The organism is Nocardia sp. NPDC058705 (assembly GCF_042749305.1).
GTDB lineage: Bacteria > Actinomycetota > Actinomycetes > Mycobacteriales > Mycobacteriaceae > Nocardia.
This window is the reverse complement of the sequence record NZ_JBHYRN010000014.1, coordinates 115,344-161,144: the sequence shown is the minus strand read 5'-3', so window position 1 is coordinate 161,144 and position 45,801 is coordinate 115,344. Positions and strand designations below refer to the sequence as shown.

47 protein-coding genes (1 of these 47 cut by a window edge) are annotated in these 45,801 nt (G+C 66.5%); 20 read left to right on the top strand and 27 right to left on the bottom strand.

Going from position 1 to position 45,801, the window contains the following annotated elements; all coding sequences use genetic code 11:
- Positions 1–498: 498 nt before the first annotated feature.
- The 4 genes from ACFW6D_RS18275 to ACFW6D_RS18260 are packed head-to-tail and all read left to right on the top strand — an operon-like array spanning position 499 to position 3,515.
- Positions 499–1,191 (top strand): hypothetical protein, encoded by a 693-nt coding sequence (locus ACFW6D_RS18275; protein WP_379329547.1) that lies wholly within the window; start codon positions 499–501, stop codon positions 1,189–1,191.
- The gene (gene lhgO, locus ACFW6D_RS18270) at positions 1,188–2,399 is read left to right on the top strand and encodes an L-2-hydroxyglutarate oxidase (RefSeq protein ID WP_379329545.1); all 1,212 of its coding nucleotides are present in this window, start codon (positions 1,188–1,190) and stop codon (positions 2,397–2,399) included. The genes ACFW6D_RS18275 and lhgO overlap by 4 nt, the downstream gene beginning before the upstream one ends.
- Before the next feature lie 47 nt (positions 2,400–2,446).
- Positions 2,447–2,920: an SRPBCC family protein gene (locus tag ACFW6D_RS18265; protein WP_379329543.1), complete on the top strand. Its 474-nt coding sequence runs from the start codon at positions 2,447–2,449 to the stop codon at positions 2,918–2,920.
- Between the two features lie 10 nt (positions 2,921–2,930).
- Positions 2,931–3,515, top strand: a complete 585-nt coding sequence (locus ACFW6D_RS18260) for a ribonuclease H (RefSeq protein WP_379329541.1) — start codon at positions 2,931–2,933, stop codon at positions 3,513–3,515.
- An 87-nt stretch (positions 3,516–3,602) separates the two neighbouring features.
- Here ACFW6D_RS18260 and ACFW6D_RS18255 read toward each other — a convergent pair whose 3' ends face one another.
- The 10 genes from ACFW6D_RS18255 to ACFW6D_RS18210 all read right to left on the bottom strand — a co-directional run bounded on the left by ACFW6D_RS18255 (position 3,603) and on the right by ACFW6D_RS18210 (position 13,987).
- Positions 3,603–4,289, bottom strand: coding sequence for a hypothetical protein (locus ACFW6D_RS18255; protein ID WP_379329539.1), 687 nt, complete (start codon positions 4,287–4,289; stop codon positions 3,603–3,605).
- 139 nt (positions 4,290–4,428) lie between these two features.
- The gene (locus tag ACFW6D_RS18250) at positions 4,429–5,262 is read right to left on the bottom strand and encodes a hypothetical protein (protein ID WP_379329537.1); all 834 of its coding nucleotides are present in this window, start codon (positions 5,260–5,262) and stop codon (positions 4,429–4,431) included.
- Between the two features lie 144 nt (positions 5,263–5,406).
- Positions 5,407–6,579 carry an MlaD family protein gene (locus ACFW6D_RS18245; RefSeq protein ID WP_379329535.1) on the bottom strand — a complete coding sequence of 391 codons (1,173 nt, stop codon included), beginning with the start codon at positions 6,577–6,579 and terminating at the stop codon, positions 5,407–5,409.
- Positions 6,576–7,670 (bottom strand): MCE family protein, encoded by a 1,095-nt coding sequence (locus tag ACFW6D_RS18240; protein ID WP_379329533.1) that lies wholly within the window; start codon positions 7,668–7,670, stop codon positions 6,576–6,578. The genes ACFW6D_RS18245 and ACFW6D_RS18240 overlap by 4 nt, the downstream gene beginning before the upstream one ends.
- Positions 7,671–7,675: 5 nt before the next feature.
- Positions 7,676–8,761 carry an MCE family protein gene (locus tag ACFW6D_RS18235; RefSeq protein ID WP_379329531.1) on the bottom strand — a complete coding sequence of 362 codons (1,086 nt, stop codon included), beginning with the start codon at positions 8,759–8,761 and terminating at the stop codon, positions 7,676–7,678.
- Positions 8,758–9,753: an MCE family protein gene (locus ACFW6D_RS18230; protein WP_379329529.1), complete on the bottom strand. Its 996-nt coding sequence runs from the start codon at positions 9,751–9,753 to the stop codon at positions 8,758–8,760. The genes ACFW6D_RS18235 and ACFW6D_RS18230 overlap by 4 nt, the downstream gene beginning before the upstream one ends.
- Positions 9,753–10,778: an MCE family protein gene (locus ACFW6D_RS18225; RefSeq protein ID WP_379329527.1), complete on the bottom strand. Its 1,026-nt coding sequence runs from the start codon at positions 10,776–10,778 to the stop codon at positions 9,753–9,755. The genes ACFW6D_RS18230 and ACFW6D_RS18225 overlap by 1 nt, the downstream gene beginning before the upstream one ends.
- Complete coding sequence (locus ACFW6D_RS18220) at positions 10,775–12,259, bottom strand: MlaD family protein (RefSeq protein WP_379329525.1); 1,485 nt, start codon at positions 12,257–12,259, stop codon at positions 10,775–10,777. The genes ACFW6D_RS18225 and ACFW6D_RS18220 overlap by 4 nt, the downstream gene beginning before the upstream one ends.
- Positions 12,260–12,265: 6 nt before the next feature.
- Positions 12,266–13,129, bottom strand: coding sequence for an MlaE family ABC transporter permease (locus ACFW6D_RS18215; RefSeq protein ID WP_379329523.1), 864 nt, complete (start codon positions 13,127–13,129; stop codon positions 12,266–12,268).
- 3 nt (positions 13,130–13,132) lie between these two features.
- Positions 13,133–13,987: an MlaE family ABC transporter permease gene (locus ACFW6D_RS18210; protein WP_379329521.1), complete on the bottom strand. Its 855-nt coding sequence runs from the start codon at positions 13,985–13,987 to the stop codon at positions 13,133–13,135.
- 488 nt (positions 13,988–14,475) lie between these two features.
- Between ACFW6D_RS18210 and ACFW6D_RS18205 the strand changes: the two genes are divergently transcribed.
- Positions 14,476–15,144, top strand: a complete 669-nt coding sequence (locus ACFW6D_RS18205) for a S1 family peptidase (protein ID WP_379329519.1) — start codon at positions 14,476–14,478, stop codon at positions 15,142–15,144.
- A gap of 48 nt (positions 15,145–15,192) precedes the next feature.
- Here ACFW6D_RS18205 and ACFW6D_RS18200 read toward each other — a convergent pair whose 3' ends face one another.
- Positions 15,193–16,644, bottom strand: coding sequence for an MFS transporter (locus tag ACFW6D_RS18200; protein WP_379329517.1), 1,452 nt, complete (start codon positions 16,642–16,644; stop codon positions 15,193–15,195).
- 37 nt (positions 16,645–16,681) lie between these two features.
- Positions 16,682–17,308 carry a hypothetical protein gene (locus ACFW6D_RS18195; RefSeq protein WP_379329515.1) on the bottom strand — a complete coding sequence of 209 codons (627 nt, stop codon included), beginning with the start codon at positions 17,306–17,308 and terminating at the stop codon, positions 16,682–16,684.
- Positions 17,309–17,415: 107 nt separating this feature from the next.
- Between ACFW6D_RS18195 and ACFW6D_RS18190 the strand changes: the two genes are divergently transcribed.
- The 7 genes from ACFW6D_RS18190 (at position 17,416) to ACFW6D_RS18160 (ending at position 25,599) form a co-directional block, all read left to right on the top strand.
- On the top strand, positions 17,416–18,618 hold the full coding sequence (locus ACFW6D_RS18190; protein ID WP_379329513.1) for a serine hydrolase domain-containing protein: 1,203 nt from the start codon (positions 17,416–17,418) through the stop codon (positions 18,616–18,618).
- 32 nt (positions 18,619–18,650) lie between these two features.
- On the top strand, positions 18,651–19,979 hold the full coding sequence (locus ACFW6D_RS18185; protein ID WP_379329511.1) for a cytochrome P450: 1,329 nt from the start codon (positions 18,651–18,653) through the stop codon (positions 19,977–19,979).
- 320 nt (positions 19,980–20,299) lie between these two features.
- Positions 20,300–21,190 (top strand): Ig-like domain-containing protein, encoded by an 891-nt coding sequence (locus ACFW6D_RS18180; protein ID WP_379329509.1) that lies wholly within the window; start codon positions 20,300–20,302, stop codon positions 21,188–21,190.
- 144 nt (positions 21,191–21,334) lie between these two features.
- Positions 21,335–22,246: a carbohydrate ABC transporter permease gene (locus tag ACFW6D_RS18175; protein WP_379329507.1), complete on the top strand. Its 912-nt coding sequence runs from the start codon at positions 21,335–21,337 to the stop codon at positions 22,244–22,246.
- Positions 22,243–23,109: a carbohydrate ABC transporter permease gene (locus ACFW6D_RS18170; RefSeq protein WP_379329505.1), complete on the top strand. Its 867-nt coding sequence runs from the start codon at positions 22,243–22,245 to the stop codon at positions 23,107–23,109. Before ACFW6D_RS18175 ends, ACFW6D_RS18170 begins: the two co-directional genes overlap by 4 nt.
- Positions 23,110–23,130: 21 nt before the next feature.
- The gene (locus ACFW6D_RS18165; protein ID WP_379329503.1) at positions 23,131–24,459 is read left to right on the top strand and encodes an ABC transporter substrate-binding protein; all 1,329 of its coding nucleotides are present in this window, start codon (positions 23,131–23,133) and stop codon (positions 24,457–24,459) included.
- 63 nt (positions 24,460–24,522) lie between these two features.
- Positions 24,523–25,599: an ABC transporter ATP-binding protein gene (locus ACFW6D_RS18160; protein WP_379329501.1), complete on the top strand. Its 1,077-nt coding sequence runs from the start codon at positions 24,523–24,525 to the stop codon at positions 25,597–25,599.
- Here the strand turns inward: ACFW6D_RS18160 and ACFW6D_RS18155 are convergent.
- From ACFW6D_RS18155 to ACFW6D_RS18145, 3 genes are all read right to left on the bottom strand, one after another.
- Entirely contained in the window at positions 25,596–26,774 is a 1,179-nt protein-coding gene (locus tag ACFW6D_RS18155) for a Fic family protein (RefSeq protein WP_379329499.1), read from the bottom strand. The two genes, ACFW6D_RS18160 and ACFW6D_RS18155, sit on opposite strands and share 4 nt — an antisense overlap.
- A gap of 87 nt (positions 26,775–26,861) precedes the next feature.
- Positions 26,862–27,611, bottom strand: a complete 750-nt coding sequence (locus ACFW6D_RS18150) for an MBL fold metallo-hydrolase (RefSeq protein WP_379329497.1) — start codon at positions 27,609–27,611, stop codon at positions 26,862–26,864.
- A 71-nt stretch (positions 27,612–27,682) separates the two neighbouring features.
- Positions 27,683–29,698, bottom strand: coding sequence for a M13 family metallopeptidase (locus ACFW6D_RS18145; protein ID WP_379329495.1), 2,016 nt, complete (start codon positions 29,696–29,698; stop codon positions 27,683–27,685).
- A 75-nt stretch (positions 29,699–29,773) separates the two neighbouring features.
- Here ACFW6D_RS18145 and ACFW6D_RS18140 point away from each other — a divergent pair, with 75 nt between their 5' ends.
- The 3 genes from ACFW6D_RS18140 (at position 29,774) to ACFW6D_RS18130 (ending at position 30,980) form a co-directional block, all read left to right on the top strand.
- The gene (locus ACFW6D_RS18140; RefSeq protein ID WP_379329493.1) at positions 29,774–30,013 is read left to right on the top strand and encodes an antitoxin; all 240 of its coding nucleotides are present in this window, start codon (positions 29,774–29,776) and stop codon (positions 30,011–30,013) included.
- On the top strand, positions 30,003–30,410 hold the full coding sequence (locus tag ACFW6D_RS18135) for a type II toxin-antitoxin system VapC family toxin (protein WP_379329491.1): 408 nt from the start codon (positions 30,003–30,005) through the stop codon (positions 30,408–30,410). The genes ACFW6D_RS18140 and ACFW6D_RS18135 overlap by 11 nt, the downstream gene beginning before the upstream one ends.
- A 189-nt stretch (positions 30,411–30,599) precedes the next feature.
- Complete coding sequence (locus ACFW6D_RS18130) at positions 30,600–30,980, top strand: hypothetical protein (protein ID WP_379329489.1); 381 nt, start codon at positions 30,600–30,602, stop codon at positions 30,978–30,980.
- A gap of 23 nt (positions 30,981–31,003) precedes the next feature.
- On the opposite strand, the gene ACFW6D_RS18125 is transcribed toward ACFW6D_RS18130, so the two are convergent.
- Positions 31,004–31,369: a DUF397 domain-containing protein gene (locus ACFW6D_RS18125; protein WP_379329488.1), complete on the bottom strand. Its 366-nt coding sequence runs from the start codon at positions 31,367–31,369 to the stop codon at positions 31,004–31,006.
- 10 nt (positions 31,370–31,379) lie between these two features.
- The gene (locus ACFW6D_RS18120) at positions 31,380–32,234 is read right to left on the bottom strand and encodes a helix-turn-helix domain-containing protein (protein WP_379329486.1); all 855 of its coding nucleotides are present in this window, start codon (positions 32,232–32,234) and stop codon (positions 31,380–31,382) included.
- A gap of 221 nt (positions 32,235–32,455) precedes the next feature.
- Between ACFW6D_RS18120 and ACFW6D_RS18115 the strand changes: the two genes are divergently transcribed.
- Positions 32,456–32,986 carry a hypothetical protein gene (locus tag ACFW6D_RS18115; RefSeq protein ID WP_379329484.1) on the top strand — a complete coding sequence of 177 codons (531 nt, stop codon included), beginning with the start codon at positions 32,456–32,458 and terminating at the stop codon, positions 32,984–32,986.
- A gap of 4 nt (positions 32,987–32,990) precedes the next feature.
- Here ACFW6D_RS18115 and ACFW6D_RS18110 read toward each other — a convergent pair whose 3' ends face one another.
- Complete coding sequence (locus ACFW6D_RS18110) at positions 32,991–33,710, bottom strand: pirin family protein (protein WP_379329565.1); 720 nt, start codon at positions 33,708–33,710, stop codon at positions 32,991–32,993.
- Positions 33,711–33,865: 155 nt separating this feature from the next.
- On the opposite strand from ACFW6D_RS18110, the gene ACFW6D_RS18105 reads away from it, so the two are divergent.
- Positions 33,866–35,179, top strand: a complete 1,314-nt coding sequence (locus ACFW6D_RS18105; protein WP_379329563.1) for an MFS transporter — start codon at positions 33,866–33,868, stop codon at positions 35,177–35,179.
- Here the strand turns inward: ACFW6D_RS18105 and ACFW6D_RS18100 are convergent.
- Positions 35,148–35,375 (bottom strand): hypothetical protein, encoded by a 228-nt coding sequence (locus tag ACFW6D_RS18100; RefSeq protein WP_379329482.1) that lies wholly within the window; start codon positions 35,373–35,375, stop codon positions 35,148–35,150. The two genes, ACFW6D_RS18105 and ACFW6D_RS18100, sit on opposite strands and share 32 nt — an antisense overlap.
- 92 nt (positions 35,376–35,467) lie before the next feature.
- On the opposite strand from ACFW6D_RS18100, the gene ACFW6D_RS18095 reads away from it, so the two are divergent.
- Positions 35,468–36,991: a DUF4185 domain-containing protein gene (locus ACFW6D_RS18095; protein WP_379329480.1), complete on the top strand. Its 1,524-nt coding sequence runs from the start codon at positions 35,468–35,470 to the stop codon at positions 36,989–36,991.
- Here ACFW6D_RS18095 and ACFW6D_RS18090 read toward each other — a convergent pair.
- From ACFW6D_RS18090 to ACFW6D_RS18060, 7 genes are all read right to left on the bottom strand, one after another.
- Positions 36,975–37,838: a biotin-dependent carboxyltransferase family protein gene (locus ACFW6D_RS18090; protein WP_379329478.1), complete on the bottom strand. Its 864-nt coding sequence runs from the start codon at positions 37,836–37,838 to the stop codon at positions 36,975–36,977. The two genes, ACFW6D_RS18095 and ACFW6D_RS18090, sit on opposite strands and share 17 nt — an antisense overlap.
- 69 nt (positions 37,839–37,907) lie before the next feature.
- Positions 37,908–38,582 (bottom strand): allophanate hydrolase subunit 1, encoded by a 675-nt coding sequence (locus tag ACFW6D_RS18085; protein ID WP_379329476.1) that lies wholly within the window; start codon positions 38,580–38,582, stop codon positions 37,908–37,910.
- A gap of 15 nt (positions 38,583–38,597) precedes the next feature.
- The gene (locus tag ACFW6D_RS18080; RefSeq protein ID WP_379329474.1) at positions 38,598–39,347 is read right to left on the bottom strand and encodes a LamB/YcsF family protein; all 750 of its coding nucleotides are present in this window, start codon (positions 39,345–39,347) and stop codon (positions 38,598–38,600) included.
- A 98-nt stretch (positions 39,348–39,445) separates the two neighbouring features.
- Positions 39,446–40,816: a sulfate/molybdate ABC transporter ATP-binding protein gene (locus ACFW6D_RS18075; RefSeq protein ID WP_379329472.1), complete on the bottom strand. Its 1,371-nt coding sequence runs from the start codon at positions 40,814–40,816 to the stop codon at positions 39,446–39,448.
- A 146-nt stretch (positions 40,817–40,962) separates the two neighbouring features.
- The gene (locus ACFW6D_RS18070) at positions 40,963–41,790 is read right to left on the bottom strand and encodes an ABC transporter permease (protein WP_379329470.1); all 828 of its coding nucleotides are present in this window, start codon (positions 41,788–41,790) and stop codon (positions 40,963–40,965) included.
- A gap of 153 nt (positions 41,791–41,943) precedes the next feature.
- Entirely contained in the window at positions 41,944–42,687 is a 744-nt protein-coding gene (gene modA / locus ACFW6D_RS18065) for a molybdate ABC transporter substrate-binding protein (RefSeq protein ID WP_379329468.1), read from the bottom strand.
- Positions 42,684–43,082, bottom strand: coding sequence for a molybdopterin-binding protein (locus ACFW6D_RS18060; protein ID WP_379329466.1), 399 nt, complete (start codon positions 43,080–43,082; stop codon positions 42,684–42,686). The genes modA and ACFW6D_RS18060 overlap by 4 nt, the downstream gene beginning before the upstream one ends.
- Before the next feature lie 138 nt (positions 43,083–43,220).
- On the opposite strand from ACFW6D_RS18060, the gene ACFW6D_RS18055 reads away from it, so the two are divergent.
- Entirely contained in the window at positions 43,221–44,036 is an 816-nt protein-coding gene (locus tag ACFW6D_RS18055; RefSeq protein ID WP_379329464.1) for a hypothetical protein, read from the top strand.
- Positions 44,037–44,092: 56 nt separating this feature from the next.
- Here ACFW6D_RS18055 and ACFW6D_RS18050 read toward each other — a convergent pair whose 3' ends face one another.
- Positions 44,093–45,556: a CCA tRNA nucleotidyltransferase gene (locus ACFW6D_RS18050; protein WP_379329462.1), complete on the bottom strand. Its 1,464-nt coding sequence runs from the start codon at positions 45,554–45,556 to the stop codon at positions 44,093–44,095.
- A gap of 162 nt (positions 45,557–45,718) precedes the next feature.
- On the opposite strand from ACFW6D_RS18050, the gene ACFW6D_RS18045 reads away from it, so the two are divergent.
- Positions 45,719–45,801 carry the 5' portion of an NUDIX hydrolase gene (locus ACFW6D_RS18045; RefSeq protein WP_379237306.1) on the top strand. 373 nt of this gene lie beyond the right edge of the window, so only the first 83 of its 456 coding nucleotides appear in the window; it begins with the start codon at positions 45,719–45,721; its stop codon lies beyond the right edge, outside the window.

Below are 45,801 nucleotides of genomic sequence, written 5' to 3'. Positions count from 1 at the left end.
GCCGCCAGCAACGGTGGCTAACTCGCGGCCCCCCAGGGGCCGCGCTCGAGCGCGCCAGCGCTCCAATAAACACAGCCTCAAACCTCTGGGACAACTCAAACCCCGAAGCTCTGCCAGTCATCCCGCCTGCAGCCACCAACCCCGAAGGTCGACAACCAACCCACCCCAACCCCCAAACAGGCGAGCGCCTTCCCTGAGCGCCATCCGAGCCGACTGCCCCGGACTTCATTGGCCGGGGGTAGACCACCGTGGCAGTCGTGAATGACGCTCGCCTGCTCCCTCCAAGTACCCGTTACCCACTGTGAGAAACACTTGCGCACGCGAAAACCCACTCCCACTAGGAGTGATACGACACCGTTTCATATGTGGCTCTGATCTCAGCCGCGCGAAGCGGTCACCGCGCGCAGTACTCGGTACCGTGGGTACCAGCACGTGGCTTTCAACGATGCGGGCCCGTCCATCTCGGGTATACCCACAGCCACCGAAGGGAACCGCATCGTGACCGCACATCGACCTGCTCAGATCGTGCGCCTGTCCGCGATCGTCTTCTCCGGCGCCGCCAGCCTCTGCCTCACCGTCGCCGCGGGCGCCTACATCGTCAATCACATGCCCGAACTCGCGCCCCGTCCCGCGCCGGATGTCGCCGGGCCTGCTGCGACACCGAATCCCGGTCACCCCCGGCCCTTCTCGCTCGAGGACTCCGCACCGCGCGGCGGCGTGCAGCTGGCCATGTCCTTCGGGCCGCCGAACGCCGTACGGGCCGAAACCGCCGTGACGCGTACGCCGATCACCGCACAGCAGTCCGGTGTCGGTGCGCGACCGGACAATTCGCCGCTGGCAGGCCGGGTCGGGATCGGCGGCACCTATGTCGGCGCGCAAGTGGCACCGGCGCCCACCGATACCGTCGCGTTCACCGTCGACACCAATCTCGTGACAGTGGCGGCGAAATACCTCGGCCTGGCCCCCGATCCGGGTGCGGTGACCGCGCTGCACACCGAATTCGACTCGCGCCGTGGACAATTGGTGTTCGTGCTGTCGGACCCGGGTCTCGGCAGCCATACGCTGCGAGTCGACGCGCCGTCGCACATCGAGGCTGCCGGTGCCAAGCCCGCGACCCTCGGCCCGGACGAGCCGCAAGCCGGCGCACCGGAGTCGCTGCCCGAGGAACTGCCGACTACCGTCGGCGTGTGACTCGCACCTCGAACGGCACCTACGACTTCTGTGTGATCGGCGGCGGCATCGTCGGCGTGGCCACCGCGCACCGGCTGCTGACCCAGCATCCAGGGGCCGGTCTCGTGCTCATCGAGAAGGAGGCCACGCTCGGCGCGCATCAGACCGGGCACAACAGCGGCGTCATCCACTCCGGGATCTATTACCCCCCGGACAGCTTGAAGGCGCGACTGTGCCGGGCAGGCGCTCAGTGGACCAAGGAATTCGCTGCCGCCCATGATATTCCGTTCCGCGAATGCGGAAAGTTGCTGGTGGCCACCGATTCCGCCGAGCACGAGCGGATGCTCGCGCTGTACGAGCGGTCGATCGCCAACGGGGTCGAGGTCGAGGCGATCGACGCGGCCGAGCTGAAGCGGCGAGAACCCCGGATCACCGGTGTCGGAGCACTTTTCGTGCCCGCGACCGGCATCATCGACTACACGTTGGTCACCGCGGAACTGGCCGCGCAGATCCGGTCCATGGGCGGGGAAATCCTGCTCGACACCCCCGTCGACGCGATCACCGAAAACGTCTCGGCTGTCACAGTTTCGGGTCCGAGAGTCTCGGTCACCGCCGACACACTGATCGTGTGCGCGGGTCTGCAGGCCGATCGGATGGCACGTAAAGCGGGAATAGACACCGACTTTCGCATCGTCCCGTTCCGTGGCGAGTACTACCGCCTCCCCGCCGAACGGTCGGATCTGGTGCGCACGCTGATCTACCCGGTACCCGACCCCGCGCTGCCGTTTCTCGGCGTCCACCTCAGCCCCACCATCGACGGCGAACTCACCGTCGGCCCGAACGCGGTGCTCGGACTCGCGCGGGAGGGCTACCGCAAGGGCAGCGTGAACCGGCGCGACGCCATCGACGTGCTGAGCTTCGCCGGCGTGCGGCGGGTGGCCCGCGATCATCTCGCCACCGGCATCCGCGAGCTCCGCAACTCGGTGTTCAAGCGTGGCTACCTCGCCGAATGCCGGAAGTACTGCCCCGAACTCACCACCGCGGATCTGCTCGGGCACCGCGCGGGGATCAGGGCACAGGCGGTCCTGCGCGACGGAACCCTGGTGCACGATTTTCTCATCGAACGCACGCCGCGCTCGATCCACGTGCTCAACGCGCCCTCCCCGGCTGCCACATCGGCGATGCCGATCGCGCAGTACCTGGTAGAACAACTCAATTCCGCTAAATAAACAGGATATCTATAGTACTTTTGGCCCATCCGGATCAGGGAGGGCCGATGGGCCACATCAGGTTTGCGAGTGACGTCGGCGCGCCACCCGATGCCGCCTTCGCCTACGCCGCGGATTTCCGCCACGGACCGCAGTGGATGTTCGGCGTCACCGAGGTCGCACCGCTCGACAGTCCAGACCAGAGATTGGGCGCCGCCTTCTCGGTGAAAGTCCGGTTGTTCCGGGTTGTTCCGCTGCGCACATCAGTGGAGATCACCGAATTTCGGCGCAATGCCGTGATCGGGTATACCCTGCGGGGGCGGGTATGCGGAACCGTTACCCTGCGTTTCGATCCACTCGGCTACGAACGGTCGGTGCTGACCTCCGAAGCCGACTATCCACCACCACGCGGCATGTTCGCCCGCCTGTGCCACGGCCTCGTAGACGCGGCCGCGCGATCGGCACTGCGGGCGACGGAATCGCGGTTGCGAAGGGAGATAGAGGCATTCCACGGTACCGATCTTGTCGGCCGCATCGCCTAGGGTGGCGGTCATGATCATCGTGAGCACCGACGGGTCCTGCCTGCGCAATCCCGGTGGTGCCATCGGCTGGGCATGGGTGAATCATTCCGGGCCCGCCGACAGCGGTGGCGCGGCCAGCGGCACCAATCAGATCGCCGAGCTACGCGGGGTGCTCGAAGCCATCCTCGCCCACCCCGGCGCCGAACCGATGCTCATCGAGAGCGACTCCCAGTACGCCATCAAGTGCGCCTCGGAATGGATCACCAGCTGGCGGCGCAACGGCTGGCGCACCTCCACCGGCGGTGCGGTGAAGAACGTCGAGATCATCAAGCAGATCGACCGCGCCATCACCGGTCGCGAAGGACCGGTGCGTTTCCGCTGGGTACGCGGCCATGTGGGCAACTACTTCAACGAACAGGCCGACAAGCTGGCGGGCGAGGCGGCGCGGGCCGTTCGCGAGAACCCGGAGCTCGGGCGCGAGGTCGTGCCCGTCGAACCCGAACCAGCGAGGCCGCGCCGCCGCGAACCGGCGGCGCTCGCCCCCACGAACACGGTCTCCACAGGGAAGTCGGTCGCAACCGATGCTCCGGTGGCAGGGACTCTTACCCTGTTCTGAGCGTTTTGCGACCGGAGTGGGACCGCACAACGAAACGCCGCGGGCAATGAAGCTGCTCGCGGCGTTTCGGATGACTGTGTCAGCGGATCAGTTGCCCGGGTCGGGGGCCGGCGCCGGGGCGGGCTGACCGTCGAGTGGCGCGCCACCGGTGGGATCGCCGCTGTAGTCGAGCAGCGGTGAATCCAGCCTGCTCACCAGCCACTTGTCGCCGGAACGCACGAGGCTCATCTCGATCGGGAACATCATCCGCTGCGGTTCGGTCTGCGCGACGTTGCTGCGGTACTGGGTCATGGTGACCATGGCCTTGACCTCGTCGGTATCACCTGACATGTACGCGCACTGCACGTCTTCACCGGTCGACTTGAGCTGGGCCCGCTCCATGCCGATTCGCAGCTCTTCGCTGGCATCGCTGAACTCCTTCAGGAACCCGCCGGTGGCACCCGCCTTCATCGCCGCGATGTAGCCGTCGGGATCGTTGGAGTAGTCGTAGTTGACCAGCACGGCGGCGTAATCGCAGGCGGCCTTGGTCGACGCGGCGATGGCGTCGAGCTGCTCGGCCTTGTTGCTGTTCTGCAGGAAGAACACCACGCCCGCGGCGATCGCGCCGACCGCGACCACACCCGCCACACCGGCCGCGATCCAGCCCGAGGCGGCGGCCGGAGCCGACGCCTCGGTCAGCGCCTCGACGGCCGGCTGATCGCGCTCGGGGGAAGCAGGCACGGACTTCGCCGACTCCGGCTTGTCGGCATCGCTGTGGGCATCGTCGCCGGTCATCGAATCAACCCCGTTCTGTCGCGGTGTTCATCGCACCGAATCCATCGCGGCGCCCGTGACCCGGGCCACACGCTCTACACCGCGAGCATGCCCGATCCAGCTGTACGTGACCAGGCCGGGTATCGACTTACGCCTGGATTCAGTTACCGGGCGCGGGTGCCGGGGTGGTGCCGTCGGACGGTGCGACGCTGCCGAGGGGGGTGCCGACACCGAGACGGTCGAGAATCGGCGAGCTCATCATCGACACCAGCCACTTGCCGTCGACATTGTCCAGGGTGATCTCCACCGGGAAGATCATCGGCCGAGTCTCGTTGGTGATCGTGTTGCTCTGGAACTGGATCCAGGTGCCGAGTACGGTCGCCTGATCTTCATCGCCCGACTGGTAGGCGCAGTCGAGTTCCTCGATTGTCGACTTCGCGCGGACGTCCAGGATGGATTGCCGCAGTGCTTCGGAGCCGATCTCGAAGTTCTTCTTCAACTCACCAGTGCTCGCGGCTTTGACTTCGTCGAAGTACGGCGTGACATCACGGGTGCCGTCGAACACCACGAACTTGCGGACGAAATCACAAGCCGCGGTGGTCGCGGCCACGGTCTGGTCGGCCTTTTCGTTCTGCTGCATCCAGAGCACACCGAACGCGGCAGCAGCCGTTCCGAGTGCCACCGCCGCGACACCGGCGGCGGCCGCGGCGATCCACGGCCCACGCGAACCCGCCGATTTCGACTCGGACTCGGTCGGTGCCTTCTCCGTGCTGGCCGCCTTCTCGGCGCCAGCTGCCTTCTCGGTGCTCACAGGCTTCTCGGTGCTCACAGGCTTCTCGGCGCCCGTCGACTTCTTCTCGATGACCTCGGTCTTCGCCGTCGCATCGACGTCTTCGCTCTTCGCGGCCGGATCGGGCGAGGGCGTACTGTTCGTCGCTTCCACGTCCTCGGGCGTGGGCTTCGTCGAATCGTTCGCGGTGTCGTCCGTTGCCATGAAAATCAAATCCTTGTTTCTGTTTCGCGCGGCTGCGCTTCGATGGGCGTGACGGTAGCTCCGGTCACACTCCGTGTGCGCCCGGCATCACTGCATGGTAGGCCGGGCGCCCACGGTACCGTCTCGGCGGCTCGGTCGCTGTGCTCAGTTGACCGGCTTCAACGTGCGCTCGTTCGGGTCGACGCCCGGCGGCATGAACGAACCGTTGTCCGGGATGTTCGGTCGTGGCACGTTGGCCGCGCCACGAATCTGCTGGCCGGGAGGCGGGTTGGTGCAGTAGTTCCACTTCGGGAACGTACCGTCCTGGACCTGCCAGAAGGGCTCAGGCTTGGTGTCGTACTTGCACACCGGACGCGGCCAGATGTCGATCATCGCGTGGAACTCGCCGTCGTGCGCCGGGATACCGAACGCGCCGATGCCCTCGCCGAGTGACGGGAACAGCAGCCGCAGCGCCGGGGCGCGGAGAGTGGCCGCACGCGTGATCGCGGTCAGGTTGGTCGCCACCGAGGTGAGCGGATCACGTTGTTCGTCGAGTACCGCGCCGAGCGCCTCGAACTGCTTGGGCGCAGCCTGCAGAACCTGCTGCAGTTCACCGTCGGCCTTGTTGAACTGATCGAGCAGGGAACCGGAATTGCGCGTGAGCGTCTGCAGGTCCGGCTGCGCGTGCGACGTGGTTGCCATGATCACCTGCAGGTTCTTGACCAGGTTCACCGTCTGCGGGAGCAGGTTGTGCAGACCGGCGACGGCGATGCTCGCACCCTCGACCAAGGCACGCAACTGGTCAGGGCCCGCGCTCAACGCGATGTCGAGCTGATCGAGAATGACCTTGAACTGCTTCGGGTCCACCTGCGAGACCAGCAGGGTGGTGTCGTCGAGGACTTCCCACACCGGGGTGGGCGTGCGCACCTTGCCATCGTTGTGGTCGATGACGGCACCGTTCTTCAGATACGGGGCGCTATCGGTGCTCGGCTTGAAGTCGATGTATTGCTCGCCCGCCGCCGACAGTGCCTGCACCGAGACGAGCGTGTCCTGCGGAACCTGGTACCGACGGTCGATCTTGGCCACCGCCGCGATCGAACCGCCGCTGTCGATGATCTTGATCGAGGTGACCTGGCCGATGCGGTAACCCCGCATCGTCACGTCGTTGCCCTCTTGCAGACCGCCGGAGCGGTCGAGCTTCACGGTGACCTCGTAGTCGCGCTGCAAGGGGTTGTACCGCATGACATCGATCGCCAGGTAGGCGGCACCGAACACGAACACCAGCACCAACGTGCAGTTCGCCAGCAGGAGCTTGTGTTGTTTGAACAGCTTGCTCATCGGTGGCCTCCCAGCCGGCCCTGAACGACCAGCAGCACCTGGACGAAGCTGCCGACAAAGTCGTTCGCGTCTTGCATATTGGGCAGCCGGGCGGTACCCGGCGCGGTGATCAGCGGAATGTCGAGGTTGGTGAGATTCGCGTACGGAATCAGACCCTTGCCCTTGGTGGTCTGCTCGAGGCCGGGCCGCAGGATTGCCAGCTGATCGAGCACGAAGGCGAGCCGGTCCCCGGTCGAGGAGATCTGGCTGGTCAGGCTCGTGACGCTGTCGAGCAGGGTACCAAGCTGATCGGTGTTGGTCCTGGCGTAGTCACCCAGCGCTTCGGAGGTGTACGAAAGCCGGGCCAGCATATCGGTGAGCGCGTTGGTGTTCTCCGCGATCGCACCGATCGCAGTGGGCAACGTGTCCGCGACCTGGCCGAGTTCGCCACGCTTGGAGCTGATCGTCCCGGCCAGCGTGTTGAACTCGGTGAGCACCGAATCGATCTGCGTGCTGTTGGCATTGAGGTCGCCGAGCACGCCCGTCAGCTGCGTGGTCAGGTGGGCCAATTCGCCGCCGTGCCCACCGAGGATGGAACCGAGTTCGGTGCCGAGCCTGCTCAAGCTGGCCAAGCCGCCACCGTTGAACAACATCGTCACCGACAGCAGCAGCTGCTCGACAGTCGCACCCGCCGAGGTGAACTCGCGGGTGATGGTCTCGCCGTCGGTCATCATGGCAGCGCTGGGGTTGGTCGGCTTGACCACCGCGACGAACACGTCGCCGAGCGGGGTGGCCTGCCGCAGCTCGGCCACACTGCCCTTCGGCAGCTGGATGTCCTCGCGGATCTGCATGTCGATCACGGCCTGGAAGTTCTTGGTCGAGATCTTGGAGACCACGCCGATATCGGAGCCACCGATCTTGACCTTGGCCTGGTTGGGCAGGTTGAGCGCGTTCTCGAATTCCGCGTGCAGCGTGTAGGTTTCACCGCCGACGCCCGGCGCGGGCAGCGGCAGGCTCTCCACGGTCAGCCCGCAGCTCGAGACGGCCAACGTCACGGTGGTCAGCGCCGCCGCGGCCAGCACCGCCTTGGCGCGGCGAGTCTTTCGGTTCATCGACATCATTTCGTCAGTCCAAGCATCGCGGCGGTCAACCCATAGTCCGGACCGAAGTCCTGCATGTTTCCGGTGCGGCAGCCCTCGGATCGCATCTGAATCCGTTCGCAGAAGGTGATCACCATCTCGCTCGACAGCGACTCACCGAGCTTCGCGTGCAGCCGCACGTACCTGCCGTTGCGGTCCACCGCGTTGCTGAGGTTCTGCATCGTCGTCGGCAGCACGTCGACGATCTCGGTGATGTCGCGCGAGCTGCCACGCAACTGCTGGGTCACGTTGGTGAGACCGGCCAGCGTCACCGCGAGGTCGGAGCTCTTGTCGCTCAACGTGGCCGACGTGTTCGCCAACACGGCGTTGAGATTGTCGAGGGTGGCCTGCAAACCGGGGGCCTGCTCGTTGAGCATCCCGGTCATCTGGGTGACCTGGTTGCTGAAATCGCGCACCGACTGGTCGTTCTCGGCCAGCATGGTGGTGAGCTCGTTGAGCTGGATGATGATGTTGGCGATCGCGTCCTTGTTGTCGGTACCGACCTTCAAGGCCGCCGACAGCGCACCGAGGGTGTCGCGAATCTTCTCGCCGTTGCCGTTGAGAATCGGGTAGAGCGCTCGGCCCGACAGCGGTCCGAGACCCTCCTGGCCCGGCTCGGGGCCGAGCGCCTTGGCGAAGTTGTCGATCGTCTCGATCATCTTCTCGAGCTCGATCGGGGTGTGCGTGCGCTGCTCGGGCAGATGGCTACCCGATTTCAGCTTGTCGCCACCGGTGAAGGGCGGGGTCAACTCGATGTGGCGATCGGTGACGACCGACGGCGAGACGATGGCCGCCTCGACATTCGACGGGACCTCCACCCCGGCGTCGACGGTCATGTGCACCTCGGAGTACAGACCCTTCGGCACGATCTTGTCGACGGTGCCGACCTTGATGCCGAGGACCATCACATCGTTGCCCTCGTACATGCCCGCCGCACTGAGGAAGTCGGCGGTGATCTTGGTCTGCGAATTGAACGGACCCGGCAGCGAGCAGCTACCCAAGGCGAGCACTGCGGCGCCCGCAACGACCGATCGTGCTACGCGCGCACGGATTCTCGCGTTCATTGGCATCCTTCAACGAGGTCGACGGCACACAGCCAGTTGTCGGGGAACAGCCACGGCAGCGCCAGGCCCGCGTAGGGACCATCGCCGGTCGCGTTGCCCAGGTATCGCGCGGTCGGCGCACCGACCGAGAACAAGGTGTCGAGATTCTCCTTGTTCTTCTGCAGACCTTCCGACATCGTCTTGAGATTGTCGATGGTCTGCGAGAGCTGTCCGTTGTCGTCGAGGCCGAGCTCGTGGAGCTGGCGGGTGAGTGTGGCGACACCGTCGAGCAGCTGACGCAGCAGTTCCTGACGCTGCATCACGCGGCTGGCGATGGCCTCACCCTGGGTGATCACCAGCAACACGCTGTTGCGGTTCTCGCCGAGGATGGTGGTCACCTGGCTCAGATCCTTGAGCAGCTGGTCGACCTCGCCCCGACGGCGTTCGATCACCTTCGCCACCGCGCCGACACTGTCGAGCGCCTGGGCGACGAGTTCGGGCGACCCGGTCAGCTGTGAGTTCACCGCGTTGAGCGACGCCGCGAGCTGCTTGGTGTCGAGTTGCTGGAACTCCGGGGTACCGCGCTGGATGACGTCGGCGAGGTCGTAGGGGACCGTCGTGTTCGCCATCGCGATGCGGTCGCCCTTCAGGTTCTCACCGTCGCCGGGGTCGAGCTCGACATAGCGAGCCCCGAGCAGCGTCGCCATCTTGATGGTGGCGTGCGCGTTCTTCTTGAGGTCGACGTCGCCGTCGATGTTCATCGAGACGATCACCTTGTCGCCGTCGATGCGCGCACCGCTCACCGTGCCGACGCCGACACCCGAGACCGCGACGCGGTCACCGGATTTGATGCCGGCGGCCTGCTTGAACTCGGCGTCGATCGACTGCTTGCCGATGCCGAGGACGGTGTAGATACTCGCCACCGCGATCAACACCGCCGCCAGTGCGGCGCCGATGACGCCGAGCCAGAAGTTTCGGTTGCCATTGAACCGCTGTCGGAATTTATTGACCATTATCTGCACACCGCCGACTGCTTGTTTCCGCCGATCTGACTGAAAATGCCGCGAGGGAAGAGCACTCCGTAGAGCGAGAGATCCAACCGGCAGAACCCTGAGTTGGCGTACGCCCCCTCCGAGGTGACCCGGCCGAAGCCCGCGGCCACCGCGGGCAGGTCGATCGCGGCCCGGTCGAGCCGCTCGCCGTTGACGATGAGCAGGCTCGTCGCCGCGACCGTCGCGTTCTGGGTCTCGATCAACTTCGGCTGCATCGCCGCGAGCATGTTCACCACCGAGGTGGTGTTGTTCGACAGGGTCTGCACCGAGTTCTGCAGCGACTGACCTTGCGAGTACAGCCCACCGATCAGCGCCCTGGTCTGGGTGACCAGCGTCTCCAGCTGGTCACCGCGCTTGGCGAGACCGGTCATCACCGCGGACAGGTTGACGATCACATCCGAGAGGATCCCGTCGCGCCGCTGGAAGTCGGTGGCCAGCTGCGCGGCCTGGATGATGAACGCCGACAACGAGACTCCGTCGCCCTGTAGTGCCTGGATCAGGCTCTCCGACATGGCGTTGACCTGAGCGGGCTCGAGCGCCTGGAACATCGGCTGGAAACCGTTGAGCAGGGCCGAGACATCGAAGGAGGGCTCGGTGTTGGTGAGCGGGATCGTCGCTCCCGACCGGAGCTGATCGGTATTGCCGTCCTTGCCCGGCTCCAACGCCACATAGCGCTGGCCGATCAGGTTCTGGTAGCGGACCAGCGCCTTGGTGTTGCCGTAGACGGCCTGGTCGGACTGCACGATGAACGACACCTTGGCGTTGTTGCTGTCGTCGAGCTCGATCTTCTCGATCTTGCCGACGCGCACACCCGCCATCCGAACGTCGTCGCCCGATCGCAGGCCGAGCACGTCGGTGAAGACGGCGGTGTACTTGCGGGTGTCGCCGGGCACCGTGCGGGCGAGGGTGTTCCACACGACCACCGTCACCAGGATCGATACCAGGGCGAAAATGCTGAACCCGATCAGCGGTTTCTTGATGCTCATCGATCGACCTTGCCTTCGGTCACTGTCAACGTCGAATCCTTGGTGATCGGGCCGAACAGCAGGTACTCCGCCACCGTCGGCTTGCGGCCGAGCATGGCCGCGATCGCGGCGTTACCGGTGTAGGAGATCGGCTTGGCGCTCGGCGTGGTCGCGGCCGGCGCGGTAGTGGCCGCCGGTCCGGTTGCGGAGGCGGGCGCGGTCAGTCCGGGAATCGCGGGCAAACCGGGAATCACAGGCAAACCGGGCAAGGCGATCGGGCCCGTTTGCGCGGGTTCGGCGGTCGGGGTGAAGCCGGGCATCGTGAGGCCGGGGATGTTCAAGCCCGGAATCGACACCAGCGGTGCGAGGCCGGCGGCCGAGTCCAGCGCGCGGGGACGGAGGTTCTCCGGCAGTTCCGGCAGGATCGGCTCGGTGGGCGCGGTGGCGCAGCTCGGGCCCGCCATCTCGCCGTAGCGCGGGCAGTCGGCGACGGTGTACGGGACGTAGGGCATACCGGGGAGGATAAGACCCGCGTTCCACACCTGCTGCTTCTTCGGTCCCCAGGTGAACGTCGTGTTCAGCGCGGCGACCGAGGTGCCCATGTCGGTGATCGACTTGCTGATACCCACCGGGTCGTAGGCCAGCGCGCCGAAGGCGACCGCACCGTCGGTGGTGATCTGCTTCGCCGCGTCACCGTTGAGCATGAACAGATCATCGAGGCGCACGGTGGTGGCCGAGACCCCGGAGATCACGTCGATGAGCCCCTGCCGGTTGGTCGCGATGGTGTTCGCGGTCTGTACCGACTTGCCGAGGACATCGAGCAGTTCCGGCGCCGACTCGTTGAGCGCGTGCGCCGCGGTGGAGAAGTCGTTCAGGATCCCGTTCAGGTTCGGGCCTGCCTCGGAGACCTCGGTGACCCACTGGTCGAGCCGCTGGATCGTCGAACCGGGAACCCGGCCGGTGCCGTCGAGCGCCTGGGTGAGGGTGCCCAGGACCCGGCCGAACTGCACCGGGTCGATCTCGTCGAGGATGTCGCGCACCGAGGTGAGCGTGTCCTGCAGCGCGATCGTGCCCTTGCTGCGGTCCTCCTCGATGACCGAGCCTTCCTTCAAGTGGTTGCCGTCGGCACCGTTGTAGACCAGCTCCACCGAGGTCACGGCGAACAGGTTGCTCGGCACGACGCGTGCGGTGACGTTGGCCGGAATGCCGTCGGCGGACTCGGGTGTGAGGTTGATCCGCACGTTCTGGACCGCACCCTGCTGCTGCACGTCGACACCGTCGACCGTGCCGACCAGCATGCCGCGGAACTTCACGTCCGCGTCCGCCGGCAGGCCGTCGCCGGTGGTGCCGAGCTTGGCGACCACCTTCGTCTTCGGGACGAAATAGCCTTCGTAGCGGGCCATCAGGAACGCCAGGATCACGGCGAACACGATCACTCCGGCCGTGCCGGCGATGTAGAGCTGTTTCATGGTGGGCCCACGCCCACTCGGATCGATGATCATCGCGCCTTACCCCGAAATCCTGATACCGGGGCTGAGGCCCCAGATCGCCAATGTCATGAACAGGTCAGCGAAGACGACCAGGATGATGCACATCTTGATCGCGCGGCCCGCGGCCACACCGACGCCCTCGGGTCCGCCCGAGGCGAAGAATCCGTAGTAGCACTGGATGAAGGTGGTGATCATGACGAACACGACCGCCTTGAGCAGCGAGTACAGCACGTCCGTCGGGACCAGGAATTGGTAGAAGTAGTGCGAGTAGGTACCCGATGCCGTACCGCCGATCAGGCCGACGGTGAACGCGCAGGACAGGTAGGCCATCGCGAGGCCGAGGCAGTACAGCGGCACGATCGCCATGACCGCGGCCATCATCCGGGTGCTGACCAGGTAGGGCAGCGGACGGATGGCGACCGACTCGAGCGCGTCGATCTCCTCGGAGATGCGCATCGCGCCGAGCTGAGCGGTGAATCGACAGCCCGCCTGGGCCGCGAAGGCCAGTGCCGCCAGCAGCGGGCCGAGCTCGCGCGTGGTGGCGAAGGCCGAGATCGCGCCGGTGATCGGGCTCAGACCGAGCAGGTTCAGCGAGGTATAGCCCTGGATGGCGACCGTCATACCACCGAAGGCACTGATGATCAGGATGACGCCGATGGTGCCACCACCGACGACGATATTGCCGTTACCCCAGGTGACGTCGGAGAGCAGACGCCAGATCTCCTTCGGGTACTGCTTGAACGCCAGCGGGATCGAGCCCACCGAACGAAGGAAGAAGAAGACCTGGTGACCCAGGCGCGCGAGCATGCCGCCAGGCGCGGCGCCCGCCTTCTTCAGGACACGAATCGGCCGCAGTAGCGGCGGTGTGTATGTAGATGACATGGCTCAGACCACCTGTGGGGGAAAGACAGCGGAGTAGATCTGGGTGATCGCCAGGTTGACGCCGAGCAACATCACCATGGAGCTGACGACCGCCGAGTTCACCGCGTTGGCGACACCACCGGGGCCACCGCGGGCGTTCAGGCCGCAGTCGCAGGCGATGATCGAGGCGATCAGACCGAAGAGCATCGACTTGAGCAGCGCCACCGCGAGGTCACGGCTGACCGCGAACGAGGCGAAGGTGCTCATGTAGGAACCGGGGGTACCCGCCTGGGCGAAGATGTTGAACATGTAGCCGGTGATGAAGCCGACGAAAACCACGAAGCCGCACAGCAATACGCTGACGATCATCGCGGCGCCGAGCCGGGGGGCGACCAGCCTGCGCAGCGGATCGACGCCCATCACCTTCATCGCGTCGATCTCTTCGCGGATGGTGCGCGAGCCGAGGTCGGCGCAGACGGCCGAACCGACCGCGCCAGCGATCATGATCGAGGTGACCAGCGGCGCGCCCTGCTGGATGATGCCGAGCCCGTTGGCCGCGCCGATGAACGAGGTCGCGCCGACTTGTCCGGCGACCGCGCCGACCTGGATCGAGACGATGACCGCGATCGGGATGGCGACGAGCAGGGTCGGGGCGGCGGCGACGTTGGACATGAACGCGCACTGGCGGACGAACTCGTCGAAAGGAAAACGCCGACGGAAGATCGCGACGATCAACTCCGTGATCGCCTCGAAACCCATCGTGATCTGTCGACCGAAGGTTTCCAGCGATTTCTTCGGGTGGTCGTCCCAAAGGCCCTTCGTCCAGTTGGCAGCCTCGCTGACTCGTGAACGTGTGGGCGGACTCTCGGTCGACTGCACTGCTGAACCCCTCTCGACGCCGGGCCCTCAACGCCCCAGCGACTTGTTTGCTTGACGCACCTTACTACGGAGTAGCGCAGAACACACCACCGACATGTGAGCGCTGTCATAGATAGAGGTCACTGTCTTAAACGGCTATGAGTCCTGCCACGCGGGACCCTACAGCCCACATTTACCGCGGTCTGCGGATTACGCGCGAAGGTCTTTTCCCACATGGTTTCCCAGTACCGGCGGTCGCGGTAAAGAAATATTGCGGAAGTCTGTCATTCATAACGAAGTCCTCGCCGAATTATCCGAACAGATCACGCGAGAAACACGAACGACGCGCCGGGAGATGATTCCGATAGGGAATCGCTATGACAACCACCCGCGAAGGCGCAGCGAGATCGGCAGCAAACGCACCGGTCCGGGGGCGCGCCCGGGACCGAATACAGGCACGATAGACAGACCGTATTGATATCGTGCGAACTTCCGACATCTGGAGGGACATGTTCAGCAAACTCGCCAAGGTGGCAGGAGCCGCCTTCGCCGTCGCGCTCGGTGCAGCTCTGCTCGGCACCGGCGCGGCCACCGCGCAAGCAGGCCCCCCGGTGATCGGCGGCGGCTCCGGCATCGTGATCGACAACGCGTTCGAGTGCACCGTCACCACCGTCGGGCACGACGGGGCAGGCAGGCTGGTCGGTCTCACCGCGGGCCACTGCGGCGACGCGGGCGCCACTGTCAGCGCGGAGGTGGATCGCGGCTACGGCGAGATCGGCCGTTTCGCGTACAGCAATCACGAACTCGACTACGCGGTCATCGAGTTCACGCCGGGCCGGATCATCCCGGTCAACCGAATCGGCAACGTGAGCATCACCGGCGTCGGCGGGCCGGCGCAGTTCCCGACGATCGTCTGCAAGGAAGGCCGGACCACCGGCAACACCTGTGGCATCACCTGGGGCGATGTGTTCCAGACCAATACCGAGACCTGGTCGCAGATGTGCGTGGTCGAGGGCGATTCCGGCGCGCCGGTCGTCGTCGGGTCGACGCTGGTCGGCATGGTGAACGCCTACCTGGCCGTGGCCTGCTTCGGGCCCGAGGTCGGGACGAACATGAACTCGATCATGGACGACATCAACGCCCGTGGCGGCGTCGGCTCGGGTTTCCACCCGATCTAGTACTTCTGTCGAATATCGAGCGGGTCGCGTGGTTGTGCACGCGGCCCGCTATTTTTCTGTGGCGGTAGCGGGGGCGAGCGCCGGTCCGGCCGCGCCCGCGCAGTGCGGCAGGCAGTCGACGCGCTCGGGTTCGGGTGCTCGGCGCGGAACCCGCAGCAGAACCGCGGCGATACCCGCCCCGAGCAGAAGTAGCACCGCGCACCAGCGCATCGCCGTGTCGAAGCCGGCGGCGAAGGCGACCGGATCGCTGAAAGCGCCCGACAGCCCGGCCAATCCGGGCAGCGCCGCGACCGCGAGCAGCTGTGCGGTGCGCGCGACGGCGTTGTTCACCCCGGACGCGATGCCCGCCTCGCCCTCGCGCACCGCACCGAGTACCGCGCCGGTCAACGGGGCGACCATCACCGACAGGCCGAGCCCGAAGACGAACACGCCGGGCAGCACATCGGTGAGATAGTCCGCGTCGGCCCCGATCCGCAGCAGCGCGAACACCCCACCCGCGGCCAGCAGCGGACCGCATGTCATCGGAATCCGCGGCCCGTGTCGCTGCGCCCACCGGCCCGCCGGCGCCGAGAGCACCAGCATCAGCACCGTGACGGGCAGTCCCGCCGCGCCCGAAGCCATCGGCGAATAGCCCGCGACCAGCTGCAATTGCAGGACCAGCAGGAAGAAGACGCCGCCGAGCGCGGCGTACACGAGCAAGGTCACCAGGTTGGCCGCCGTGAACACCCGCGATCGGAACAGCGATGGCGGTACCAGCGGGTTCGGGCTGCGCATTTCCACCAGCACGAAACACACCAGCGCGCCGACTCCGACGGCCACCAGCACGGCCCGCGCGTCGATGAGTCCCAGCGTGAGGGCGCCGAGCGCGAACGCGACGATCACCGCACCGGGCACATCGATCCGTGCGGGCGCGTCCGGATCACGACTTTCCGGCACGTGCTTCACCGCGACAACGGCGACGAGCGCCGCGAGCGGCACATTGAGCAGGAAGATCGCCCGCCAGCCGACCAGGTCGATCAGCCCACCGCCGAGCAGCGGCCCGAACGCACCGGCCACCCCGCCGAGCCCGGACCACAGTCCGATCGCACTACCCTGATCGCGCTTGTCGATCGACGCCGAGATCAGCGCCAGACTCCCCGGGGTGAGCAGCGCGCCCGCCACGCCCTGCAGCAGCCGCGCCACGACCAGCATCTCGATGTTCACCGCGAGCGCGCACAACAGCGAGGTGATCGCGAATCCGATGATCCCCCAGACGAATACGCGCCGACGGCCCAGTCGGTCACCGAGCGAACCGCCGAGCAGGATGAACGAGGCGAGGGTGAGGGTGTAACCGTTGACGGTCCACTGCAGACCAGCGACATCGGTGTGCAGCGATTCGCCGATGCGTGGCAGCGCGACGGAGACGACGGTGGCATCCAGTGACGCCATCGACGAGCCGAGGATGGTGGCGAGCAGAATCCACCGGCCCGTAGCCGACTTCAGCGGAACCGTCTCGGTCACACTTCCAAGCTAGCCGCCACGCCCGGCTTTCGCCTGATTACAAGCTCGCCAGGCAGACGATCACGCGACGCTCGGCGTACTCGTAATTGGAGTCGGCGGAGCTGGGGCAGTCGCCGGGATCAGTGGAGCCCTTTTTGATCGTGATCACCTTGACCGGTTCGGCGCCGCCCTCGGTGCAGTCGATGCGCTTGGGGTCGTCGCCGCCCAGGTCGAGGCAGCCGCCGACGACCCAGTCGATGTCGAGGCACAGCGCGCCGGTCTCGACGCCGTCGAGGGTCTCGGCGTAGTACTGGTCGCGGTCGCCCACACAGCCGCTACTGGTCTTGGCCTTGCCGATGACCTTGAAGTTCGACGAGCGGCTGCCGCACGCGGCCTTCGCTATGGTCGCGTCGTCGGCGGTGCCGCCGAGGGCCACGCAGTCGCCGACATCGGCCTGGAAGTCGGTGGTGCCGCCCCGGCTCGAGGTCGGCGCGGGCTTGCTCGGCTTGGCGGTGGTCGACTTGCCCGGTTTGGTGGTCGGCGTCGCGCTGCTCGTCGCGGGGACGACGTCGATCGCCGGTTGGGCGTAGCCGTCGATGGTGCCACCGCAACCGGTCGAAACGAACGCGGTCACGGCCATGGCGACCGCGCCGACGAGTCGGCCGACGCGCAAATCTGCAAACACCTATTGTGAATACACCACTCGAGGCACCTCCGTCGACTCCAGCCCGGCGGGTCTTTTACTGCGCTACCCTCGGGTTCCCCCCGATCGTGTATCAGGAGGTATCGGCGATGTTGGAAGCTCCGGCCGATGATTTCGCGGCGCCACGGCAGATGGTGGTCGATCCGCGCTTCATCCGGCTCGCCGATCACTTCTTCGGCATGTTCACCCAGCCGAGTCGCGGTGGCGGTGCGCTGGCCATATATCTGGACGGCGTCCCTGTCGTCGATATCTGGGCGGGTTGGGCGGCCAAGGATCAGCGCTGGACCGGCGAGAACATCGCGCTCACCTTCTCCACCGGCAAGGGCGTCGCCGCCACCGTGCTGCACCGGGTGGCCGAGCGCGGGCTCATCGATTACGACGAACCGGTGGCCACCTACTGGCCGGAGTTCGGGGCGCACGGCAAGGACGACATCACCGTGCGTGACGTGCTGTCCCACCGCGCCGGGCTGCACCGGGTGCGCGGGTTGGTGCCCGGCCGCGAGGGCATTCTCGACTACGAGGCGGTGGTGACCGCGCTCGCCGAGAGCCCCGCCGACCCGCGTCGCATCCGCAGTTCGGGCTATCACGCGATCACCTTCGGCTGGCTGGTCGCCGAGATCGTGCAGCGAGCGACCGGCGAACCGTTCACCGAGGTGTTGCGCCGAGAAGTGGCGCAGCCCTTGGGAATCGACGAGTTCTGGTTCCAGGTGCCGCCGGGGGAGCGGCATCGGATCGCGAAGATCTTCCCGCATCTCGCGCCGCCGGGTATCCGCTGGAACACCGCGTCGTCGGTGCTGTCGTGGGTGCGGCCCGCGCGTGGGCTGGCCGAGGCCGGGATGCCGGAGAGTTTCGACGAGTTGGTCCGCGATCCGCGCGTGCACGATGCGGTGATGCCCGGCTGGAACGGCGTGTTCTCGGCTCGCGCGCTGGCCAGGATGTACGGCGCACTCGCCAACGGCGGTCAACTCGGCGACGTGCAGTTCCTGCGACCGGAGACGATCGACACGATCAACCGAACCCAGCAGACCAGCAGCCGCGACTACGTCCTCGGCTTACCGCTGCGCTTCACCCTCGGCTACCACCGACCGGTGCTGATGACCAAACAGCAGCCACGAAATGCGTTCGGCCACTACGGAGTCGGTGGATCCGGCGCCTACGCCGACCCCGACCTCGGCATGTCGATCGCCTTCGTCACCAACCGCCTCGGCGGCGCCGTCACCGCCCTCGGCGACGCCCGCCTGGCCAAACTCGCGGCGATGGCACAGGGGACTGTGCGATCGCTGCGAACCTGAACCACTCGGCTGTGTCGGCCGTAGTAGTGGATATGAATCCCGCGCCCTCCACCCCACGCTGGTCGTTGCTGCACGGCCTGGCCGCGGGTCGGGATTTCGAGGGCTACCTGCGGCGACGGGCCGCGCGCAGTGATCCGTTCGCGGTCGGGTTTCCCGGTTTTCCGTCGGTCTTGTTCACCGGAACGGCCGAGGGGGCGCGTGAGTTGTTCCGTGCGCCGATGGCGTTGCTCGAGCCGCCGCGGCCCAATCCGATCGAGCCGATGGTCGGGGCCGCGTCGCTGATCCTCAGTTCCGGGACCAGGCATCGAACCGATCGCGCGATGGTGGCGCCCGCTCTGCACGCCGCGCGGGTGCGCGTGCTGGGAAAGGTGATTCGCGATGCCACCCTGCACGAGATCCACAGTGGCACAACCGGTTCGTGGCGGGTTGGCACCCGGATCGATGCACTCGCCGCCGCACGCACCATCACCCAGCGAGTCATTCTCGCCGCGATCTTCGGCTCCGATCTCGGTCGTGAAGCCGAATACGGCAGTGTCGTCCACGATTTCCTCGCCGCGTTCACCACCCCGCTCATGGTGGCGCCCGTATTACGCCGTGGCATAGGCGGTTTCGGGCCGTGGGCACGATTCACCGCCGCCCGCGAACGGCTCGACAACCTTCTCCTGGCCGACATCGCCGAGCGCCGCCGCATCGGCCCGGCCGACGGCGACCTCCTCGACCTGCTCCTGGCCACCCGCTACGACGACGGCACCGTCCTCACCGACACCGAACTGTGCGAACAACTGCGCACCCTGGTGGTCGCGGGCCATGAAACCACCGCGACCACCCTCACCTGGGCGCTCTACCACCTGCACCGCGACCCCGGCCTGCTCACCCGCCTGCTCGCCGAGCTCCCCACCGCGGGCGACGACCCCGCCGAGCAGGCGCGCCTTCCGCTGCTCGACGCCGTCTGCCAGGAAACCCTGCGCCTGCACCCACCCGTGCCGATCGTGTTGCGCACGGTGACCGAGCCGCTGCGCTGGCGCGGGGTCGACGTGGCGGCGGGCGCCACCATCGGCCTTGCCGTGGGCGTACTGCACAGCCAGCCCTCGACCTGGCCCGCGCCGCACCTGTTCCATCCGGACCGATTCCTCGATCGCAAGGTGAGCCCGTTCGAGTTCGCGCCGTTCGGCGGCGGGCACCGGCGCTGCATCGGGGCGACGCTGGCCGACTACGAGCTGCGGATCGTGCTGGCAACCCTGCTGACCGAGGTCCGGTTGACCCTCGACCCCGCCCTGGCACTCGGCAGGCGACCGCGCACCGTGCCGCGCAATCTCGCGACCGCGCCGGATCGAGCGATCCACTTCACACGGACGGGGTGATCTGCCTCACGTGACGTTTGAGACTCACACCGATGTGCTTCCGGGCTGCTCGCACGCACCGCCATCGACTCGCCGCTGTGAGCGCGGCGTTTGACGAAAGCCGATGAATCACAGGCCGTTATGTGACCCACAGCACATAGTTGCGGCACTGTTATCACTGCGCGGCGCGGCTGGCCCCGAGTCGGCTGGTGCGGGTAGTAATGGAGGGTCAGGGTCGGGGAATCGTTACCTCGCAGAGACCCGTCGCGGCCTCTGCGTCAATGAGAGCAAGCGTCACTGAGTAGATCTCGCACCCCCACCGGGCGGCAGCGAGAGATGGAATGGACGAGAAACCTATGCATTACGAGGCAAATGTGCAGCAATCGCACTGGCTCCGCCGGGGCCTGCTGCTGTCGGCAGCGATCGCGGCGACCGGCGCGCTGGTCGTCGGGCCCGCGCAGGCTCAGCCGAATCTGCCGTTCTTCGGCGGCGGTTCCAGCCAGCCCGCGGTGAACGAGCCCGCGCAGCAGGCGCCCTTCGCGCCGCCGCGCATCAACATCGCCGACGGCGAGACCGTCGGCGTCGCGCAGCCGATCGCGATCACCTTCCAGGAGCCGGTCGAGGACCGCGCGGCCGCCGAGCGGGCCATCAAGGTCACCTCGAGCGCCAACGCGCCCGGCCACTTCTACTGGACCTCGAGCAAGCAGGTCCGCTGGAAGCCCACCGAGTTCTGGCCTGCCAACACCGACGTGACCGTGGTCGCGGGCGGCACCACCAGCTCGTTCCACATCGGTGACGCGCTGGTCGCCACCGTCGACGACGCCACCAAGATGATCGTCGTGACCCGCAACGGCGAGATCGTCCGGGAAATGCCGACCTCGCTCGGCAAGCCCGGCTACGAGACCCCCAACGGCACCTACATCGTGGGTGAGCGGCTCGAGAAGATGACGATGGACTCCTCCACCTACGGCGTCCCGGTCACCGATCCCGAGGGCTACAAGCTCGAGGTCGAATACGCGACGCGGCTGTCCAACAGCGGCATCTTCCTGCACGCCGCCCCGTGGTCGGTCGGCCAGCAGGGCTACTCCAATGCCAGCCACGGCTGCCTCAATGTGAGCACCGAGGACGGAAAGTGGTTCCTGGAGAACACCCGTCGTGGTGACGCCGTGATCGTCACCGGTACGCAGGGTGGCACCCTCAGCTCCGGCGACGGTCTGGGCGACTGGAACTAAACGCCTGAACAAAAGCCGAACAATACGATCATTTCTGTTCGTATTGTTCGGTTTTTTGCTGTACTCGCCAGTGTGTGCCCGATGTTCAGAAAATCGGCGGGCTGGGTTAACCAACGGTTCGCCATGCACCGTAAAGCTGCCGCGGTGCGAAAGAGTCCAGAGCGGGTACTCCCCGGGAGAAGCCGTCCGTGGCAGGACTACGCGCTGTTCGTAGTGCTCGTCGTGCCGAACCTGGCGCTGCTCACCCTGTTCGTTTACCGGCCGCTTGCCGACAACATCCGGCTGTCGTTCACCGACTGGAATATCGCTGAGCCGGTGGCGAATTCGGTGGGGTTCGACAACTATATCGAATGGTGGCAGCGCGACGACTCGTGGAAGGTCGTCAGCAATACGGTGATCTTCACCGTGGCGGCCGTCGTGGTGAGTATGGCGCTCGGCCTCGCGTTGGCGATGTTGCTCGATCGAAAACTGTTCGGGCGCAATGTTGTTCGGTCGGCGATTTTCGCGCCGTTCGTGATTTCGGGCGCGGCGATCGGCGTGGCTTTCCAATTCATCTTCGATCCGAGTTTCGGTCTGGTACAAGACGTTCTGCACCGGCTCGGCGTCGAGAATGTGCCCGATTTCTATCAGGACCCGGAATGGGCCCTGTTCATGGTGACACTCACTTACATCTGGAAGAACCTCGGCTACGCCTTCGTGATCTATCTGGCCGCGCTGCAAGGCGTGCGGGCCGAATTGCTCGAGGCAGCCGAGATGGATGGTGCGAGCAGCTGGACTCGATTCACGAAAGTTCTTCTGCCGCAACTACGTCCGACCACCTTCTTTCTGTCGATCACGGTGCTGCTCAACTCACTGCAGGTCTTCGACATCATCAATGTGATGACGCGCGGCGGACCGCTGGGCAACGGCACGACCACGATGGTTTTCCAGGTGTACGAGGAGTCGTTCCGCAATTTCCGGGCCGGCTACGGCGCCACCGTGGCCACGATCATGTTCGTGGTGCTGCTGGTGGTCACGTTGATCCAGGTGCGCGTGATGGACCGAGGCGAACGATGAAACATGTAGGCCCACAGACCCTTTCGTACCGGCGCCGCGAACGCGCGGTGACCCTGCTCGGCTACGCGGCGATGGTGTGCGTGCTGATCATCGTCGGGGTCCCGCTGTTCTGGATGCTGATCACCTCGCTCAAGGACCGCTCCGAGATCTACACCCAGCCCGCGGTCTACTGGCCGTCGAGCTGGCACCCGGAGAACTACAGCCACGCCACCACCACGGTGCCGTTCTGGACCTTCCTGCGGAACTCGATCATCGTCACCGGCATCGTCTCGGCGGTGAAGTTCGCGCTCGGGGTGTTCAGCGCGTACGGGCTGGTGTTCCTGCGGTTCCCCGGCAAGAACATCGTGTTCCTGGTGATCATCGCGGCGCTGATGGTGCCCAACCAGATCACGGTGATCTCCAACTACGCGTTCATCGCCCAGCTCGGCTGGCGAAACACCTTCCAGGGCATCATCATTCCGCTCTGCGGCGTCGCGTTCGGCACCTTCCTCATGCGCAACCACTTCCTCTCGCTACCCGGCGAGGTGATCGAGGCGGCGCGGATGGACGGTGCGAACTGGTGGCGGCTGCTCACCCGCGTCGTGCTGCCCATGTCGGGGCCGACGATGGTGGCGTTCGCGGTGGTGACGCTGGTCAACGAGTGGAACGAATACCTCTGGCCGTTCCTGATGGCCGATTCCGCCGAGGTCGCCACGCTGCCGGTGGGCCTGACCCTGCTGCAGAACACCGAGAACCCCAGCGTCACCAACTGGGGGCCGGTGATGGCGGGCACCGTGCTCACCATGCTGCCGATCCTCATCGTCTTCCTCGCCCTGCAACGTCACATGATCAAGGGCCTCACCTCCGGTGCGGTCAAGGGCTGATTTCTCGAACAGGAGCTCCACGTGTCCACTTCACGATTCCCGGCGCTGAGTCGCCGCGGCTTCCTCGGCCTTTCCGGTGGTGCCGCAGCAGCTTTGGCGCTCACCGCCTGCGCGGGCACCGGTGGCGGATCCGGTGATTCCGGTGACGCCAACACCATCACGTTCTGGTCCAACCACCCCGGCACCTCCAAGGAGCTGGAGCTGGAGCTGATCAACCGCTTCCAGGCCAAGCACCCCGAGCTGAAGGTGAACCTGGTCGACGCGGGCAAGAACTACGAGGAGGTGGCGCAGAAGTTCAACGCCGCGCTCACCGGTGGTGAACTGCCCGATGTTGTTGTGCTGTCGGATGTCTGGTGGTTCAACTACGCGCTGAGCAAGGCGATCGAACCCCTCGACGGGCACTTCGGTGCCGCCGGGGTGAAGCTCGACGACTACGTCGACTCCCTCGCCGCCGACTACCTGTTCGACGGCAAGCACTACGCGCTGCCGTATGCCCGCTCGACCCCGCTGTTCTACTACAACAAGGACGTCTGGGCGAAGGCCGGTCTGCCGGACCGCGGCCCGAACTCCTGGCAGGAATTCGACGAGTGGGGTCCCAAGATCCAGTCCGTGGTCGGCGGCGACAAGTTCGCCCACGCCTGGGGTGACGCCAAGAACTACCTGGGCTGGACCTTCCAGGGCCCGAACTGGACCTTCGGTGGCGCCTACTCCGATCAGTGGAAGCTGAAGTTCACCGATCCGGGTTCGATCGCCGCTGCCACCTACCTGCGCGATTCGATCAACGTGAAGAAGTACGCCGCCATCCGCCCGCAGATCGCGGTCGACTTCGGCACCGGCGTGGCCGCCTCGACCATCGCCTCCACCGGCGACCTCAAGGGCATCCTGAAGAACTCCACCGGCAACTTCGAGCTCGGCACCGCCTTCCTGCCGCACCCGAACGGTCCCGGCGTCACCACCGGCGGCGCCGGTCTTGCTGTTCCGTCGCGCATCTCGGACGCGCGAAAGGTGAACGCGCTCAAGTTCATCGAGTTCATCACCAACGCGGCCAACACGGCGTACTTCACGCAGAACACGGGCTACATGCCGGTGCGCAAGTCGGCCGTGACCGATCCGTCCGAGGTCGACTTCCTGGCGAAGAACCCGAACTCCAAGGTCGCCATCGACCAGCTCTCGGTGGCGAAGTCGCAGGACTACGCGCGCGTGTTCGTCCCCGGCGCCGACCAGATCATCGGCACCGGCTACGAGCAGATCGGCCTCCAGAACGCCGATCCGGCAACGGTTCTCGCGAAGGTTGCCGCTGACATCCAGGCGATCATCGACCGGCAGATCACGCCCAAGCTGCCCAAGTAGTTCCCTCGCGGGCCGGTGGTGTCGCGCCACCGGCCCGTTCGTCTTTCCTCAGGAGTAATTCGCATGGCGACAGTGCAGTTCGACGGTGTGACCCACCGCTATCCCGGCGCCGACGCCCCCGCCGTCGACGCACTCGACCTCGACATCGCCGACGGTGAATTCCTCGTGCTGGTCGGGCCTTCCGGCTGCGGCAAGTCGACGAGCCTGCGGATGCTGGCCGGGCTGGAATCCGTCGAGTCGGGCACGATCCGGATCGGTTCGCGCGATGTGACCGGGTTGCCGCCGCGGGCGCGTGACGTGGCGATGGTGTTCCAGAGCTATGCGCTCTACCCGAACATGACCGTCGCCGAGAATATGGGGTTCGCGCTGCGTAATGCGGGAATGTCGAAGTCCGACACGCTGGTTCGCGTGAAGGAGGCCGCCGCGATGCTGGAACTCGAGTCGCTGCTCGACCGTAAGCCGGCCAAGCTCTCCGGTGGGCAGCGTCAGCGCGTGGCCATGGGGCGCGCCATCGTGCGGCGCCCGCAGGTGTTCTGCATGGACGAGCCGCTGTCCAATCTCGATGCGAAGCTCCGTGTTTCGACCCGCTCGCAGATCGCCGCCCTGCAGCAGCGCCTCGGCACCACCACCGTTTACGTCACCCACGACCAGGTCGAGGCGATGACGATGGGCCACCGTGTCGCGGTCCTTCGAGACGGCAACTTGCAGCAGATCGCCTCTCCGCGTGAGCTTTACGACAACCCGCTGAACACGTTCGTCGCCGGCTTCATCGGTTCGCCCGGCATGAACCTGCTCGAAGCGCCTGTGGTCGACGGCTCCGCCGTTCTCGACGGCCTGCGAATCCCGGTGCCCCACAGCATCTCCGGTGCCCGAGTGGTCCTCGGCATCCGCCCCGAATCCTGGGAAGTAACCACCGACCCCACCGGCATCACCGTCGTCGCCGAACTCCTCGAAGAACTCGGCGCCGAATCCTTCGTCTACACCCACGGCGCGGGCACCGACTGCTCCACCCGCTCCGGCAAAATCGTCGTCCGAGTAGACCGCCGCTTCCACACCACCCTCGGCGAAACTCTCCACCTGCGTCCCAAGCCTGAGGAGACCTTCTTCTTCGACGCCGACACCGAACTGCGCTTGCGCTAGGACAGGCCCGCCGCGGTGCGTCGACCGATCGCGGCGTTGAGGGCGCCGAGTTCGGCGAGTATGTCGGTGGCGGCCCAGATGCGGTTTCGTTTGGAGTCGGAGACGACTTCGAGGATGCCCGCGTCGGTGAGGCGGTCCAGGGCACGGTAGGTGGCCGAGTCGGAGGTTGTGGTGATTGCTTTCGCTTCGGTGATCGTGAGGATCGGGTGCTCGAGCAGCTTCGCCAGTAGGGCTTCGTCGGCGGAGCTTGCGCGAGGGCGGGCCCGGTCGCGCCAGCCGTCGGGGAGCGCGGTGAGGGCGCGGGCCGAGTCGATCGAGGCCTCGCTCGCGTAGACCGCCGCCAACGCCAGGTAGACGACGAATTCCTCGGCGGCACCGGTTCGGTAGGCGGCCAATTGGGCGAAATAGCGGGAGGTGTCGGCGAGCATGACCGAGGAGAAGGGAACGGTCACCCGGTCGGTCAGGCCGCGGCGGCGCAGGATGGCGGTCACCAGGGCGCGACCGATCCGGCCGTTGCCGCTGACGAACGGGTGGATCGAGACGAACTGCGCGTGCGCTAGCGCGGCCTGCACGAGGATCGGCAGGTCGCCGCGTGCGACGAAGGCCAGCAGGTCGGCCATCAGTTCGGGCACGAGTTCCGGTGGGGGCGGCACATACAGGGCGTTGAGTGGTGTGTAGTCGCTGCCGCCGATCCAGGTTTGGACCGTGCGGAAGCGCCCGGCCTTCTCCCACTCCGGCGCTATCAGCACCCGATGCGCGCTGAGCAGACTCGCCTCGGTGATCTGGCCGTTCGTCGCGGTGTCGACCAGGCCCGCCAGCGCCCGCACCGCGCCGACTTGCGAGGCGGCTTCGGGACGAGCCGTCGCACCACCGAAGGCTTTGCTGAATGCTCGCCAGCCCGCGTCGATGTGCTCGATTCGCGACGACGCGACCGCTTCGCTGCGCAGCAGGAACTCGCGCAGAGGAGCCAGGTTGCCGTGGCCGGCTTCCAGATGGGTCACCGCGATCGCGGCTGCTTCGCTCGCCAATGTTGTTCGCCGGGTGGCGAAATCGAGGCGAGCGATGCGCGGGGGGATCGACACAGCGACCTGTTCGGGCACCGGTCCCACCCGTGCACCGCGCCCGCCGCGCGCCGTCCACGGTCGCTGTTCGACAAGGTGTGCTGGCCAATTCATCAGTTCTTGCCGAACTTTCGCTTTGGGAAACGCTACCAACTTGGGAACTACTCGCGTTCTTCCGATAAAACGAGAGTAATCAGCTCACTACTCCCGCTGGGTCATCTGGGCCCGCGCGCGGTCGACGGCTCGGCCGATGCCCTCGGTGTAGGGGTCGCCGTGGCCGGGGAGCACCAGATCAGCGGGCAGCTGTTCGAGGGCGGCCAGGGCCGCCACCGTATCCGGGGTCGAGTGATTGAAGAAGTCGGGAAGTACCTGGGGGCCACGGAATTTCGACGTGGGATGGGCGGTAACCAGGGTGTCGCCGGTGACCACCGCGCCTGCGGCCGGGAGGTGGAAAGCGGAGTGTCCCGAGGTATGTCCTGGGGTGGGGACGGGGACCGGACGGCCGGGGAGATCCAGGGGGCCTTCGGTGGGGAAGGGCTGGATGTGGGGGACCGGGTTCTTGCGGAGGCCGCCGGCGCGGGTGATGCGCAGTGCCCAGCCGACGGTGGAGACGTCGGTGAGGCGTTTGATGACGTCGAGGGGCGTGGCCGACTCGTGGACCTCACCCTTGGCGTGGGCCACCTCGAGCGCGCTGGTGTAGGCGGGGATGCCGTACTTCGCCTGGAGGTGGTTGAGGGCGCCGACGTGGTCGAGGTGCGCGTGGGTCAGCAGGACCGCGCGGATGTCTTCGGGGCGGTGGCCGAGGGCTTCGACGGTGGCCTCGATCAGGCCCGCGTCGCCGTACCAACCCGCGTCGATCAGCGTCAGATCGCGGCCTTCGCGGAGCAGGACCATGTTCACATCGGTGCCTGCGATGGTGAAAACCTCGTCGGCTACTTGCTGATAACGCACTGGGCGGACCCCTTCTCGAGCAACGGGTTCCGACCCTACCGGCGATCGGCTCGCCGGCAGGGTCGAGCGCGTCACCAGATCGTCACGCGCTGCGCGGGATCGAGGTACAGCTTGTCGTCGGGGGTCACGTCGAAAGCTTCGTAGAAGCTGTCGATATTGCGGATCACCGCGTTGCAGCGGAACTCGGGCGGGGAGTGCGGGTCGACGGCGAGGCGGCGGACGGCTTCTTCCTGTCGTGCCTTGGTGCGCCAGACCTGCGCCCAGCCGTAGAACACGCGCTGCAGGCCGGTGAGGCCGTCGATGACCGGGGGCTCCTTGCCGTCGAGCGAGATCTTGTAGGCGGCGAGGGCGATGGAGAGTCCGCCCAGGTCGCCGATGTTCTCACCGATGGTGAACTCGCCGTTCACGGTGTGCTCGTCGTCGAGGTCGGCGGGGGAGAGCACGTTGTACTGGTCGATCAAAGCCTTTGTGCGCTTGCCGAATTCGGCGCGGTCTTCGTCGGTCCACCAGTCCTGCATGTTGCCGTCGCCGTCGTACTTGGCACCCTGGTCGTCGAAGCCGTGGCCGATCTCGTGGCCGATCACCGCGCCGATGCCGCCGTAGTTGGCGGCGTCGTCGGCGTTCATGTCGAAGAACGGCGGCTGCAGGATCGCGGCGGGGAACACGATCTCGTTCATGCCCGGGTTGTAGTAGGCGTTGACGGTCTGCGGGGTCATGAACCATTCGCCCTTGTCGACCTCGCCACCCAGTTTGCCCAGGTCACGGTCGTGGTCGGCGGCATGGCCGCGGCGGTAGTTGCCGACCAGATCAGTGGCATCGATCTCGACGGCGGAGTAGTCGCGCCAGGTGTCGGGGTAACCGATCTTGGGGGTGAACTTCTCCAGCTTGGTCAGCGCGGCCGCGCGAGTGTCGGGGCTCATCCACTCGAGGTCGGCGATATTGCGGCGGTAGGCCTCCTGCAGGTTCGCGACCAGCTCGACCATGCGCTCCTTGGCCTGCGGCGGAAAGTGCCGTGCCACATACAGTTTGCCGACCGCCTCGCCGAGCAGCTCCTGCACCAGCGACACGCCACGCTTCCAGCGCTCCCGGTTCTCCTGGGCACCGGTGAGAGTGCGGCCGTAGAAGTCGAAGTTCTCCTCGACGATCTCGTCGGTGAGGAAAGCCGCCCGCGCGTGCAGCACCTGCCACGCCGCCCATGCCTGCCAATCCTCTTGCGGCACATCGGCCCAGGCAGTGGCGAAGGCGCGCAGGTAATCGGGCTGGCGCACCACGAGCTCGGCGAACAGATCCTTGCCGTCACGGTCGAGACCGGAGGCGACACCGTCTACCCAAGCTGCCCAGTCGAATTCCGGGTTCGCGGCGACCAGATCATCGAAAGTCGTGAGGTTGTAGCTCTTTTCGGCATCGCGACGCCTGACGACATCCCAATGACCCGCGGCGAGTGTGCGTTCCAGCTCGAACACACGCTGGGCGGCATCGGCCGGGTCGGCGGGAATCAGCCCTTCCAGCGATGCGTCAGCTGCGGCGATGGTGAACATCTTGGCGATATGCGCGACGTACGCCTCGCGGATCTCCGCGAATTCATCGGAGCGGTAATAGGACTCGTCCGGCAGCCCGATCCCCGACTGGGTCGCGTGCACCAGGTACCTGGTGGAGTTCTTGTCATCGGTATCGACGTAGTAGGCGACCGCCCCTCGCACACCCGTGCGCTGCAACCGCCCGATCAGCGCGGCGAACGCGCTCGGATCAGTTACCTCGGCGATCGCCCGCAGCTCGTCGGCCACCGGCGCGAACCCAGCCGCCGCGACGGTATCGGTGTCCATGAAGCTCGAGAACAAATCCCCGATCTTGCGAGCATCAGCATCATCGGCCGCCCCGGCCGCGCTATCGGTGATGATCGCCTGCACATCGAGCTCGGCCTGGTCGTACAACGTGCGAAAAGCACCGTCGACGGCCCGATCGGCCGGGATCTCGTATTTGTCCAACCACTGCCCGTTCACATGCGCGAACAAATCGTCCTGCACCCGCACATCCTGATCACGGAAGGACAGGTCGATACCGGAGGGGCTGCTCAGATCCGAAGTCACGCGCTCCAGTATGCCGAAACATCCAGAGATGCCGAGGCGCGTCGGCTAGCGCTGATTCAGCGCTAAAATGGCGTCATGGCGACGATCCAGATTCGAGATCTCCCAGATGAGGTCGCGGAGGTGTTCCGCAGGCGCTCCGAAGCGGCGGGGATGTCGCTGCAGGCCTATATGCGGCGAGAGTTGATCGCGGCCGCCGAGCGTCGCACGAAGGCCGAGGCGATCGCCGCGATCAGGGAATCACTCGACCGTGATGCCGGTCCGGGCGCCGACCGCGATTCGATCCTCAGCGCCCTGCACGATGCCCGTGGCGAGTGACGAGTACGTCGTAGACGCGTCGGCGATATCAACCGCCCTGCTCCGCAAGGACGCCGTCGGCTCGGCTGTTGCGCGACTGATCGAGAACAGCACCTGCCACGCACCACACCTGATCGACGCCGAGGTCGGCAACGTCCTGCGGCGACACGAACGCAAGGAACTGATCGACTCGACAACCGCCACCGTCGGCTTGCGCATGCTGTCAACGATGATCGACCAGCGCTACACCCAACACGGCTGGCTCGCCGAAGAAGCGTGGAGACTGCGCCACACCATCACCTTCTACGACGGCCTCTACGCGGCACTCGCCGCCCGGCTCGACGTGGTTCTGCTCACCAGCGACGCCAAGCTGAGCAGAGCCCCCGGACTCCCGTGCCGCGTCGAACTCGTCGACTAGCTCGATCATCGAAACACGATGCCGCCGTGTGGGTCTTGCATGGCGCGGTGGTTCGCCAGCTGCGACAATGTGGTTGGTCGAACCGTGCGGCTACGTCGGCGCGATGTGCAAGTCGGGGGATGGATGGACGACGACTCACATCACAGTCCCGATGGTGACTGCGGGTGCGGATATAACTGGCCACCGGAAGTGCCGCGTTCGAAGAGCCGGGTCTTCATAGAACGGGCCATCACGGTCGCGTTTTCGGCAGGCATCGGTGGCGTCCTCGTCGCGATCACGATCGCCACCGCGGGCCTCACCGCATGCGTGGTAATGCTCGGAGTCGCCTCGGTCACCGATGAAGATCGGGATGAACGGCTGGCCGCAGTGGTTTTCGGTGTCGACGTATTCGGGGCCGCACTGGTGATGTTCGAGCCCGGTGACGAAATCACCACGTGGTACGGCGACGCGGGCATGTGGCTGGTGGCGATCGCCGGCGCGGCAACGCTGTGCTACGCGGGGATAACGCTGTGCTACCTGGGAATCATGGCAATCCTCAAGCACCGCCGCTACCGGCGAGACCCCGCCTGAGCCAGCCGCCGAATTCGGGGTTGCTACGCGCGGGCGAACTCGTTGTCGCGGACGCCGGCTACGAAGGCCGTCCATTCGGGGGCGGTGAAACGCAGCAGGATGTCTTCGTGGCGGAGAGTGGCTGAGCCGTCGGGAGAGACGTGGGCGACCAGGGCGGGGTGGCGGGTGGTGGTGAGGAGGGAGTGAAGGAAGGCGGTCCACAGGGCGGTGTCGACGGTGATGATGGGCTCGTCCAGGCCGACGTTCATCGGGTTGCGGCGGAATTTGCTGTCTCGTATCTGGACAGCGTCTCCATCGAAACGAACCTCGACACATTGATTGCCGTTGTTGGAGCGTGACGAGGTGAACCAGCCGTGTTCGGCCGGACTGCGGCGAGCTGTGGTGGACATACTTCGAATCTTACACGCTTGCATACTCCCTGATCAGGGCGAGAGATTCGGTGCGAGAAAGGGATTGCTCGCGGGCGCGGACGTAGGCGAAGCCCAGATCGCGGACCTGTTCGGCGTCGTCGACGTGACCACCGAAAACGGCGCTCTCGGCCCACGCGAAGGTAGGTAGCTGGTCGCTTGCGAAGTCGAGCAGGTGGAAGCTGGAACCGCCGAGGACGGCACCTTCGGGGGCGCTGAACGGGATGACGCGCACGTCGACGGTGTCGAGCTCGCGGACCAGCGTGACCAGGTGGCGCAACTGCTCGCGCAACACCTCAGCGCCCCCGGTCTGCTGCCGCAACGTGGCCTCACCGAGGACGGCGGTGAGTTCCAGCGGGTCCGGATCGTGTAATCGCTGTTGACGACGCAGCCGTATCGCGACCAATTGGTCTACCTGAACCGGACGGATCATGACATCCGCGCTGATCAGGGCCCGCGCATAGGCCTCGGTCTGCAGCAGACCGGGCACGATCAGGCTGTCGTAGCTGCGGATACTCTGCGCACCGGCCTCCATCCCGTACAACCGCTGCAGCTCAGGACCGATCAGCGCCGCCGAGGTCGTCGCCCACCAGCCGCGTTGCTTGCTCGCCTCGAGCAGGGCCAGCAACTCGCTGCGCTCATCGGGCGCCACATCGAGCACATCCAGTACCGGTTCGATGGTGGTGCGGGTGAGCACCCGCCTGCCCTTCTCCACATGTGACCAGTTGGCAGGGGTGAACCCGACGCGACGGGCGAAACCGGCCGAGTCGAATCCGCGCTGCTCACGGAGGTCGCGCAGACGCAGGACGAGTTCCCACCGCGCGACGGTCGGCGAAACGGGAGCCATGGGCCGATATCGTACGCCGATCGACACACCAGCTACTGACTATTGTCAGCGCGGTTGTGCGGCTATAGGCTGTGTAGAACGGTCTTTTTCGCGCATGTCCTGCCGTTATGAAAAAGTTTCCCGCGCCACCCGGTCGTGATGCTCCACTTCGCACCGAGATTTGCCCCGATCGAGCGAACTTCCAGCTACATCGAACCACCGTCGACGGAGACGAGGTCGTGATGAGCACGTTGCGCACTGATGAGGACAAGGGCGGGTATACGGCCGCCGAGGAGTACTCGGCCACCCAGGACGCTCTGGCGCGCTGTCGCCAGTACCGCAAGCACCACGGTCTCTACGGCGTCGTCGATGCGGCGCTGGGACGGATCGTGCTCGAGATCGGCTCCGTCGGCGCGGTGGTGATGCCGTCGACACTGGGCGAACGGGTCCGCGGACTGCTCGTCACGCGCGGCCTGCGCTGCGGGCCGATCATCGCCCATCCGCGTTCCGGCCGCTGGACCTTCCTCACCGGGCCGGTCGACAATTCCTATCTCGACACCGAACTGTTCGCCGAGCTGTTCCGGGTGTGCGCCTCGGTGGCGTTGCCCGGCAGCGATATCGTGCTGCCCTCGCCTGCCGACGAACGCAGCGGTTATCGGACCTGGATGCAGGCGCCCGACGGCGATTTCCGACCGGATTTCGCGCAGATCGTCGCGGCTACCAGGACCAGTGCCAAGTCGTCGACGCTCCTACGCCAGCCCGGTTCTGCCTGAAGCGCTACTGCCCGCCCAGACGCGCGTGCATCTCCCAGACGAGCACCTCGGCGTCGCCGTGCGGCCGGATCAGCTGACCACCGGAACGGGTCAGCCGGACGGCGTCGCCCTGGGACAGCGTGCCAAGACCCTCAACGTCGACCTCGCCGCGTGCGACGAAAACGTGCAGGTAGGGGGCCTCGGAGAGGGTGACACCGGGGTTGTCGGCCGCCATCCTGGCAACGTGCATGGCGGCATGCGAGGAATTGATCGCGATGGCGGTGCGGTCGCGATAGCGGGGTAGACCCGACGCGACCGTCACCAGCTCGCCGCGCGCGAGTTCGTCATCGATCTCGAGCTGCTGGTAACCGGGGTCGACGCCGGGCTCGTCGGGAACCACCCACATCTGTACGAAATGCACGGGCTCGTCGTGGGCGTTGCCGTCCAGGCGCCACGAATCGTTCTTCTCCGAATGCTGGATGCCGGTGCCCGCGCTCATCCGCTGCGCCAGACCCGGGTAGATGACGCCGTTGTGGCCGAGCGAGTCCTGGTGCACGAGGCTGCCGCCGAGGACCCAGGTGACGATCTCCATGTCCCGATGCGGATGGGTGTCGAAGCCCTCGCCGGGCAGCACCACGTCCTCGTTGTTCACCAGCAACAGCCCGTGATGGGTGTTGTCGGGGTCGTAGTGCTCGCCGAAGGAGAACGAATGCTTGGAGTCGAGCCACGGGATCCGCGTCTTCATCCGGTCGCCACCGCGGTGCAGTTCGATCCGCGGCGGTGTCGTCGAGGTGGGCGTCACAAGTCAATTCTGGCACGCGCACGCATTGCCACTAGGGTCGTGGCGTGTCGACTCATCCCCCAGACGGCTCCGATACGGCGGATGAGCAGCCGATCTCGATGCGACAACTCCTGCGCGACAGTCGCGGGATCTTCCGCCGCAATCCCCAGATGCCACGGCTGGCTGTGCTGCGGCTGGCCGCGCAGTTCGGCGACGGCATGTATCAGGCGGCGCTCTCGGGCGCCATCCTGTTCAACCCGGAACGCGAGACCGATCCGCTGGCCATCGCCGCCGGTTTCGCGGTGCTGCTGCTGCCGTATTCGGTGCTCGGACCGTACGCGGGCGCGCTGCTGGATCGCTGGGATCGGCGCAATGTGCTGCTGGTCGCGAGTGTGGCGCGGGCACTGCTGATCGGCCTCGCCGCGATCGGGTTGTTGTTCGGCATCGGGGAGACGCCGCTGCTGATACTGGCCTTGGCGACGGTGGGGATCAGCCGGTTCGTGCTGGCCGGGGTGTCGGCGGCGCTGCCGCGGGTGCTCGAACAGCGCTGGCTGGTGCCGATGAACTCGGTGCTGGCGACGGTGGCCTCGGTGTGTGCCGGGGTCGGCGCGGCGGCGTCGGTGGCGGTGATCGCGCTGATCGGGGCGGGGGACGCGGCCTCGGCGGTCGCGGTGGGATTGTCGGGGATCGGCTCGCTGGTCGGGGTGGTGCTGGCGTACGGGTTCCACCGACATGTGCTCGGACCCGATCACGGATCGGCCGCGACGGAGAGCACCGTGCACGCCATCGCGGTCGGTCTGCGCACCGGCGCGAAGGCGGTGTGGAATTCGGTGCAGGTGACCACGGCGATGATCGGCATCGGCGCGCATCGCATCGTGTTCGGGCTCAACACGCTGATCATGGTGCTGGTGCTGCGTCAGCCTGCCGACGGTGACGAGATGAGCGGTGGGCTGGTCGGATTCGGGGTGGTGATCATCGTCATCGCGGCGGGCATGCTGGTGGCCGCGATCGCCGCCCCGATTCTGATTCCTCGCCTCGGCAGGCCGCGCACCGTGCTGCTCGGGCTCACGACGGCGCTGATCGTGCAGCTCACCTTCGTGACACCGATCGCGCTGGCCACTGGCTCGGCAACCGACAACGCGCACCGACTGCTGCTGGTCGGCGCGTTCGGGCTCGGCCTCGCCGGTCAGACGATCAAGCTGACCGGCGACGCGACCATGCAGATCGACATCGACGACGATCAGCGCGGGCAGGTATTCGCCCTGCAGGACACGGTTTTCAACATCTGCTTCGTCTTGGCGATCGCGGTGACCGCGCTCGTGATCCCGGCCGACGGACGTTCCATCGGGGTGGTGCTGGCCGGCGCCGGTGTCTACGGGCTCGGCATCGCGGCCATCGCGCTCAATTCCCGTCGAGCCAAGGTGGTGTGCTGAGCGTGCCCGCGGGTTCCTCGGCCAGGACCGTCCGGTAATCGACGGTGGCCAGCGGGATGTCGGGGAAGGCGTCGACGCCGGTGTCATAGTCGACCCAGAGCGGGTCGGCAAGGCTCGTGTCGGCCAGTTCGTCGAGGCTCGACCAGTGGTGCACGACCGCGTCGCCGGTTCCGAAGACGTACTCGATTTCGCTCACATCTGTTTGGACGCACGGCAATCGCGATCGGTTCCGGTAAGTTCACACAAGATCACAGGTGTTCCTCGCCGACACCGATACGAGGGAGCCAGATGCGCGCACGACCGGTATCGCACGGAACTGTCTTCGTGGGTGTGGTGCTGTCGGCCATTCTCGCCGTGCCCGCGCAGGCGGGGCCGCTGCCCTGGGTGCCGCCGCCGGTGAACATCTGTGGGGAAACAGGATTCGACCCGGTCAACCGGTTGCCCGATCCGGCCGCACCGCCCGCGCCGGTGCTGCCGCCGAGCATCGATATCCCGGTCTGGGTGCCGCAGCTGACGCCGGTGCCGATTCCCGATCCGCCGCACGATCAGACCCGCGTCGCGCAGGCCCCGCTGCCGTCTGACCCGTGCCGCAATCCGTGTCCGGACGTCCGGGACACGCCAGAACCCGAACCCGAATCCACCGACGAGACCACCTCGACCGGATCAGCGGTCGCGTTGCCGCGGATCAGGATCAACCCCGAGATCGAGCCCATTCCGATCCCGGTGCCGGGCGAGCAGGGCGAACCAGCCCAGGAAGCGCCCGCGCCGGTGATCCGGCCGATCGAGCGCGGACCGCTTGGTGCGCCGGTCGCGCCCGCGAAGGTGGAGTCGGTGCGGCTCGTCGAACAGGTCACCGGACACGGCTCGAACAACCGGACCGATATGCGCTGGCAGGTCGACGGCACCGACCTCGGACTGTTCTGGGAAACCGAACCGGGCAAGGTCGCCATGGTTTTCGGTGACACCTTCGGCGAGGGCTGGGCCTACGGCGGCGCGGGTGCCGACACCGCCGACTGGCGGTCGAACGTGCTCGCCTACAGCTCCGACAAGGACCTGAACGATGGGCTCACCATCGACTCGATGGTGCAGGACAGCGCCTGTCACGCCGCCGAACTCCTGGGCAGCCGCAAGATCAAGAACTGGGAGACCACCACCATCCCGACCTCGGGATTCGCACTGGGCAAGCGACAGTTCATGAGCTACATGTCGGTGAACCACTGGTCGAAGATCCCCGGCATGTGGCTGACCAACTACGGCGGCCTCGCCTACTCCGACGACGGCGGCCAGACCTGGACCAAAGATCAGCACGCCCGCTGGGAGAACATGTTCGGGCTCGGGCGCTTCCAGGTGGCGGCGATGGTGCCGCACGGCGACTACGTCTACATGTTCGGCACGCCCAACGGCCGGATCGGGATGATCGGGCTGGCCAGGGTGCGCAAGGACGACGTGCTCAACAAGACCGCCTACCAGTACTGGGTGGACGGCAACTGGGCGCCTGCGGCGGAGAACTCGGCCACGCCGCTGGTGATGGGTACGGCCAGCGAGCTGTCGGTGCGGTTCGACGCCGAGAGTCAGCAGTGGCAGATGGTGTACCTCGATTCGGCCGCGAACCAGATCGTGTTGCGGACCGCGAGTGAGCCGCAGGGCGCGTGGACGTCGACGGTGCCGCTGGTCTCCACCGAGATGTATCCGAAGGCGTACGGCGGGTTCATCCACCCCTGGTCGACCGCGAAGGATCTGTACTTCACGATGTCGGCGTGGGACAGCTACAACGTGTATCTCATGCACGCACGGCTCAATCCGCCGAGCTGAGCACAAACTTCAGCCGGTCGCCAGGGCGGGCCTGGGCGACGCGATCCACATCAGCGTCCAGGACGACGGCGATCACCGGGTAGCCGCCCGTGATCGGGTGGTCGGCCAGGAAAACGACAGGTTGACCACTCGGTGGCACCTGCACCGACCCCAACGCCACCCCCTCCGACGGCAATTCGCGCGGGATCGAACGCACCAGAGGCGGTCCGTCGGCGCGGTCGAGGCGGGCGCCGACCCGATCCGTGTCGGAGGAGACGACCCAGGAACCGCGGAACAGCTGATCGGGATCGGTGAACCAGTCGGCGCGCGGGCCCGGACAGGCTCGAACCGTGAGCACTTCCGGCGGCAGCGGGACCGGCGCGAATTCCACGGTCGGGAGGGCGCGCGGCGGGGGACCGACCGGAATCTGCATGCCGACCTCCAACGGGTCGGGGCCGATTCCGGAGAGCGTGTCGCGGCTGCGCGAACCCAGCACCTTCGCCACATCGATGCCGCCGCGCACCGCCACGTAACTGCGCAGACCGGTGCTTGCCAGGCCGAGTCGCAGCACCTGGCCCTCGTCGAGTTCGAGCACGCTGGCATGTCCGACCGGCGTGCCGTCGACCGTGGCGGGGGCGGGGGCGCCGGTGACCGCGACGGTGAGGTGGCCGTCGGCACGCAGGGCAAGGCCGCCGAGCAATACCTCGATGGCGGCGAAATTCTCCGGGTTGCCCACCAGCCGGTTCGCCAGTCGCAGCGACCCGCGATCGGCCGCGCCCGCCTGGCCGACGCCGGAATCGAACCAGCCCTGTCTGCCAAGGTCCTGCACCGTCGCGAGCGGCCCCACCCGCTCGATAAAGATCAGCATCCGATCTCTCCCCGATTTGTGAGTCGAGGCGGCGCACCGTTGAGCAGCCCTTGATTTCGCCCGAAGCAGCTATTCCTCGGACACGACGAACTTGACCGCCGAACCCGCCCGCACCAGTGCGGGTGGATCGCGATCCACCGCCCACATTCGCAGATCGGTGGTGCCGATCAACTGCCATCCGCCCGGGGTGCCGCGCGGATAGACCGCCGAATATCCGCCCGCGAGCGCCACCGAACCGGCCGGAATGGCCGTGCGGGCACGCGTTCGGCGCGGCACCGTGAGCCTGCCGTCGGGCGAGGTGAGATAGCCGAAACCGGGTGCGAAACCGACGAACGCGCACCGCCAGATCGTGCCGGTGTGCGCCGCGATCACCTCCGGAATCGACAGGTCGAGCAGCCTGGCCACCTCGGGCAGATCCGCGCCGTCGTAGCGCACCGGGATCTCGACGACCGGCTCGGTCTCAGGGACTGTTCCACGGGAAACATCCGGTGAATCCGCTTGCGGTGGCTCGTGATCCAACCGATCGAGCAGGGCGACGAGCTCGCGGCGAACTTGCACGCCATAGCTCACCGAATGCATCGTGACCAGCACGGTTTCCGCCGCGGGCAGCACATCCTCGACACCGGCGATCGCGTGCACGCGCAGGGCCGAAGCCAAACGCTGCACCGGACGCGGATCGTCGAGGGTGATCAGCATGGCGCGGTCACCCGCGGGTCGGATCCGCGCGTTCCAATCTGTATTCATCCTGCCTCCCACCCCTCAGCTGAACGGCTCCACCGGAATTCCGGCTTCGTCGAGCGCCCCCCGAATCCGGCGGGCCATCTCGACGGCCGCCGGAGAGTCGCTGTGCACGCACACACTTGCCGCAGACACAGCGACCGTCCCGGGACCGTCTACGGTACGCGCGGTCCCTGACAGCGCAAGGGTTGTCGCCTGCGCCACAGCGTCATCGGGCGACAGCACCGCCCCGGCAACACCGCGCGGGGCCAACGAACCTGTTGCAGTGTAGGCCCGGTCGGCGAATCCCTCCCCGACGAAACGCACGCGCTGCGCGGCCCGTTCCAATTCGGTGCCCGCCGGACCGAGCAACGCCAGACCAGGACCACCCTCCGCCACGGCCGCGACCAGGGCGTCTGCGAGCAAGCGATCGCGGGACGCCGCGTGATAGAGGGCGCCGTGCGGTTTCACATAGCGGACCTGATCGCCTGCAGCTCTGGCGAACGCCTGGAGAGCGCCGATTTGATACAGGACCTCGTCGCGCAGGTCGGCCGGGGCGATGGCGATATCGCGGCGACCGAAACCGACCAGATCGCGGTAGCCGACGTGGGCGCCGATCCGCACTCCCTTCGCCACCGCCAGCTCGCACGTGCGGCGCATGATGGTCGGGTCACCGGCATGGAAACCACACGCGATGTTCGCGCTGGTCACGATGTCGAGCATGGCGGCATCGTCGCCCATCCGCCACGGGCCGAAGCCTTCGCCCAGATCACTGTTCAGGTCCAGCGGCATGCGATGCCCTCCGGTCTTCGCGGGTCACTCGCCGGGTAGGTACCCCGGTGAATCGAGCATGAACGCACAGATCCATACCGTTATCACCGGGGCGCTGTTCAGCAGGCGTACACGCGGACCTCGGTGGCCTTCACCGCGAAGAAGGCCTGCGTGCCGATGGTGAGGTGGAGTTGGGCGACGGCGGCGGGGGTCAGGTCCGCGCACAGGCCCGGTGCCTGCGGTGCGTCGCCGCGGACTCGGACGATGCCGCCGCGGTCGGTGATCTCGGTGATGTCGACGGTGAAGACGTTGCGTGGGCTGCCATCCGGGCTCGTGCGGAACACCGACACCGCGGTCGGCGCGAAAACCGCTGCGGCGGGGGCGCCTGGGATGAAGTCACCGACTACGCAACCGTCGACGCCGAGGTCGGCGACGAACACGGTGCCGAAAGTAGGTGCGGGATTGCCGGGGTAAGTCCGCCGTTCAGCCGGTTCGCCGGCAGAACTGCCGGGGTGAGTCCGCTGGGCGGTCGGTTCGTCGACGGCGGCGGCGGGATGGGTCGCTGAACTGGTCTGCTGCTGTGGCGCCGGGCCGGAGTCCGGTTGGGCAGCTGAGTGCCCGGGGGAGCAGCCTGCCACGGTGCGGCCACCGCGTTCAGCCTCAGCACCGGCCGACAACACCGACTCGGCGGCGGTGCCGCGCAGGAGGTTGAGGCCGGCGATCCGGGCAGCGAAGGGGTTTCGGGGGTGCGACATCACCTCGGCGACCGGGCCGGATTCGACGATTCGACCTGCTTCCAGGACGACGAGTCGGTCGGCGAGAGTGATGGCGTCGATGATGTCGTGGGTGACCAGGACGGCGCAGCGGCGGTGGGCGCGGGCGGGTTCGTCGCGCAGGACGCGGCGGAGCAGGGTGCGCATGGCCGGGGCGACGTCGACGTCGAGGGCTGACATGGGTTCGTCGAGGAGGAGCAGGTCGGGGTCGACGGCGAGAGCTCGGGCGAGGGCGACGCGCTGGGCTTGGCCGCCGGAGAGAGCAGCGGGGTGGCGATCGGCGAAGGCGGTGGCGTCGACGGCTGTCAGCCAGTCTTCGGCGATTTTTCGGGCGGTTCGGGTGTTCGCGCCCCGGCTGCGGGGGCCGAAGGCGACGTTGTCGCGCACGCTGAGGTGGGGAAACAGGAGGGGATCCTGGGCGAGAAAGGAGACTCCGCGTCGATGCGGGGGTAGCGCGATGCCTTCGGCGGTGTCGGTGAGGGTGCGATCACCGAGCCGCACCTGCCCCTCGTCGGGAACGATCAGCCCCGCGATCACCTGTAGGAGGCTGGATTTGCCCGCGCCATTGGGGCCGAGCACCGCAAGGACTTCGCCCGGGGCGACTTCGATTCGCACGTCGAGATCGCGGTCGGCGATCCGCGCGGATACCGATAGACCGGTAAGCGGAGTCGACGGCTTGTCGAGCGAGGTCGCGGAATCCGACAGGGCACTGCGCACGCTCGCTGCCCCGACCGCGGAATCCGAGGTCCCGGTCCCGTCTCCCGGTGAATTGGCAGGTCCTCCTTGCGAACCTGATGATGCGCCCGTATCGCTGGCCGTGTCATCAGGTTCGGGCTCGGGCGTCTGCGCGCGGGAATCGTCGGTCACTTCGCACCGCCGATCGCTCGTCGGGTACCGCTGCGCAGTTGAGTGCCGGGGATGGGGCTGGTGCGGCGGTAGGCGAGCAGGACGATCAGGACGGCGACGATGATGAGCACCACCGACAGGGCGACGGCGGCGTCGGGATCGGCTTCGCGCTGGAGGTAGATCTCCAGGGGGAGGGTGCGGGTGCGGCCCTGGAGGCTGCCCGCGAAGGTGAGGGTGGCGCCGAATTCGCCGAGGGCGCGGGCGAAGGCGAGGACGGCACCGGAGATCAGGGCGGGGCGAAGCAGGGGCAGGGTGATCCGCCACCACACGGTGCTCGGACTCGCGCCGAGGGTGGCGGCGATCTGCTCGTATCGACTACCCGCTGTACGCAATGCGCCCTCGAGGGTGAGGACCAGAAAGGGCAGTGCCACAAAGGTTTGCGCGAGAACCACCGCGGTCGTGCTGAACGCGATCTGGATCCCCGCGGCTTCCAGGTGCTCGCCGAGCAGACCGCGCCGACCGAACGTGTAGAGCAGCGCGATACCACCGACCACCGGCGGTAACACCAAGGGCAACAACACAAGTGCCCGCAGTACCGGCAGCCCACGCCATCGCGCCCGCGCCAGCACCGCCGCCATCGGCACCCCGAACACCAGGCACAACACGGTGCTCGCGGTCGCCGTCCGCAGGCTCAACCACAGTGCGTCCCTTGATGCTTCGGTACTGACCAGCTCGACGAACCGCCCCCACTCGACCCCCAACGCCAACGCCGCCAGCGGCAACACCACCAGCGCGAATCCGGCGACAGCGGGCACCAACAGCCAGCGAGGCAGCCCAGCACTCATTCGGCGGCCCTCCGGCCGGTGGCCACCGCTGAACGGCCGCGCGCTGCGCGGCTACGAACGCTCGTCACCACTGCACCCAACCAGCACGCCTCGCCGCCACACGCGCACAACACGCGGGGGTTCACTCGCCCGTCCACACATCGGCACCTACGTTCACGGCGCTCCGAAGCCCGCTGCCGCCAGTGCCGCTCGACCGGTGGGTCCGGTGACGAGTTCGGTGAACTTCTGGGCGGTCGCGGCCTGCTTCGAATCGGCAACTACCGCAATCGGATACATGTTCACCGCAGCTGCCGCCTCGGGGACGGGCACCACACCCACCTTGTCGCCCGCACCGGCGGCGTCGGTGACGTAGACGAAGCCGGCGTCGGCTTGGCCTGAGGTCACCTTGGTGAGGACATCGGCGACCGATGACTCCTCGCTCACGGGGTGCAGGGTGGTGCCTGCGGCGTCGGCGACCTTCTTCGTCGCCCGGCCGCAAGGGACCTGGGGAGCGCAGACGACCAGGGCGGCGTCGGCCAGGTCTTCGATTCCGTTGATGCCCTTGGGGTTTCCCGGTGCAGTGACCAGCGTGAGGACATTGGTGGCGAAAGTTACTGGGGCAGCGGTGATTCGACCACTTTGGACAGCTTTGTCCATCGTCGGCTGATCGGCCGATGCGAAAACATCAGCGGGAGCGCCTGCTTCGAGTTGCGAAGCCAGATCGGATGAACCAGCGAACGAGAACTGCACGTCCACGCCGGGATTGGCCGACTCGAAATCCTTCTCCAGACCGGTGAACACACTCTTCAGCGAGGCGGCGGCGAACACCGTCAGCGTGGATTCATCCGAATTACCGCTCCCACAAGCACTTACGGTGAGCAGCACCAATGCGGCACCGAGCGCGACCCGGCGGATCATTCTGCGGCCTTCTCGACCACCACGGTCGTCGCCTTGACGCTCGCCAGCGCGACGCTGCCCGGTTCGAGCCCCAGCTCGCGCACCGCATCGCTGCTCATCAGCGAGACCACCGTGAAAGGACCGCATTGCATCTCCACCTGCGCCATCACTGTGTCGGTCACCACGCGGGTGACCAGACCGGGAAACCGATTGCGTGCCGAGCTGGCACTACCCACCTGGGTACGTGGCGTGCGCGCCTGGTCGACGGCGTGTTCGGCCAGCTCACGGCCGTCCAGCACCAACCGGCCCGCGGGGTCCTTGGACGCCGTCAGCGTGCCCGCGTCGATCCAGCGACGCACCGTGTCGTCGCTGACGCCGAGCAGATCGGCCGCTTCCTTGATTCGCAGTTTCGCCACTCGATCAGGATAGTTCCGTAGATTCGGACAGAACAAGAGCACCTAACCGCAGTTTCGGAACCAGCCGGTCATGAGATCCCATAATCGGGTCACATTTCATGGCCGACGTGGGCGCGGCCAAGTACGCTCGAAGCCATCATGGCCACGTATTTCGATCCGAAGTCCTGGTCACTAGCGGGCGCTGTCGATATGGGCAAACGTCTGCTCGACCCGTCATGGATCGACCAGTGGCTCGGTTTCACCACGTCCTGGGCCGATCCTGTCGCGGACCTGGGTTCCGGCACCGTCACCGCGCTCATGCCCGACGTGCTGATGACCGTGCTCAGCGAGGGCATTCTCAGCCGTTTCGGCGGCCGGGAGATCAGCGCCACGCTGCTCGGGCACGACCTCACCGCGACCCTCGACACGTTGAAGGTGCGCAGACGCGGCGCTCACTTCCAGAGCAAATCGGTGCTGTCGAACCTGGTCTGGGACTCGCATCCGTTCGACACGGTCACCGTGATCGCGCACGGCGTGCGGCTGATTCCCGGTGTGCCGACCAAGGTTCGGGTTCAGCAACTCGACATCGAGGGCACCATCGGAATCGGCGCGATGGCCGACTGGGTGGACGCGCAGAACCTCGACTGGCGGGTGCGCCTCGACGAGCGCGGACAGATCGTCGCGACGCATCGCACGCGCAAGATGCGGGCGGTCGTCGACGGGCAGGTCTACGACAACCTGCTCACCCTCGATGTCCGCAAGGCCAGTTGGTACGGCATCCGGCTGCCCAAACGCGTCGTGCCCGCGCCCGCATTGCTGCTCGACGATCTGCCCAACCGGGCCAGCATCTCCTACGCGCACCGTCGCGGTGACGTGGTGAAATTCCGGCTCGAACTGCCCGAGACCACCGGCTCGTTCGACCTGACCCAGATCCGCGACGCCATCATCGCGGGCACGACACTGATCGTCTTCTGATCAGTTCTGCTGGGCACCCGATGAGAAGGTCCTCCTGGGCTGCCCAGCCTTTCTGATCAGTTTTGCTGGGCCCACCAATCCTGCAGGGCCGCTTCGGCTTCTTCGCGCGTCATCGGGCCGCGGTCCAGACGCAGATCCTTCAGGAACTTCCACGCCTTACCGACCTGCGGACCCGGCGGCAGACCGAGCAGTTCCATGATCGCGTTGCCGTCCAGATCCGGTCGCACGCGCGCCAGATCCTCCTGCTCACGCAGCGCCGCGATCCGCTCCTCGAGCTCGTCGTAGGTCGAACGCAGTGCCGCCGCGCGGCGCTTGTTGCGGGTGGTGCAGTCGGCGCGCACGAGCTTGTGCAGGCGATCGAGCAGGTCGTCGGCGTCGGTGACGTAGCGGCGCACCGCCGAATCGGTCCACTGCCCCTTGCCGTAGCCGTGGAACCGCAGGTGCAGAAACACCAGGCGCGCAACCTCTTCGGTGAACACCTTCGGGTACTTCAGCGCCCGCATCCGCTTGCGCACCATCTTCGCGCCGACCACCTCGTGATGGTGGAAGCTCACCCCGCCGGCGGGCTCGTTGCGTTTGGTGTCGGGCTTGCCGATGTCGTGCAGCAGCGCCGCCCAGCGCAACACCAGGTCGGGGTCGCCTTCCTCCTGGTCGATCGCCTGCTGCAGCACCGTCAGAGAATGCTGGTACACATCCTTGTGCTGGTGGTGCTCGTCGATCTCGAGCTTCATCGCGGGCACCTCGGGCAGCACGCGCTGGGCCAGACCGGTGTCGCACATGAGGTTGATGCCGTCGATCGGGTGGTCGGCGCCGATCAGCTTGTCGAGTTCGGCGCGCACCCGCTCGGCGGTGATCCGGTCGATCTGCTCGGCCATCTCGATGATCGCCGCCCGCACCCGCGGCGCCACCTCGAACCCCAGCTGGGCCACGAAGCGCGCGGCCCGCAGCATCCGCAGCGGGTCGTCGTCGAACGAATCCTGCGGTAGCGCAGGAGTATCGAGCACACCGTCGAGCAGCGCGTCGATCCCGTTGAGCGGGTCCACGAATTCCAGCGACCCGTCGGCGGCGATCTTGACCGCCATCGCGTTCACCGTGAAATCGCGACGCACCAGGTCACCGTCGAGGGTGTCACCGAAGGTCACCTCAGGATTGCGTGAGACCCGATCATAGGTATCGGCCCTAAAAGTAGTGATCTCGAGCTGCTGACCCTCCTTGGCCGCACTGACCGTCCCGAACGCGAGCCCACCGGTATCCCAGAGATGGTCGGCCCAGCCGCGCATCATCTCCTGCACGACCTCCGGCCGCGCATCGGTCGTGAAATCCAGATCATTGCCCAGCCGCCCGAGCACCGCATCCCGCACGCTGCCACCGACGAGATAAAGACTGTGCCCCCGCTCGGCGAACATCGCCCCCAACGGCGCCAAAACATCATTGAGCTGCCCCAAAGTCACCGCCGCCCCGGCCAGCAGGCGAGCACGACGATCCGCCACAGCATCAGGGACAACATCAGGGGAAACCACAAACAAGCACTTTACCGACGCCGTCGAATCGATTCCCCGCGCGCCCGAAGCCACGTTGAACACAGCTAAGCTGGCGAGGTGTCTCCTCCGGCCGATCGCGCGAACAGTCGACGCCGCCAGCCGCGGCGGCGCGGTTCGGCGAACAACGCCGGAAAACCCCGCATGCGTACCGTCCGGGAAACCTCTGCGGGCGGCTTGGTCGTCGAAGGTCTGGACGGTCCGAAGGAAAAGCGCACCGCTGCGCT

Bases quoted from the DNA above. Each gene is read 5' to 3' on its own strand.
- ACFW6D_RS18205 (WP_379329519.1), top strand. From the start codon at position 14,476: ATGTTCAGCAAACTCGCCAAGGTGGCAGGAGCCGCCTTCGCCGTCGCG.
- ACFW6D_RS18260 (WP_379329541.1), top strand. From the start codon at position 2,931: ATGATCATCGTGAGCACCGACGGGTCCTGCCTGCGCAATCCCGGTGGT.
- ACFW6D_RS18090 (WP_379329478.1), bottom strand. From the start codon at position 37,838: ATGCTGATCTTTATCGAGCGGGTGGGGCCGCTCGCGACGGTGCAGGAC.
- ACFW6D_RS18160 (WP_379329501.1), top strand. From the start codon at position 24,523: ATGGCGACAGTGCAGTTCGACGGTGTGACCCACCGCTATCCCGGCGCC.
- ACFW6D_RS18095 (WP_379329480.1), top strand. From the start codon at position 35,468: ATGCGCGCACGACCGGTATCGCACGGAACTGTCTTCGTGGGTGTGGTG.
- ACFW6D_RS18070 (WP_379329470.1), bottom strand. From the start codon at position 41,790: ATGAGTGCTGGGCTGCCTCGCTGGCTGTTGGTGCCCGCTGTCGCCGGA.
- ACFW6D_RS18265 (WP_379329543.1), top strand. From the start codon at position 2,447: ATGGGCCACATCAGGTTTGCGAGTGACGTCGGCGCGCCACCCGATGCC.
- ACFW6D_RS18180 (WP_379329509.1), top strand. From the start codon at position 20,300: ATGGACGAGAAACCTATGCATTACGAGGCAAATGTGCAGCAATCGCAC.
- ACFW6D_RS18140 (WP_379329493.1), top strand. From the start codon at position 29,774: ATGGCGACGATCCAGATTCGAGATCTCCCAGATGAGGTCGCGGAGGTG.
- ACFW6D_RS18215 (WP_379329523.1), bottom strand. From the start codon at position 13,129: ATGTCATCTACATACACACCGCCGCTACTGCGGCCGATTCGTGTCCTG.
- ACFW6D_RS18105 (WP_379329563.1), top strand. From the start codon at position 33,866: ATGCGACAACTCCTGCGCGACAGTCGCGGGATCTTCCGCCGCAATCCC.
- ACFW6D_RS18240 (WP_379329533.1), bottom strand. From the start codon at position 7,670: ATGAACCGAAAGACTCGCCGCGCCAAGGCGGTGCTGGCCGCGGCGGCG.
- ACFW6D_RS18085 (WP_379329476.1), bottom strand. From the start codon at position 38,582: ATGAATACAGATTGGAACGCGCGGATCCGACCCGCGGGTGACCGCGCC.
- ACFW6D_RS18230 (WP_379329529.1), bottom strand. From the start codon at position 9,753: ATGGTCAATAAATTCCGACAGCGGTTCAATGGCAACCGAAACTTCTGG.
- ACFW6D_RS18235 (WP_379329531.1), bottom strand. From the start codon at position 8,761: ATGAACGCGAGAATCCGTGCGCGCGTAGCACGATCGGTCGTTGCGGGC.
- ACFW6D_RS18170 (WP_379329505.1), top strand. From the start codon at position 22,243: ATGAAACATGTAGGCCCACAGACCCTTTCGTACCGGCGCCGCGAACGC.
- ACFW6D_RS18110 (WP_379329565.1), bottom strand. From the start codon at position 33,710: ATGAAGACGCGGATCCCGTGGCTCGACTCCAAGCATTCGTTCTCCTTC.
- ACFW6D_RS18190 (WP_379329513.1), top strand. From the start codon at position 17,416: ATGTTGGAAGCTCCGGCCGATGATTTCGCGGCGCCACGGCAGATGGTG.
- ACFW6D_RS18255 (WP_379329539.1), bottom strand. From the start codon at position 4,289: ATGACCGGCGACGATGCCCACAGCGATGCCGACAAGCCGGAGTCGGCG.
- ACFW6D_RS18250 (WP_379329537.1), bottom strand. From the start codon at position 5,262: ATGGCAACGGACGACACCGCGAACGATTCGACGAAGCCCACGCCCGAG.
- ACFW6D_RS18080 (WP_379329474.1), bottom strand. From the start codon at position 39,347: ATGCCGCTGGACCTGAACAGTGATCTGGGCGAAGGCTTCGGCCCGTGG.
- ACFW6D_RS18220 (WP_379329525.1), bottom strand. From the start codon at position 12,259: ATGATCATCGATCCGAGTGGGCGTGGGCCCACCATGAAACAGCTCTAC.
- ACFW6D_RS18125 (WP_379329488.1), bottom strand. From the start codon at position 31,369: ATGTCCACCACAGCTCGCCGCAGTCCGGCCGAACACGGCTGGTTCACC.
- ACFW6D_RS18155 (WP_379329499.1), bottom strand. From the start codon at position 26,774: ATGAATTGGCCAGCACACCTTGTCGAACAGCGACCGTGGACGGCGCGC.
- ACFW6D_RS18120 (WP_379329486.1), bottom strand. From the start codon at position 32,234: ATGGCTCCCGTTTCGCCGACCGTCGCGCGGTGGGAACTCGTCCTGCGT.
- ACFW6D_RS18245 (WP_379329535.1), bottom strand. From the start codon at position 6,579: ATGAGCAAGCTGTTCAAACAACACAAGCTCCTGCTGGCGAACTGCACG.
- ACFW6D_RS18185 (WP_379329511.1), top strand. From the start codon at position 18,651: ATGAATCCCGCGCCCTCCACCCCACGCTGGTCGTTGCTGCACGGCCTG.
- ACFW6D_RS18055 (WP_379329464.1), top strand. From the start codon at position 43,221: ATGGCCACGTATTTCGATCCGAAGTCCTGGTCACTAGCGGGCGCTGTC.
- modA (WP_379329468.1), bottom strand. From the start codon at position 42,687: ATGATCCGCCGGGTCGCGCTCGGTGCCGCATTGGTGCTGCTCACCGTA.
- ACFW6D_RS18225 (WP_379329527.1), bottom strand. From the start codon at position 10,778: ATGAGCATCAAGAAACCGCTGATCGGGTTCAGCATTTTCGCCCTGGTA.
- ACFW6D_RS18115 (WP_379329484.1), top strand. From the start codon at position 32,456: ATGAGCACGTTGCGCACTGATGAGGACAAGGGCGGGTATACGGCCGCC.